The organism is Pseudomonas sp. R1-15, assembly GCF_051132085.1.
Taxonomy (GTDB): Bacteria; Pseudomonadota; Gammaproteobacteria; order Pseudomonadales; family Pseudomonadaceae; genus Aquipseudomonas.
The window spans coordinates 3,049,657-3,106,149 of record NZ_CP071660.1 but is presented as its reverse complement, the minus strand read 5'-3'; the positions used below and the strand labels follow the sequence as shown (position 1 = coordinate 3,106,149).

Sequence of the window (56,493 nt, the reverse complement as noted above, 5' to 3'; positions counted from 1 at the left end):
TTTTCGGCGACATCGAGGATGATGTCGCGTGTTTCATTGCTAGTGATTTCGTTCATGGATCGAACAGTAGAACGATCGTTCTCCTTGGTCAAATGTTTTTTCGTCGCGAAGGGGAGGCCCAAACCCGCGCGTCATGGTGTAAGCTCATCCGTTCTTCGGATTCGACCTTTTGCGAGCCCTATGCCGTCGCTTTTCAAACGCTCCCTGCTGCCCAAGCTGCGCAGCTTTCCACTCACCGCCGAGGCTGTGACCATCCTCGACGGCGCCGCCGAGTTTCGCCGTTGCCTGCTGGAGAAAATTGCCCAGGCGACCCAGCGCATCTACATCGTCGCGCTCTACTTGCAAGAGGACGAGGCTGGCCAGGAAATTCTTGACGCCTTGCATGCCGCCAAAGCCGCGCGCCCCGAGCTGGACATCGCCGTGGTGGTGGACTGGCTACGGGCCCAGCGCGGCCTGATCGGCGCCAAGAAGCAGCCGGGCAACTCGGCGTGGTACCAGCAGCAGACCCGCGTCCATGACAGCGAAGTGCCGATCTACGGCGTGCCGGTGCAGACTCGCGAGCTGTTCGGCGTGCTGCACTTGAAAGGCTTTGTGATCGATGATTGTGTGCTCTACAGCGGCGCGAGCCTGAACAACGTCTACCTGCACAAGTTCGAAAAATACCGCTACGACCGATATCACCTGCTGCAGAACAGCGCGCTGGCCGATTCGATGCATCATCTGGTGCAACATGGCCTGATCGCATCCAGGGCGGTGCATCGCCTTGACCTGCCGAACCTGCCCAGCACCCGCAGCTTGCGCAAGGACATTGGGGACCTGCGCAGCCGCCTCAAATATGCAACCTATGACACCACGGCTGGCAGCCTCGACAAGGACGGGCTGTCGGTGAGCCCGCTGCTGGGCGTCGGCAAGAATAATCCGCTGAGCAAGGTGATCAGCGAGCTGATCGCCAGCAGCCGTCAGCAACTGACCATCTGCACGCCCTATTTCAACCTGCCGCTGGCCGTGACCCGGGACATCAACCGTGCCCTGGCGCGCGGGGTACGGATCGACATCATCGTCGGCGACAAGACCGCCAATGATTTTTATATCCCGCCCAGCGAGCCGTTCAAGATCATTGCGGCGTTGCCCTATCTGTACGAGATCAGCCTGCGCCGCTTTGCCAAGCGGCATCAGCGCTACATCGACAGCGGCCAGTTGAACCTGCGTTTGTGGCGCGACGGTGATAACACCTACCACCTCAAAGGCATGTGGGTCGACGAGCGCTACACCTTGCTCACCGGCAACAACCTCAACCCGCGGGCGTTTCGCCTGGATCTGGAAAACGCCCTGTTGCTCGACGATCCCAAAGGGGAGTTGCTGGGGCCGCGGCAGGCTGAACTGGAGCGGATCTATCAACACACCCGGCGGATCGAACGCTACCTGGACCTGGAGACCCTGCCGGACTATCCCGCCGCGGTGAGCAAGTTCCTGAAACGGGTCAGCCGGGTGCGAATAGAGCGACTGCTTTACCGGATCCTGTGAACCGCCGCGCCATGTCGGAAAAAGACACCATCTCCATCCAGCTGGTGCGCGAGGCGCTGCTGCAAAGCTGCGCCCCTGGAGCCGCTACCGAAGAAGTCCTGAGCAAGGTCGGTATCGACCCCGCATGGCTCGACGAGCCCCAGGCGCGCGTGCCGGCCCATGCCTATGCGCGACTCTGGCGCCTGCTGGCAAGGCGGCTGGATGACGAGTTCTTCGGCATGGACCCGCGCAAGCTAAAGTCCGGCAGCCTGGCCTTCCTGTGCCAGTGCGCCATGGCCCAGCCGACGTTGGCGACCGGGTTGACGGCGGGGCTGGGTTTCCTCTCCTTGATGCTTGAACACCTGCCGGCGCAGTGGGTTCGCCAGCAAAGCCTGGCGGAAATCGTCCTGCTCGAAGACGACCAGGACCCGCGCCGGGCCTTTACCTATTTCACCTATTGGATGATCGTCCATGGCGTGGCCTGCTGGCTCGCCGGGCGGCGCATTCCAATCCTGTCCGTCGAGTTGCGTTGCCCGGCGCCGGATTTCTGCGATGACTATCGCGTGATGTTCTCGCAGAACCTGCGCTTCGACCGGCCCCGTACGCGGATGATCTTCTCCGCCGACTGCCTGGACCTACCCATCCGCCGCAGTCCGGAGGAGCTCAAGCGCTTCCTGGCCCAGGCCCCGGCGAACATCCTGGTCAAATACCGCGACCCGCAAAGCCTCGCCAGCCGTATCCGCCATGATCTGCGCCAGCTGCCTGCCGAGCAGTGGCCGGAAACCGAGACCCTGGCTCAACAACTCTGCGTTTCCGCATCGACCCTGCGCCGCCGCCTGGCGGATGAGGGCCAGACTTACCAGGGCCTGAAAGACAGCGTGCGCAAGGAACTGGCGATCGCCTGGCTGGCCGAGCCCTCCATCAGCTTCGTCGAAATCGCCGCGCGGCTGGGTTTTGCCGATGCCAGCTCGTTCTACAAGGCGTTTCGCAAGTGGTCCGGGTCCAATCCGGGGCACTATCGCAGCCTGATTCTCAACGAGGCTGACTGATCCGGGTTCCTGGTTGACTGGGCTGCCGTCTTCGCGAGCAGGCTCGCTCCCACATGGGACGGTCAATTTTCAATGTGGGAGCGAGCCTGCTCGCGAAGAGGACCTCACTGACAACACACCCCCCGAACCATGGCCAAACCAGTCAAGCAACTTGAAAGCTTTGACCATTGCCCCGCAGCCCCTTCGGCGCGAGTATTTCCCTGCTATTCACGGTTCCCCCACCAATAAAAAGTACAGAGGGATTCTGGTCATGCGCGATTATTCGTCCGCCACGTCGCAGTTCGATTACCTGCACACCGCCAATGCCGCTTTGCACGGTTCGCTCGAGGCGCTCAACGCCTGCGTGGAATGTTGCGACCGGCATGCCTTGCCGGGGCGCATCGCCTTGTTCTGGGAGGGGCGTGACGGCAGCGATGCGACGTGGACTTACCGTGACCTGCAGGACAACGCCGCGCGTTTCGCCAACTTCCTGCGCGCCCAAGGTGTTGGCAAGGGTGACAAGGTCGCCGGCCTGCTGCCGCGCAACGCCGAACTGCTGATCGTGGTGCTCGCCACCTGGCGTATCGGCGCGGTTTACCAGCCCCTGTTCACCGCATTCGGACCCAAGGCCATCGAGCACCGCCTCGGCAGTTCCGGCGCGCGTGTGGTGGTCACCGACGCCAGCAACCGGCCCAAGCTCAACGAAGTGCTCGGGTGCCCCACCATCGTTACGGTCGGCGGGGCGAAGGGCCAGGGCATCGTCCGCGGCGACTACAGTTTCTGGGCCGAACTGGCCAACCATTCCGACCAGTGCGAACCGCTGATGCTGACCGGCGAAGATCCGTTCCTGCTGATGTTCACCTCCGGCACCACCGGGCCGGCCAAGGCGCTGTCGGTTCCGCTCAAGGCCATCGTCGCGTTCCAGAGCTACATGCGTGACGCCGTGGACTTGCGCCCCGAAGACGCGTTCTGGAACGTCGCTGACCCGGGCTGGGCCTATGGCATCTATTTCGGCGTGACCGGGCCTCTGGCGCTGGGGCATCCGATCACTTTCTACGATGGTCCCTTCACGTTGGAAAGCACCTGCCGGGTGATCAACAAATACGGCATCAGCAACCTGGCGGGCTCACCAACGGCCTACCGTTTGCTGATCGCTGGCGGCGAGCAGTTCGCCCGCTCGATCAAGGGCAAGCTGCGCATCGTCAGCAGCGCCGGCGAGCCGCTGAACCCGGAAGTGATCCGCTGGTTTGCCGAGAACCTGAACGTGGTGATCCATGACCATTACGGCCAGACCGAGCTGGGCATGGTGCTGTGCAACCACCACGGCCTCGACCACCCGGTGCATTTGGGCGCGGCCGGTTTTGCCTCGCCGGGCCACCGCATCGTGGTGCTGGATGAAGATCAACGGGAGTTGGGGGTAGGGCAGCCAGGCATTCTTGCCGTCGATCGCAGCCAGTCGCCGATGTGCTGGTTCGCCGGTTACGAAGGCGAGCCGACCAAGGCGTTTGTCGGCGATTATTACTTGAGTGGCGATACCGTCGAATTCAACCCGGACGGCAGCATCAGTTTCGTCGGCCGCAGCGATGACGTGATCACCACGTCCGGCTATCGCGTTGGCCCGTTCGACGTGGAAAGCGCGCTGATCGAGCACCCGGCCGTGGTGGAAGCCGCGGTCATCGGCAAACCCGACCCTGAGCGCACCGAGCTGGTGAAAGCTTTTGTGGTGCTCAGCGCTCAGTACCGCGCAGCGCCGGAGCTGGCCGAAGAATTGCGCCAGCATGTGCGCAAGCGCCTGGCGGCCCATGCGTACCCCCGTGAAATTGAATTTGTCAGCGACTTGCCGAAGACCCCCAGCGGTAAGTTGCAGCGCTTTATCTTGCGCAACCAGGAGATCGCCAAGGCTCAAGAGGCCTTGGCGCAGAACGTTTCAGCTTGAATCCAAGGAAACCATGATGCAGATCGACAACAAGATTTTCCTCGTCAGCGGCGGTGCTTCCGGCCTCGGCGCGGCCACCGGCGAAATGCTCGTCAAGGCCGGCGCCAAGGTGATGCTGGTCGACCTTAACGCCGATGCGGTGGCCGCCCAGGCGCAAAAGCTCGGTTGCCGGAGCGTGGTCGCCGACATCAGCGACGAAGCGGCAGCCGAAGCAGCAGTCAAGTCCACGGTGGATGCGTTCGGTGGCTTGAATGGCCTGGTCAATTGCGCAGGCATCGTGCGCGGCGAGAAGATCCTCGGCAAGAACGGCCCTCATGCGCTCGCCAGTTTCAGTCAGGTGATCAACGTCAACCTGATCGGCAGCTTCAACCTGCTGCGCCTGGCTGCAGCGGCCATTGCCGAAACCGAGGCCAACGCCGACGGCGAACGCGGCGTGATCATCAATACCGCCTCGGTAGCAGCCTTCGACGGTCAGATCGGCCAGGCCGCCTACGCGGCGTCCAAGGGCGCGATTGCCAGCCTGACGCTGCCAGCCGCCCGTGAACTGGCACGCTTCGGTATCCGCGTGATGACCATCGCGCCAGGGATCTTCGAAACGCCGATGATGGCCGGCATGACGCCGGAAGTACGTGACTCCCTGGCCGCCGGCGTGCCGTTCCCGCCGCGCCTGGGCAAAGCCGCCGAGTACGCCGCGCTGGTCCGGCATATCATTGAAAACAGCATGCTCAACGGCGAGGTGATCCGTCTCGACGGCGCCTTGCGCATGGCCGCCAAATAGGAGGATTTGTCATGTCCAACGATCCGATTGTCATTGTCAGCGCCGTCCGCACCCCGATGGGCGGCTTCCAGGGCGAACTGAAAAGCCTCAGCGCGCCGCAGCTGGGTGCTGCCGCCATCAAGGCCGCCGTGGAGCGGGCCGGCATTTCGCCGCAGGCGGTTGAAGAAGTGCTGTTCGGTTGTGTGCTCGCCGCAGGGCAGGGCCAGGCGCCGGCACGCCAGGCGGCGCTGGGCGCCGGGCTCGACAAGTCGACCCGCTGCACCACGCTCAACAAGATGTGCGGTTCAGGCATGGAAGCGGCGATCCTCGCCCACGACATGCTCATCGCCGGCAGCGCTGAAGTGGTGGTGGCTGGCGGTATGGAAAGCATGTCCAACGCGCCGTACCTGCTTGATCGTGCCCGCAGCGGCTTGCGCATGGGCCATGGCAAGGTGCTCGACCATATGTTCCTCGACGGCCTCGAAGACGCCTACGACAAGGGCCGCCTGATGGGCACTTTCGCCGAAGACTGCGCCGAGACCAACGGCTACAGCCGTGAGGCCCAGGATGCCTTCGCCATCGCGTCCACCACCCGTGCCCAGCAGGCGATCAAGGACGGCAGCTTCGACGCCGAGATCGTGCCGGTGCAGGTCATGGTCGGCAAGGAACAGGTCACCATCCGTCACGACGAGCAGCCGCCCAAGGCGCGGATCGACAAGATCGCCACGCTCAAGCCGGCGTTCCGCGACGGTGGTACGGTGACGGCGGCCAACGCCAGCTCGATTTCCGATGGCGCCGCCGCCCTGGTGCTGATGCGCCAGAGCCAGGCGCAGCAGCGCGGTCTGAAACCGCTGGCGGTAATTCACGGCCACGCCGCGTTCGCCGACGCCCCGGGCCTGTTTCCCACGGCACCGATTGGTGCGGTGAAAAAACTGATGAGCAAGACCGGCTGGTCGCTGGGCGACGTCGATCTGTTCGAAGTCAACGAAGCTTTCGCCGTGGTCGGCCTGGTGACCATGGACAAGCTGGAAATCCCCCATGACAAGGTCAACGTCCACGGCGGCGCCTGTGCCCTGGGCCACCCGATCGGCGCATCCGGCGCGCGGATCCTCGTGACGCTGCTCTCGGCCCTGCGCCAGAAAGGCCTCAAGCGCGGTGTCGCGGCGATCTGCATCGGCGGCGGCGAAGCCACGGCCATGGCCGTTGAATGCCTGTACTGAGGAATCACAATGCTTGCCACTGATGAACAGACCCAGATCCGCGACATGGCCCGGCAATTCGCCCAGGAGCGCTTGAAGCCGTTCGCCGCCGAATGGGACCGTGAGCACCGCTTCCCCAAGGAGGCCATCGCTGAAATGGCCGAACTGGGCTTTTTCGGCATGCTGGTGCCGGAGCAGTGGGGCGGCTGTGACACGGGTTACCTGGCCTATGCGATGACCCTGGAGGAAATCGCCGCCGGCGACGGCGCCTGCTCGACCATCATGAGCGTGCACAACTCGGTGGGCTGCGTGCCGATCCTCAAATTCGGCACCGACGAGCAAAAGGCCCGTTTCCTCACGCCGCTGGCCAGTGGCGCGATGCTCGGCGCTTTCGCCCTGACCGAGCCCCAGGCTGGCTCCGACGCCAGCAGCCTGAAGACGCGGGCGCGGCTGGAGGGCGATTATTACGTGCTCAACGGGTGCAAGCAGTTCATCACGTCCGGGCAGAACGCTGGCGTGGTTATTGTGTTTGCTGTCACCGACCCGAGCGCCGGCAAGCGTGGCATCAGTGCGTTCATTGTGCCCACCGATTCGCCGGGCTACAGCGTCGCGCGGGTCGAGGACAAACTCGGCCAGCATGCTTCCGATACCTGCCAGATCCTTTTCGACGACGTGAAGGTGCCGGTGGCCAATCGTCTCGGGGAGGAGGGTGATGGCTACAGGATCGCCCTGGCGAACCTCGAAGGCGGGCGAGTCGGCATCGCGGCGCAGTCGGTGGGCATGGCCCGCGCGGCGTTCGAAGCCGCTCGCGACTATGCCCGTGAGCGCCAGAGCTTTGGCAAGCCGATCATTGAGCATCAGGCCGTGGCGTTCCGCCTTGCCGACATGGCGACCCAGATCGCCGTGGCGCGGCAGATGGTGCACTACGCCGCCGCGCTGCGCGATGCCGGCCAGCCGGCGCTCGTAGAGGCGTCCATGGCCAAGCTGTTCGCCTCGGAAATGGCCGAGAAGGTCTGCTCCATGGCCCTGCAAACCCTCGGTGGCTACGGTTACCTCAACGATTTCCCGCTGGAGCGCATCTACCGCGACGTGCGGGTCTGTCAGATCTACGAAGGCACCAGCGACATTCAGCGCATGGTCATTTCGCGCAACCTTTGAACAGGAGTCCCGCATGAGCTACGAAACGATTTTATTGGAGATCAAGGACCGTGTTGGCCTGATCACTCTCAACCGTCCCCAGGCGCTGAACGCCCTGAATGCGCAGATCGTCAGCGAGCTGAACCAGGCACTGGACCGCCTGGAGGCGGATCCGAAGATCGGCTGCATCGTCCTGACCGGCTCGAAAAAAGCCTTTGCCGCTGGCGCCGATATCAAGGAGATGGCCGAACTGACCTATCCGCAGATCTACCTGGACGATCTGTTCAGCGACAGCGACCGGGTTGCCAATCGCCGCAAGCCGATCATCGCGGCGGTGAACGGTTTTGCCTTGGGCGGCGGCTGCGAACTGGCCCTGATGTGTGACTTCATCCTGGCCGGTGACAACGCCAGGTTCGGCCAGCCGGAAATCAATCTCGGCGTGCTGCCGGGCATGGGCGGCACCCAACGCCTGACCCGTGCGGTGGGCAAGGCCAAGGCCATGGAAATGTGCCTGACCGGGCGCTTCATCGACGCGGTGGAAGCCGAGCGTTGCGGCATCGTGGCGCGCATCGTTCCGGCTGACGAGTTGCTGGAAGAAGCCCTGAAAACCGCGGCCTTGATCGCCTCCAAATCGGTGCCCATCAGCATGATGGTCAAAGAGAGCGTCAACCGCGCCTTCGAAGTCAGCCTGTCCGAGGGCGTGCGTTTTGAGCGCCGGGTATTCCACGCGGCGTTCGCCACGCTGGATCAGAAAGAAGGCATGGCGGCGTTCGTGGCCAAACGCGCGGCGGAGTTTCAGGACAAGTAATGCGGCGTTGAACCGATCCTCCGTGGCGAGGGAGCTTGCTCCCGCTCGGCTGCGCAGCAGTCGCAAAACCGGTCAATGCGATTTACCTGGAGAAAGCAGGGGCCCGCTTCGCAGGCCAGCGGGAGCAAGCTCCCTCGCCACAGCGGATGGTCTCCAGGCTGATGCTCCCACATGAACCCTGTGGGAGCGAGCCTGCTCGCGATGGGGCCAGAACATTCAGCATCGCCGGGACAGACATACCGAGTTCGCGAGCAAGCCCGCCCCCACACAAGCCCGCCCTCACAGCATTGCGATACTGAACCGATCCTCCGTGGCGAGGGGGCTTGCTCCCGCTCGGCTGCGCAGCAGTCGCAAAACCGGTCAATGCGATTTACCTGGAGAAAGCAGGGGCCCGCTTCGCAGGCCAGCGGGAGCAAGCTCCCTCGCCACAGCGGATGGTCTCCAGGCTGATGCTCCCACATGAACCCTGTGGGAGCGAGCCTGCTCGCGATGGGGCCAGAACGCTCAGCATCGCCGGGACAGCCATACCGAGTTCGCGAGCAAGCCCGCCCCCACACAAGCCCGCCCTCACAGCATTGCGATACTGAACCGATCCTCCGTGGCGAGGGGGCTTGCTCCCGCTCGGCTGCGCAGCAGTCGCAAAACCGGTCAATGCGATTTACCTGGAGAAAGCAGCGGCCCGCTTCGCAGGCCAGCGGGAGCAAGCTCCCTCGCCACAGGGGATGGTCTCCAGGCTGATGCTTCCCCTGAGCCCTGTGGGAGCGAGCCTGCTCGCGATGGGGCCAGAACATTCAGCATCGCCGGGACAGACATACCGAGTTCGCGAGCAAGCCCGCCCCCACACAAGCCCGCCCTCACAGCATTGCGATACTGAACCGATCCTCCGTGGCGAGGGAGCTTGCTCCCGCTCGGCTGCGCAGCAGTCGCAAAACCGGTCAATGCGATTAATCTGGAGAAATGCAGGGGCCCGCTTCGCAGGCCAGCGGGAGCAAGCTCCCTCGCCACAGGGGATGGTCTCCAGGCTGACGCTTCCCCTGAGCCCTGTGGGAGCGAGCCTGCTCGCGAAGCTTCTGGCATCACACCAGGTGGTGCCTGAGCTCCCGAGCAATCACCATCCGCTGAATCTCGCTCGACCCTTCGTAGATCTGGGTGATCCGCGCGTCGCGGTAATAGCGCTCCACCGGGTAATCCTCAAGATAGCCATAGCCGCCATGGATCTGAATCGCCGAGGAGCAGACTTTCTCGGCCATTTCCGAGGCGAACAGCTTGGCTTGCGACGCCTCCGACAGGCATGGCTTGCCGGCGCTGCGCAGCCGCGCGGCATGCAGGATCAGCAGGCGAGCGGCGTTCAGGCGGGTGTGCATGTCGGCCAGCAGATTGGCGATGCTCTGGTGTTCGATGATCGGTTTGTCGAACTGCACCCGATCCCGGGAATAGGCCAGAGCCGCTTCGAATGCCGCACGGGCGATGCCCAGGGCCTGGGCGGCGATGCCGATGCGCCCGCCTTCGAGGTTGGACAGGGCGATGGCCAGGCCTTTGCCCCGTGCGCCCAGCAGGTTGGCTTCGGGAATGGTGCAGTTGCTCAGCGTGACGGCACAGGTATCCGAGGCTCGAATACCCATCTTGTGTTCGGTGCGGTCAACGATGAAGCCGGGCGTGTCGGTGGGCACCAGGAACGCCGAAATGCCTTTTTTGCCAAGGTCCGCATCCGTCACGGCAAACACGATCGCCAGCTTGGCGCGCTTGCCATTGCTGACGAACTGCTTCGCGCCGTTGATTATCCATTGACCCTCTTTCAGTTCCGCCCGCGTACGCAGGTTGTGCGCCTCGGAGCCGGCCTGTGGTTCGGTCAGGCAGAAGCAGCCGATGGCCTGGCCGCTGGCGAGATCCGCCAGCCAGGTCTGTTTCTGCTCATCGCTGCCGAAATTCAGTACCGGCCCGCAACCTACGGAGTTGTGGATGCTCATCAGTGCTCCGGTAGCACCGTCACCTGCCGAGATTTCCTCCACCGCCAGGGCGTAGGCCACGTAGTCGACATAGGTACCGCCCCATTCCTCGGGCACCACCATGCCCAGCAGGCCCAGTTCGCCCATTTTTGCCACCAGCCCATCGTCGATCCAGCCGGCTTTTTCCCAGGCCTGGGCGTGGGGCGCGATTTCACCGCGGGCGAAATCACGGGCCATGTCGCGGATCATCACTTGTTCTTCGGTCAGCTCAAGGTCGTGCATGTTCAATTCCCGTGGTAGTCGAAGCCGTCGAAGAAACTCGCCACATGGTCGGCGTCCAGCGCCTCCAGGGTCGGTGGGTTCCAGCGCGGGTTCTTGTCTTTATCGATCAGCAGGGCACGTACGCCTTCGATCAGGTCGCCGCGCGCGAACCATTGCCGGTCCAGGTGCAGCTCCAGGGCAAAACAGTCTTCCAGGCTCAGGTGCCGGCCGCGTCGCAGCATTTCGAGGGTCACCGCCATCGCCAGGGGCGAGCGGGTTTCCAGCAGCTCGGCGGTCTTTAGCGCCCACTCGTGGCTGTTGGCGACCGTGACCTGGCGCAACTGCTCGACCATGCTCGGTACATCCGGCAGGGCGAAGAAATGATCGATGGCCGGCCGCAAGTCGGCCAGGGGCGGGGCAGGCAACTGTTGGACCGCCATTTTCGCCAGCAGGCTTTGCAGGTCCTTGAGCGGTGAATCGCGCCAGTCCAGGCGGTCGAGACGTTCATCGAGCTGGGTCATTTTCTGGCTGTCGAGATACCAGTCGGCCAGCCCGCAGTACAGTGCGTCGGCAGCGCGGATCTGCACCCCGCTGACGCCCAGGTAGATACCCAGTTCACCGGGAATGCGCGGCAGGAAATAGCTGCCACCGACATCCGGGAAATAACCAATGCCGACTTCCGGCATGCCCAGTCGGCTGCGCTCGGTCACCACCCGCAGGTCGGCGCCTTGCACCAGACCCATGCCGCCGCCCAGCACGAAGCCGTCCATCAAGGCGAGGATCGGTTTGCGGTAATGGTGGATAGTCAGGTCGAGGGCGTATTCCTCGACGAAGAAATCTTCGTGCAGGGTGTCGCCCTGCTTGTGGCTGTCGTACAGCGAGCGGATATCGCCGCCCGCACAAAACGCCTTGTCGCCGGCACCGCGCAAGACAACGGCGCGGATCTGCGAATCGGTGGCCCAGCTATCGAGTTGCTGCTGCAAGCTGCGCACCATGCCCAGGGTCAGGGCATTCAGGCCGGCGGGGCGGTTCAGGGTCAGGTGGCCGATGTGGTTGCGAACGTCGACCAACACCTCGTAAGGCGCGGTTTCGATGCTGCCCGCAGCTTGGGATGAAACCTGAACTGTCATCGCTAACTCCCTGCTTTTATTGTTCTTTATAAATTTTTAAGCGCGTACCCGGTCGGGATCGTAACAGCGCAAATTTGCATTGCACAACCGGGATACGTGCAGGTCCTGTCTGCATATTTATAGCAGCCACAGGCTCAGCCGCGACCCGACAGCACCTCGGTGATGCTGCGACGCTTGGCATGCCGCTCGCTGGCGTGGATCAATTGTTCGAGATCTTCGGGGGTTACGTCGAAGAATGCTTCCATTTCCTCAAGCGCAAGTTTCAAGTCTCCGGCGGTGATCGCCTGGCGATCGACGGGGGGATGGTCGGCGGGAATTACCGCTACCGGCTCGCTGGCACGCTTGGGATAGCGCACCCGCGTGAGGTTGTTGTAGGCCAGCGCGAAGACGAGCAGGCCGGAGCCGGCCAGCATGGCGGCGCCAAGCGCCTGCCAGTCGAGGGCGACGATGGTTGCGTCTGCCAGCACCAGCGTCGCCGCCAGGGCGCCGGCCGGTGGATGCAGGCAACGCAGCCAGCACATCAGCACCAGCGCCATGCCGGCCGCCAGGCATGCGCTACCCAGCGTGCGGCCGAGCACATGGGCGACCAGCAACGCCACGACCGACGCGCACAGATAACCACCGAAGATCGACCAGGGTTGGGCCAGGGCACCCGATGACACCGCAAACAACAGCACGGCCGAGGCGCCGAGCGGGCCGATCAGGTGTTGCGCCACTTCAAGACCGAATACCTGGCCACAGAGCCAGACACTGAACATTGTTCCAAGGGCCATGCCGATGGCGGCGCGACTCCATTCGGTGGGGCGGGTATTGATAGCAGCGGGGAACCAGCGAGCAAGCATCAAGCGAACATCCAAAAAACGAACAAAAAAAGGGGCTTACGGGAGAATCCCTGAAAGCCCTTTAAGTGTTCCAACAATTGGGGGAGGAACGGTACACAGTGTGCCGCTCGCCAACCTTGCTTACAAATTCATATTAATGCTGGTTGAGTGCATTTATTTTGAAGCAACCAACGTCAGGCACTTCTGGCTCGCGGCCACGACGGCTGCGCGATGGGTAATTCGCGGGATTGCCCCCGGCCCATCGGGAAATAGCTGAAGCCTTTGTCGGCCATGCGATCCGGGTCGTAGAGGTTGCGCCCGTCAAAAATCACCGGCGCCTTGAGGCGTTGCTGGATCAACTGGAAGTCCGGCGCCTTGAACGACTGCCATTCGGTGCAGATGATCAACGCGTCGGCCCCGGCCAGCACCGATTCCGGTGTGCCCATGAGCATCAGTTTCGCCTCGTTGGGATAGAGCAGTTGGGTCTGTTGCATGGCCTCCGGATCAAACGCCCGGACGCTGGCCCCGGCGGACCACAGCGCTTCCAACAGGGTGCGACTGGGCGCGTCGCGCATGTCGTCGGTGTTGGGCTTGAAGGCCAGGCCCCACAGTGCAAAGGTCTTGCCCCGCAGGTCACCCTGGTAGAAGGCCTGGATGCGTTCGAACAACTTGTGTTTCTGCCGCTGGTTGATGGTTTCCACCGCTTGCAGCAGATCGCTGGAGCAACGCGCCTGCTCGGCCGTGTGGATCAAGGCGCGCATGTCCTTGGGGAAACATGAACCGCCGTAGCCGCAGCCTGGGTAGATGAAGTGATAGCCGATGCGCGAGTCGGCGCCGATACCCTGGCGCACCGACTCGATGTCGGCGCCGAGGTGTTCGGCCAGTTCGGCGATCTGGTTGATGAAGCTGATCTTGGTCGCCAGCATGCCGTTGGCGGCGTATTTGGTCAGCTCCGCGCTGCGCACGTCCATGAACAGGATACGGTCGTGGTTGCGGTTGAACGGCGCATACAGGTCGCGCATGGTTTCGCGTACCTCCTCACGCTCGCAGCCGATCACGATGCGATCCGGGCGGCGGCAATCGGCGACCGCCGAGCCTTCCTTGAGAAATTCGGGGTTGGAGACAATATCGAACTGCAGCAAGCGCCCTGCCTTGAGCAGGCATCGATCGATGTGCGCCCGCAGGATGTCGCCGGTGCCCACCGGCACGGTGGACTTCTCCACGACAACAATGGGCTGTTCGCGATGGCGGGCGACCGCCTCACCAACGGCGAGGACTTGGCGCAGATCCGCCGAGCCGTCCTCCCTGGAGGGTGTTCCCACGGCAATAAACAGGACCTGCCCATGCTGCACCGCAACCTGTTCATCACAAGTAAAGCGCAAACGCCCGGCTTCCAGCCCCTCGCGCACCAACGTCGCCAGGCCCGGTTCGAAAATGCTCACCTGGCCCTGACGCAAGAGCTCGATCTTCTGCTCATCGATGTCCATGCACACCACGTCATGACCGACCTCGGCCAACACGACGGCTTGCACCAATCCAACGTAACCACTGCCGAACACACTGATTTTCATGGCGGACTCCCTGGACCATCCCGAGCGGGCGCCGGCAGCGGTTCGCCGCGGCGTGCTCATCCGAGAATAAGTCCGGGATGTTGCAGTTCACTGACAGCTTGCAGGAGGCTCGCTCACCACCAACCGGTACGGCGCTGGCAGTTGCCCCACGTAGTCGTCCACCACCTCCCGCGTCAGGCTGACGATGTCTTCGACACGCTCCATGCCGGCGCCGGTCCGCCAACTGGCGACGATGTCCATGACCGACGGCAGCGGCACGCCGTCCACCAGCGTCAAGCTGCCCTGGTTCAATTCGCCTACCACCAGCGCCGCCGGCATGGCGCCGATACCAAAGCCGTCACGAACCAGGCGGGTGATCGCCGAGGCGGAATTCACGCAATTGATCCGCGGCGAGACGATGTTGGCCGAGTGCAGCATGTTCAGGAGATCCTGATGGGGCCGGGAGTTGCGCGAGAAGGTCACGATGCGCTCTTGGGACAGTTCGTCCAGCGATGCATAGTGACGGTCATAGGATGAGCCGCTGCGCACCACCCAGTGCATTGGATAACGCGTCAGGAGCGCATTGCGCACGCTGTCGAGGCGCAGGATGTCGGTCTGGAAAATGATGTCCTGGTAGCCTTTCTCCAGTTGCGTGCACAGGTTGCTCGCGGTGTCGGCCGACAGTTCGATTTCCAGCGCCGGGTAGCATTCCATCAGGCGCGTGACCAACGGGCTGAGCCAGGTATGGATCACCGTGTCCATCGCGCCGATGCGAATCCGCCCGCGTACCTGGCGCGGGTCCTTGATCACGGCTTTCATGCTGTGCATGGTGTCCATGATGCGCTCGGCGTACTCCAGCACCCGCTGGCCTTCGGAAGTCAATGACACGCCCTTGGAATCACGCACGAACAGACGCACGCCCAACTCGTCTTCCAGGGCTGCAATTCGGCTGGAAATCGACGCCTGGGTGGTGAACAGCTTTTCCGCCGTGAGGCGAAAGCTCTTCAGGCGGGCGACCCAGACGAAGGTTTCCAGAAACTTGATATTCATGGGCGGCGGCTCCTGAAACGGGCGGGGCTAGGTATTGGATTGTCCGGTAGCGCCGGTGATCAACCGGTCCTGCAATCCCTGGACGAGAGGTATTGGACCACGTCTTCAAGCGCCCTTGAATCCGGCACCTCGCCGAGGACCGCAGCGGCGTCGCACCACGGATATTCCAGACCCGACACCCAGGCCATGACTTCCGTAAGCTCGGCTGCCGGCAGGGTCTTCATGTGTTCGATGGTTATCGTGAGCCCCTCGGACAGCCCGGACTCGGAGCTGAATCGCCAGTCGTAGCGGCCACAACCGACCCTGACCTCACCGCTGTGTTTATCCGACATCGCGACCAACCATTTACACTCGTAGGTGCGGACGTTGGCATGAGGAGGGTTGCCCAGGCAGAACGTGTAGACGTTTTCGAACGCCTGGTTGAACCGGCTTACCAGCACGTCACCGATCGCGCCACGACCTTCGACATGCTCCGGGAAGGCGATGGAGCCGGTGCGGACCACCATGTCCAGGACTGCGTCCTGGATGAAGGCCTGGTCCAGCAGGTGAGGGCGGTTGCCGTCCTTGGCGCGGATGTAATGTTCGATTGATCGCTGCGGGCTGTTCATCAGATCTCCATTTCAGGTCGGGTATCACAACGCGCTGTTCAAGACGTCGGTCACCAGCATACAACCCGGCGCGTGAGTGATGCACAGCGGCGGTCGCGAAGCCTGCACCACCGATTGCGGCGTCACGCCACAGGCCCAGAACACCGGGATCTCGTCGGCTTGCACCGGCACCGCGTCGCCATAGTCCGGCGTGTCCAAAGAATGAATGCCGATCAACGACGGATCACCCATGTGGACCGGGGCGCCATGGACGCTGGGCATGCGTCCGGTGATCTGGATCGCCTGGATCGCCGCGGCGGCCTTCATCGGGCGCATGCTCACGACCATTTTGCCAGACAGGCGCGCGGTGGCGCGCGTGTCGATGTTGGTGCGAAACATGGCGACGTTGCGCCCCAGGTCGATGTGTCTCAGGCGTATACCGGCCTCCAGCAGGGGTTGCTCGAACGAGAACGAGCAGCCGAGAGCGAAGGTCACCATGTCGTCCTGCCACAGGTGTTCGATGTCCATCGGCTCTTCGCTCAACTCGCCGTGACGAAAGACCCGATAGCGCGGCACTTCGTGGCGGATATCGATGGGCGCGCCGAGGTTGCGCAGGAACGGATCCCCCGGTTCGCTCACGTCCAGGACCGGACACGCCTGGCGGTTGAGCGTGCAGTAGCGCAGGAACTCGTCGGCCCAGTCACCCGGCAGGATCACGATGTTGGCTTGCACCCGGCCCTGGCCCAGGCCGCTGGTGTGGCCGTGGTAGCGACCGGCCGCGATGTTCTGGCGCAGGGCCTGGGCCGAACACTGCTGCAGTTGTTCGAATGTCAGGGCGGACGGCGGCATCTGGGATCTCCATTGGTTTTTTGTTAGAGCTTCTTTGTAGAAGCCCCGGACGACGGCGTCCAACAAGGAAAACTGGTACCCCCTGACAACAAAAAGTTATCCGACGCTCAAGGCAGCGAAGTCAGACCAGCTGCGACCCGCCATGCATCAGATTTTTTTATGCCCGAGCCGGCTTTTTTCCCGTTTGACGCTGTCCAGCGCCGGTGGGAAGAATCTGCCCCGACGTCAAGGTTGTTCGCTTGAACGATTGATATCCCGTGGCGAGGGAGCTTGCTCCCGCTTGAGCGCGAAGCGTTCATAAAATGGGTCTGCTGCGCAGCCCAGCGGGAGCAAGCTCCCTCGCCACGGGTTCATCGTCTCTCTTGCGAGAACGTCACGCCGCCTCCATGGGCGACGTTCAAGACACTGCCCCAAACAATAAGCGAGGCGCGCCAGCCGTCCCCGACGGGAACACTCGCGCCCATAAAAAAGGAGCACGCCATGCACCGCTTCATCGCTAATCATTTCAACCGTAAACCCGTGGGCACCTTGCTCGGCCTCGGTCTGATGAGCGCGTCGAGTGCTCACGCCGATGTCATCAGCGACAGCAAGGCCAGCCTGGAAGCCCGCAACTTCTACTTCAACCGCGATTTTCGGCAGGAGGGCGCGCGGGACAAGGCCGAAGAGTGGGCGCAAGGCTTCCTGTTGCGCATCGAGTCGGGCTACACCGCCGGGACCTTGGGGTTCGGGCTGGACGCGTTGGCCATGGCCGGTTTCAAACTGGATTCGGGCGGCGGCACGGCAGGCACCAATCTGTTGCCGGCAGACTCGTCCGGGGGTTCCCAGGACCGCTACGGCGAACTTGGCCTCACCGCGAAGGCACGCTTGTCCAACAGCACCCTGAAAGTGGGCACCCTGCAAATCAAGGACCCGGTGGTCAATTCCAACGATACGCGCCTGCTCCCCGGGACCTTCAAGGGCGGGCTGTTGAGCGTGCAGGAAATCGACCGTCTGAAGCTGACTGCCGGGCAGCTTACACAGATCAACTTCGTCGACTCCACCCACTATCAGGACATGACGGCCAACCGCATTGGAGGGATCAGCGACCACTTCCAGTTCGCCGGAGCGGACTACCAGTTCCTGCCGAATCTCACCGCGCAATACCGCTACGGCAAACTGGAGGACATCTACCAGCAGAACTACCTGGGCTTGGTCCATAGCCTGGACCTGGGCGCGGGCCAATCATTGAAAAGCGACGTGCGTTATTCCCGCAGCACCGAGGACGGCAGCTTCCGCGCTATCGACAACCAGGCGTTCGGCGCGATGTTCACCTATAGCCTCGATGGGCACGCGCTGGGCCTGGGTTACCAGCGCATGAGCGGCGACGACCCATTTCCCTACATCTCGCGCAGCGATCCGTATTTGGTCAACTTCGTCCAGATCGGTGATTTCGCCAATGTCGACGAGCGCTCCTGGCAGGCCCGTTACGACTACAACTTTGCCGGCCTCGGCGTGCCGGGACTGACGTTCATGACCCGCTACATCAGTGGCGACAACGTGCAACGCAGCGCGCCGGGTGAAGGCAAGGAATGGGAGCGCAACAGCGATATCGCCTATGTGATCCAGGACGGCACGTTGAAGGGGCTGGGGCTCAAATGGCGCAATGCCTCGGTGCGCTCGAACTTCGGCAATGACCTGGACGAAAATCGCCTGATCGTCAGTTACTCGATGGCGCTGTGGTGACGGCGCGCCGGGCAGCCGTCAGGCCTTGACCCAGCGCTGGCGGCTCCAACTGCTCAGGGTATCGACTATGAAGACCAGCAACAGCATGGCCAGGATCACCGTGCTGCCTTGGGCTTCCTGGAACAGGCTGAGGCTGACATAGAGCATCTGGCCCAGGCCGCCGGCGCCGACGAAGCCCAGCACACTGGCCATACGAATGTTGTTCTCCCAGCGGTAGAGGGTGTAGGCGAGCAGCTGCGGCATCAGGTTGGGCAGGGTGCCGTAGCAGAAAGCCGCGAGCGCGCTGCCACCTTGCAAACGGATCGCATCGGCGGGCTGCGACGGGGTGTTTTCCAGCGCCTCGGCGAACAGCCGGCCGAGCACGCCGATGGTGTGCAGGGTCAGCGCCAGCGTACCGGCATTGGGGCCGAGCCCGGCGGCAAACACCATCAGCGCCGCCCACACCAGTTCCGGAACCGCGCGCAACGCGTTCAACACCAGGCGCGAGACGCTTTGCAACGGCCAGCCAAGGCGCCCGGCGGCCGGCAGTGCCAGTGCCAGCCCCAGCACCGCCGCGAGCAATGTGCCAATGGCGGACATGGCGATGGTTTCCAGCGCGCCGTGGCCGATCGCCTTGAGGTACGCCGGGCTCAGGTCCGGACTGAGGAAGCGTTGCGCATAAGCGGCCATCTGCTTGAGGCTCGCGCTGTCACCCAACGCGCCCAGGTCGATGCCCAGATAGCCGAACGAAGCGACGACCGCCGCACAAATGCCCAGCAGCAATAGCACGTTGAACAGCCGACTCATGCCAGTCTCCAGCGCAGCAGGCGGCTGAGCTGATCGGCGAACATCACCAGCACCAGGAAGGTCAGCAGCAGGCTGGCCACTTCACCGCCGGCGAACATGCGCAACGACAGGTCCATCTGCTGGCCCAGGCCACCCGCGCCGACAAAACCCATCACCACTGACGCGCGGATGGCGCATTCCCAGCGGTACACGGTGTACGACAGCAGCTCAGCGGCGACGTTGGGCAGGATCCCGTAGCAGAACGCCGCGAGCCGGCCGCTGCCGGCCTGCATCAAAGCGTGTGCCGGGCGCTGGTCGACCGATTCGAAGATTTCCGCATAGACCTTGCCCAGCATCCCGCTGTAAGTGATGGCGATGGCCAGCACCCCGGCCGTCGGACCCAGGCCGACAGCTCGCACGAAGAGCAAGGCCCAGACGATTTCCGGCACGCTGCGCAGGAAGATCAACAGACCGCGTATCGGCCAACGCAACCATTGACCGAGATTGCCAGGCCTGCCGGAGCGGTAGGCGGCCGACAACGACAATGCGCGACTGGCCAGCAGGCTGGCGGGGACCGCCACCAGCAGCGCCAGGGCCATGCCGGCGGTGGCAATCGCCAATGTCTGCAGGGTGGCTTGCAGCAGCAGGTCGACAAACGTTTCGTCATGGGCCGGTGGCCAGAACGCCGCGACGAACCGGCCCATCTCACTCTGGCTGTCGCTGGCCAGCAGCACGCCGAGGTCGACCTCGCTGAAACGAATGCCCGGCCACAGCAGGGCCAGGGCCAACAGGGTCAGGAGCAGGCGAGGGCGGCTGGCGGGGTCCCGGGCGTCACGCTTCAGCATCGCGGAATCTGCACGCTCGTAGGGAGTGGAGGGCTCGACATGGACTCCAATTGCTCGTTGGCATAAAGCGTGTCGAGCAGTTGGCGGTCGACCGCTTCGGTCGGCAAGTCGAACAGAATCTGCCCGTCACGCAGACCGATGATCCGGGAAAAATGCGCCAGCGCCAGCTCTACCGCGTGCAGGCTGGTGACCAGGGTCACGCGGTGCTCCCGGGCATGCTGGCAGAGCACCGCAAGTGTGTGCTCGGCCAACACCGGGTCCATCGCCGATACCGGCTCGTCCGCAAGTAATACCTCGGGCGCCTGGTACAACACGCGGGCAATGCCGACACGTTGCAGCTGCCCGCCGGACAACTGCTGGCATTGCGCGAACAGCTTGTCGCCCAGGTCCAGCCGGGCCAACGCTGCCCGAGCCCCGGGAATGTCCAGCGGGTGCAGCAGGTTCAGCAGGCTCTTGCCCAGGCCCCACTGGCCGAGCTTGCCGGCCAGCACTGCGGTGACCACCCGTAGGCGCGGCGGCAGGGGAGGCGCCTGGTGGACCAGGCCGATGCGCGCGCGCAGACGCTGCCGCCGGCGCGCGGACAATTGCCAGACTGGCTCGCCCAGTACCTGCACCTCGCCAGCGCCCGGCCGCAGGGCGGTTGCGAGCACATTGAGCAGGCTCGACTTGCCCGCGCCGGACGGGCCGATAATGGCGACCTGTTCCCCCGCGCCAATGTGGAGATCCACGCCACGCAGCGCCTGCGCACCGTTGGTGTGGATGACGCTGGCTCGGGTCAGACGTAATGTCATTTCAGCAGTTCGGCGGCGCGTGCGGCTTCTTCGATGCCTTTGTAGTTCTCGGGCTTGGTCTCGATGAAGCGGCTGGCGGCCTGCAGATCAAGGATTTCCTTGTCCTTCGGGTTCGCCGGATCGAGGTCCAGGAACGCCGCCTTGATCTTGGCAGCCAGTGCCGGGTCGAGCGTGCCGCGCACGGTCCAGTTGTAATCGAAGTAGGCCGGGGTAGTCGCGAACACCTTGACCTTGCTGGTGTCGACCTTGCCGGACGCCACCAGTTTGTCCCAGACGCTGGCGTTGAGCACGCCGGCATCGACCTTGCCCGCCTGGACCCAGGCGGCCGTCGCATCATGGGCGCCCGAGTAGCCGACGCGGCTGAAATAGGTTTCCGGCTTGATGCCGTCCTTGAGCATGAAATAACGCGGCATCAGGCTGCCGGAGGTGGAAGAGATCGAACCGAAGGCAAAGCTTTTGCCCTTGAGGTCGGCCAGGGATTTGACCGCAGGGTCGGCGCTGATGAATTTACTGGTGAACTGGGCATCCTGTTCGCGCTGCACCAGCGGAATGGCGTTACCCGTCTTCAGGCGGGCCTGCACGAAGGTGAAACCGCCCAGCCAGGCCAGGTCGATCCGGTCGGTCGCCAGCGCCTCGACCACGGCGGGGTAATCGCTCACCGGTACGAACTCGACTTTCATGCCGATTTTCTGCTCCAGGTACGCCCCCAGCGGCTTGAACTTGCGCAGCAGTTCGGTCGGCGCTTCATCGGGAATCGCGCTGACCTTCAAGGTATCCGCCGCCTGCGTCAGAAGGGAGCTCAGGGACAGGGTCAAACCGACGGCCAGTGCCAGGGTACGCTTGAGCATGTAAATCTCCGGTGCATGTAGGGCGTGAGTGTTCAAGCGCCAGGCACGCTTTGAGGAGCCGCGTTGGCCTGGCGCATTGTGAGGGTAGACGAACAGGTGCAATCTTGATCGTTTCTGCCGACCAGGTAAATCCTGGCCCGTTTCGATGCGGGGATGCTACAAGGTCAAAGCCGCGATGCAAGCGTAATGCTGTTCAACCAAGACAATCGACAAACCCGTGGCGAGGGAGCTTGCTCCCGTTGGGCCGAGATTCGGCCCCAAAACCTGCCAGATCGGAGTATCAGACACACCGCACCCGGCGCTTTACGACTGCTTCGCAGCCGAGCGGGAGCAAGCTCCCTAGCCACAAATAGATCATTTTTCTCAAGTAGATTGTCCCGTCACTTTTCTGGAGCGTCACAACATGCTCAGCGCCGAGCTGAAGTCTTTCCACATGGTCGCTCGCCTGGCCAGCGTCACCCAGGCGGCCAAGAAACTCGGGCTCAGCCAGCCGACGGTGACCACGCAGATCCGCAGCCTGGAAGCCCAGTACGGCGTCGAACTGTTCTATCGCGGCGGGCGCCGCCTGACACTCAGTGACCAGGGCGCGCAGCTGTTGCCGATGGTGCAGAAACTGTTGCAGCAGGAGGCCGACATCGAGTTTTTCCTGCGCAACAGCGGCCAGGTGCAAGGCACGTTGCGCATCGGTGCCACCGCGCCGTATTACGTGCTGGATATCATCAAGGCTTTTCGCGAGCAGTTTGCGTTGTGCGAAGTGACCCTGGAAATCGGCAACTCACTGCAGGTCATCGAGGCGCTGGAGGAGTATCGCGTGGACCTGGCCGCATCCTCGCAACTGGTCGAGGATGCGCGCCTGACCCGGCTGGTGCTGGGGCACGATCCACTGGTGCTGGCGGTACATCGCGAGCACCCATTGGCCAGCCACGACCGGGTCGCGCCGAGCGCCCTGGCCGGGCATTGCCTGCTGATGCGCGAAACCGGCTCCACCACCCGCGCGCTCACCACAACGCTGCTGCGCGAGGCCGGTGTGGCGACCGGGCCGCTGCTGGAGATCGGCAGTCGCGAGTCGATTCGCGAAGCGGTCCTGCGCAACATCGGCATCAGCATCATCGCCCGTCACGAGGTGCCGGAGAATCCACAGCTCAAGGTGGTCGAGCTGGAAGGCGCGCCGCTGATCGCCGAGTATCTGTACTGCCTCAAGGAGCGCCGCCAGGCCCGGCTGCCGTCGGCATTCCTCGGCCTGGCACGAGAGACCAGCGCATCCTGAATTCGCTACACAAATCCGCTGATGCCACTATCGGCAGCTTTTAGCCAACTGCAATCAAGCCTTCGTACTGCCTGCCTACCATGACCCCCGTCGAGCTGACAGCTCATCGAGGTTATGTCATGACAAGAACACCTTCCGTAGACCTGCAGATACGCGACATCCATAAAGGCTTCGGCGCCTTCAAGGCGTTGGACGGGGTATCGCTGGAAATCGCCGCCGGTGAGCTGGTGTGCCTGCTGGGGCCTTCCGGCTGCGGCAAGACCACCTTGTTGCGCTGCATAGCGGGCCTGGAACGGCAAGACCGCGGCACGATCATGATCGGTGCGCGGGATGTCTCCGCCCTGGCACCGCAGGCTCGCGACTACGGCATTCTGTTTCAGTCCTATGCGCTGTTTCCCAACCTGACCGTGGAGCAGAACATCGGCTACGGATTGGCGGGCAACCACCGCGAGACGATCCGCAGCCGGGTCGGTGAGATGCTGGAACTGGTCGGGCTGTGTGGCAGCGAGAAAAAATATCCCGGCCAGCTCTCCGGCGGCCAGCAGCAGCGGGTGGCGTTGGCCCGCGCCCTGGCTCCGGCGCCCTCGCTGTTGCTGCTCGATGAACCGATGTCGGCCCTCGATGCCCGGGTGCGCGAGCACCTGTGCGGCGAGTTGCGTCAGCTGCAGAAACGCCTGGGCATTACCACGTTGATGGTCACCCACAACCAGGACGAGGCGATGCTGATGGCCGATCGCATCGCGGTGATCAATCAGGGCCGCGTCGAACAGTTCGCCAGTGCGCAACAGATCTACCGCGCGCCGGCGAGCGCCTTTGTGGCTGATTTCGTCGGCCAGGGCAACTGGCTGCCTTTCGAGCGCGGGCACGACGGACAGGTTCGCGTCGGCGGGCTCAGCCTCAGCGTGGAGGCCGCTGACGTGGGGCGCAGCGGTCGACTTTTCTGCCGTCCGGAAGCCATCCGGATCAACCCGTTGACGCCCGAAGCCAACCTGTTCGATGCGCAACTGCGCGAGCTGACGTTCCTCGGCAACCGCTGCCGGCTGAGCTTCGAGCTGGACGCATTGCCCGGCCACACCCTGCTCGCCGAGCTGGAGCCTCAGGCCATGCCCGGGTTGCCCCAGGCGCGGCTGAAAATCGCGCTGCCGGCCCACAGCCTGCAGGTGTTCAATTGATATGCAAAACACGATGATCCTCAAGCCGGCCGTCGTGCAGGCACCTCTGGTGCCCGGTGACCTCGCAGACCGATTGTTCATACGCGGCGGTCAGTGGCTGCTGCTGGTGTTGCTGGTGCTGGCGGTATTGCTGCCCTTGCTCGCCATGCTGTGGCGCGCCTTCAGCGGCGATGCCAGCCAGGGTGGCGGCCTGCAAGCGGCGTTGACGCTGCTGGCCAGTGCCAATTTCCGCTGGCTGCTGGGCAACAGCCTGACGGTTTCAATGACCGTCGCGCTTATCGTCGTGCCGCTGGCCTATGCGTTCGCCTACGCATTGCAGCGCACCTGCATCGTGGCAAAGCCGGTGTGGCGGGGCATCTCGCTGCTGCCGCTGCTGGCTCCCTCGATGCTGCCCGGCATTGCGCTGATCTATCTGTTCGGCAACCAGGGGCTGCTGCGCGATTTCAGCGCCGGCAACATTTATGGTTTCTGGGGCATCGTCCTGGGGCAGGCGATCTACACCTTTCCCCACGCCATGATGGTGCTGATGTCGGCGCTGGCGCTGGCGGACGCACGGCTGTTCGACGCGGCCTCAAGCATGGGCGCCTCGCCATGGCGGACGTTTTGCACCATCACCTGGCCCGGCAGCCGGCAAGGGGTGTTCGCGGCTTTCTGCCTGGTGTTCACCTTGTGCATCACCGATTTCGGCGTGCCGGTCACGGTCGGAGGCGACTATCAGGTGCTGGCGCTGGAAGCCTACAAGTCTGTCGTTGGCCAGCAGCAGTTTGGTCGCGGCGCGCTGATCGGCATGATTCTGCTGCTACCCGCATTGCTCAGTTTCGCCGTGGACATGTGGCTGCGCCGTACTCAACGCGAAGCCATGGGCGGCCGCGCCCAGGTGTTTCACCCGCAACCGTCGCGGGGGCGGGATGCAGCCTTCCTGAGCGTCACGGCACTGATCGGCGGCGTTCTGCTCGGGGTGTTCGGCATGGCAGTCTACGCATCGCTCGTGCAGTTCTGGCCGTACGACCTGTCCTTGTCCCTGGACAACTATGCCTTCTCCGAACTGCCCGGCGGTTGGCTGGCCTATCGCAATAGCCTGCTGCTGGCGGTGTGCAGCGCGGCGTTCGGCAGCCTGGCGATCTTCACCGGTGCCTACCTGATCGAGAAGACTCGGCAGAGCGCATTGACGCGCACCCTGCGGCTGCTCAGCTTCGTCCCGATGGCCGTGCCCGGGCTGGTGCTGGGCCTGGGCTACGTGTTCTTTTTCAATCTGCCGGGCAATCCGCTCGGCAGCCTCTACGGCAGCCTGGCCTTGCTGGTGGTCTGTACGGTCGCGCACTTCCTGACAACGGCGCATATGACGGCCAGCACCGCCTTGCGCCAACTCGACGATGAGTTCGAGGCCGCCGCCCTGGCGCTGAAAGTCCCGCTGGTTCGCCACTTCCTGCGGGTGACGCTGCCCATTTGCCTGCCGGCATTGCTCGACATCGTTCGTTACCTGTTCGTGTCGGCGATGACCACGGTCTCAGCGGCGATTTTTCTCTACAGCCCTGACAGCGTCCTGGCTGCGGTGGCCGTGCTGAACATGGACGACGCCGGCAACGTTGGCGGGGCCGCCGCGATGGCGACGCTGATCCTGCTGACCTCGGCCAGCGTATCGCTGCTGCTGGCGCTGCTGTCGCGCCGCCTGCTGCGCCGCTCCCAGGCCTGGCGCCAGCCGGCGCCGGGCCTTTGAAAACTTTTTTGGAGATTCTGATGCACTACCAAACACCAACTCGCCTGCAGGCAGCGATTCTCGATTGGGCCGGGACCGTGGTGGATTTCGGTTCGTTCGCGCCGACACGGATTTTCGTCGAAGCCTTCGCCAGCTTCGACATCGAGATCAGCCTGGAGGAGGCCCGGGGCCCGATGGGCATGGGCAAATGGGACCACATCCGCACATTGTGCAACCAACCGGGCGTGGCGGAACGGTTTGCACGCCGGTTCGGGCGCGCACCGAGCGATGACGACGTGACTGCTATTTATGAGCGCTTCATGCCGCTGCAGATAGCCAGGGTCGCCGACCACTCGGACCTGATTCCCGGCGCACTGGAGAGCATCGCCGCATTGCGCCAGCGCGGCCTCAGGATCGGCAGTTGCTCCGGCTACCCCCGGCAGGTGATGGACAAGGTCGTCGAACTGGCCGCCGCCAAGGGTTACAACCCCGATCATGTGGTCGCCACCGACGACGTGCCCAAAGGCCGGCCAGGCCCGGCGCAGGCATTGGCCAATGTGATTGCCCTGGGCCTGGACGATGTCGCCGCCTGCGTGAAAGTCGATGACACCGAGCCCGGCATCCTCGAAGGCCGCAGGGCAGGGATGTGGACCGTGGCCTTGAGGTTTTCCGGCAATTTTCTCGGCCTCGACTGGGGGCAGTTCCAGGCTCTGTCGGCGCAGCAGCTGGCGGCCGAACGCGAACGCATCGACGGCTTGTTTGCCGCAAGCCGTCCGCATTACCTGATCGACACGATCGCCGAACTGCCCGCCGTGATTGACCACATCAACACACAACTGGCCCGCGGCGTATTGCCGTCCCATTCCTGAAAAACTTCACTGACTGACACGGAGCCGTACCATGTCCAAACGCACTGCCTGGGCCGCCGGCCTGCTTGCCGCCTGTGTGCTGCAGGCCCATGCCAATACCGAACTGACCGTCTACACGGCCCTCGAAGTCGAGCAGCTCAAGGCCTACAAACAGGCCTTCGAGCAGCAAAACCCGGACATCGAGATCAAGTGGGTGCGCGATTCCACCGGCATCGTCACCGCCAAGCTGCTGGCGGAAAAGGACCGCCCGCAAGCCGATGCGGTCTGGGGTCTGGCAGGCTCGAGCCTGGCGATTCTCAAGCAGCAGGGCCTGCTGGACGCCTACAGCCCGGCGAACCTCGGCCAGATTTCCGCCCAATACCGCGACGCCGACACGCCGCCCACCTGGGTCGGCATGGACGTCTGGGCCGCCGCCATCTGCTTCAATACGGTGGAAGCGCAAAAGCTCGGCCTGCCCAAGCCCACCCGCTGGGAAGACCTTGCCAACCCCGTGTACCAAGGCAAGATCGTCATGCCCAATCCGGCGTCGTCCGGCACCGGTTACCTGGACGTCAGTGCCTGGCTGCAGACCTTCGGCGAGACCAAGGGCTGGGCCTACATGGACAAGTTGCACGCCAATATCGGCCAGTACACACACTCCGGCTCCAAGCCCTGCAAGCTGGCCGCCGCCGGCGAGTTCCCCATCGGCATTTCGTTCGAATACCCGGCCATCCAGCTCAAGCGCAAAGGCGCGCCGCTGGACATCGTCCTGCCTGCCGAAGGCCTGGGCTGGGAAATCGAAGCCACCGCCATCATCAAAGGCACGCCGAAGCTGGCGGCTGCCAGAAAACTCGCTGACTTCTCCGCCAGCTCCGAGGCGATGCAGTTATACAAAGCGAACTTCGCGGTCCTGGCGCAACCGGGCATCGCCGAACGCCTGCCGGAGCTGCCGACGGACTATGAACAACGCTTGATCCGCAATGATTTCGCCTGGGCGTCGGAGAACCGCGACAAGGTGCTGGCCGAGTGGCGCAAGCGTTACGACGGCAAGTCCGAGCCGGTCGCCAAATAACCTTCTTTCTTTGCTGCTCACAGGCCCGGCCGTTTCGGGCGGGCCTTACCTGATGATTGTTTTCAAGGAGTTTCCATGTCTGAGCACGACTGTGACCTGCTGATTGTCGGCGCCGGCATTCTCGGCCTGGCCCACGCCTGGGCTGGCGCCAGGCGCGGCCTCAAGGTCAAGGTGTTCGAGCGTAGCCATACACCCCTGGGCGCCTCGGTACGCAACTTCGGGCAGGCCCTGGTCGGCGGCCAGGCGCCGGGTGTCATGCTCGACCTGGCACGCCAGGCGAACGGTTTGTGGAAAACGCTGGGCCAGGCTGCCGGGCTGCACATGCATCAGCAAGGCTCGCTGCTGTTCGCCCGTACGGAAGCCGAAGAAGCGCTGCTCGAAGCGTTCGTGAGCGGGCGGGGCGCAGCATTGGGTTATCGCACCGAGCTGTTGCGTGGCGACGCGTTGGCGGCGCTTTACGATGGCCGTTTTGCCCATCACCGCGCGGCATTGCTCGGCCTCGACGATCAACAGTTGTATTCCCGCGAGGCACTGCCGCAAATCGTCGATTACCTGGCCCGGGCGTTGGGCGTCGAATTCCATTTTTCGACGCTGGTCCGCGATGTCGAACCCCACCGTGTGCTCACCAGCGCCGGACGCTTTACCGCGCGGCACGTTGTGGTGTGCTCGGGTCATGACTATCAGACGCTGCTGGCCGAGCAAATCGCCGGGCTCAACCCGCAAGTGTGCGGCTTGCAAATGCTCCGCGTACGGCCGCGCCAGCCCCTGGCGTTACGCCACGCATTGCTCACGGGCCTGAGCTGCGTGCACTACGGCGCGTTTGCCGACCTGCCTGAAGCGCAGGCCATCCGCACGCAGATCCGCACGCACCAGCCAGAGCTCGAAGCCCATGGCATCCATCTGCTCATCAGTCCAACCCCCTACGGTGACTTGATCATCGGCGACTCCCACGTCTACGGCAGCGACATTTCACCGTTCAACGCCGAGCAGGTGGACCGCATCCTGATTGACCTGGCGCAGCACACCCTGGGCGGCGAGATCGATGTACTGGAACGCTGGCAGGGTGTATATGGCGCGCGGGGGCCGGGACCGTTCAGCGTGATCTCGGCTGCGCAGGGCGTCACTGCGGTGCTGATGCATACCGGCTTGGGCATGAGCGTGGGACTGGCGCTGGGCGAACGTACGATCGCCGCAGTGCTGGGGGAGGGGCCGTGGCAAAGCTCGGCGGCTTGACGTCGCCGAGGAGGGCGCCTCGTCGAGGCAAGGCGCCGGTCTGGCTGCCGATTCAGAGCCAGTAACGCAGGCCCAACATCACCGATTGGGCTTCATATTCGGTGCTGACATCGCCTTGGGGCAGCCGTTCGATGTCGCCGAAGTGCGCCTCGCGCGTTTTCAGGCAGCGGTAATCCAGGGACATCGACCAGTTTTCGTTCAGCTCGTAACCCACCCCGGCACCCAGTTGGTATGCCGAGACGGTGTCGCGGTGAGTACCGCCGAACTCCACGCCACCGGCTTCCAGACCGCTGACCGTGAGGGTGGCGTAACCCAGGCCGCCGCCCAGGTAAGGGGTAAACCGGTTGAAAGGCGCGGGCAGGTTCAAGACGTCGTACCAGAGGTTGACCATCAGGCTGGCGGCTTTCTCTTCGCCTTCGCCATCGATGCTCCCGCCGCCCTCATAGACCCGGTTGTTGAACTGGGTCAGGGTATTTTCGCGATAACCGAGCTCCACCTCCGGGCGTAGCCCGACCGGGAAGCGCCAGCCTAACGCCAAGCCGGTGGCGTAGCCGGAATGGAGCGGCTGGTTGAATTCCATCTCGACGAAATCCAGGTTATTCTGGTTGAGGTCCTGCGCCGATACCCAGTTCAGGCCGCCCATGAGGCTGGCGTAGGGGCCCAGCGCGTCGGCGAATGTGGACGCCGGGGCGACAGCGCCTACGCCGATGATGCCCATCACCAGGTATTGAGTGTTTTTCAGTAAGTTCATGCTCGGTCCGAAGTGTGCCGTTATTCAAAAGATTGCGAGAGCCGGCGCGCGCGGCGCTGACGTCGCGAACAGGTCATACGAGGTGCAGATGTGCTTGCGCTTTGTCGCGCTCCGGGGCGTCGACAGCGTTGGCGCGTTGTTCGGCAAGGGCTCTGAGATTGCCCAGCGCCGTGGTCATCGCCGTCGTCAGCATTTTGCGCAGCAGCCCGCGGTACACGAAGCTCAACGGGCCGGAGATCCTGGCGCTATGGATGACCTGGGTTTCGTCCGGAGACAGCCTGCGCATCCGGTGGTCGAATTCGAGCCTTATCCAAAGCAGTCTCGCGCTGTTGCGATAGCTTTCCTGCGGTTCCACGGCCAGCAGCCTCAATGGCATTTTCAAGCCATTGCTGAGCACACACTGACCCGCGGTTCCCGCCTGGAACGGGCCCTCGAGTTGGCAATGGCTGACGTCGGTATCCCAGAGCGGGACTTCCTGGAAATTGCTCCAGATCTTCCAGATTTCCGACGGTGGTGATTTGACTATGAGTTGAACCTTGACATCGTTCACGGCGACACCCTGTCTGTTGCGGGCACACTTGTGCCCCTGAGTTTGATCAACGCCCGGCCTCAGGCAGCAGGCGCGGCCTGGCTCAATACTTGAGCGGTGATATTGGCTTGGCCGATCTTTTCGCCCCGGTTGAACAGGTCGATATGGATACGGTTGGTCTTGAATGATTGAAGCTGCGTCCCGAGGCTCGCTTGCGGAGCGAGTGACAACGGGCTGTTCCTCGGAATTGGCCGGTCCAGGGTGAAACTCAGGGCCAGCAGGTTCATCGGGGTGTTGAGCGGAATACGCAGATGATTGTGGGCAATCTGCATGTAGCACTGGCGGGCAACCTCGAGGAAATACACCATCGAGAAATGCTCGGGATCGCCCTCGTGGAAAAAATGCCCATCCGGCAGGCTGACCGTGTCCACGCTCAGCCCCTGGGCGAGGCTGCTCATGGCGCTGACGATGACATTTTCCTCCCGAGCCTTGTGCAGCAGGGCCTTGTCGACACAGCGCGCGGCCGTGAACTCAGCCGCCGGCGAGGTCTCGAAGGCCGAGCTGTAGGCCATGCCCAGAACGCAGGTGCACATGACTTTTCCAGCCTGCGTGACGGTTGCCTGAAACTCCTGGCCATCGTGGCCTTGCTCCAGGCGCAGGTCGATCACGTCCTCCTTCTGGACGTATTGCTGGAACTTGATGCTGAGCGTCTTCACGTAGGCGACGCGACCATTCAGCGGGGGCATGGCCAGTTCGATCAGTTGCATTACCCCTTCGAGCAACAGGATGCCGGGGATGTGATCCAGCGGATGGTCGAAGAAATACGGGTGACCTTCGTCTACCACCAGCCGTGCCCGCAGCGAACGCGGCTCGCGCTGGATGTGGGAAATCACCACGTGTTCCGCTCGACGCTGCCAGGGCGCCGGGCACTGGGTACGAGCCCCCCGGTGCAGGGCGAACAGCCCCTCCATGGCCCGGACTCGCACCCGCAACCCGGCCAGAACCGTGCTGGTCAGCATGTCACTGAGTTGCAACACATCGACACCGTCGTGTTGTGGCTCGCGGACGATTTCGCCGGCATGCACCGGCGTGATGACCTGCTGCAGCTCATGGGGCTCGTGGGCAAAGCGCAACGTGAACGGGTGTTTGATCGCAGGGGCGGGGCTCGCCGTCGCGGGGTTCCATTCCCGCAGTTTTTCAGTGAACAGCCACATCACAACCTTGCCGGCCTCACGCACCTCGATCACCGTGTGAGCCGCCGAGCTCATCGTCACCGACAAGAGCGTTTCGATGCCGCAGGCTTCAGCCAGAAAACCGGTCATCTCCTGCAACGCCCCGTCCACAAGGGTGTTATCGGGCTGCAACTCACAAACCTCGACCACCGCGTACTGGGCGCGCTCCTTGCCGGCCAATCGGCACGCTTCGTCCAGCGAAGCCGCGGCATGGGCGAGAACCGCAGCGCGAATTACCAGCAGCGGCGTGTCCGTTGAACCCGCTCGATAAGGACGCAGCGCAAGCAGCCCGAGCCCTTCACCTTGCGGCGTAGCGCTGCGGCGAGCACGGTCGACCTCGATCTCGCCGCTGATGAAGCGGCCGGCTCCGAGCAGCAGCGTCGTGATGCCGTCGTCGAACCATTGCCGGGACGCCAGCAGGGTTTGCCAGAACAGTCCTGGTGAGCCGGCCAGGGTCTGATGGAAGCCCTTGAAATCGAAAATCTGCGTCGGGTAGCCGGACAACATGTTCGGCAACATGGTTGCCACGTCGGTCACTTCCACGCCCGGCGGGCTGCCTTGGGCCCGTGAATAGAATTGCTCGGCACTGCTGTAGGCATTGCTGAACCGCTCCCCGCCCATGTTGCAGCACATGACCATTGCCGTACCGGCGGATCGGGCAACGCCTGGCAGGCGCCGCAACAGGTGATTGACGCGGTCGGTGATCAACAATTTGAAGGGGTCGACGTGGGCCAGGGGCTTTGGCCCCATGCCAAAACCGTCGATATCGATCACGCGGTCCTGGTTCAGGAATCTCCCCGACAACGGCCCGGCCGAGGCCCCCTTGCCATCGACGAAACGCCCGTAAGGGAAAGCGACCGGTGGGCTAGCCGGTTGCTCAAGCCGCCGTTTGAACGAGTGCAGTGAATCGCAACCGCCCAGTGCGGCTTCCGCCTCGACTATCGCGAGGTCCAGGATCTGCACGCCTGAAGCCACCGGCTTGGGGGCAGGGAGGCCATCGGGCACATATTCATCCACCACCAGATGGGCGTTGGCGCCACCGAAGCCGAAGCTGGAAATGCCTATGCGGATCGGCGATTGACGATCCTCCAGTGGCTGGACTCGCTGTGTCGCCAGGCGCAGGCAGGTGTCGTCGACTTTCAGACTGGGACGGTAGTCCGGCTGGGGTGGGATGCCCTTGTGGCGCAGGATCATCAACGCCTTGGCCAGCGAAGCGCCTCCCGCCGCAGCCAAGGGATGGCCGATAACGGACTTGATCGAACCGATGGCGATTTTCTCCTCGGCGCTGCGATGGGCAGCGAAGAAGCTGTTCAGCGAGGCCAGTTCGGTCGCATCCCCTAACGGGGTGCCGGTGCCGTGGGTTTCGATGTAATCCACGCGGCCTGGATCAAGGTCCATGTAAGCCCGTTGATAGGCGCGATACTGGGCCTGCCTGCCCGGTGCAAACACCGACCCTTCGGCACCATCAGCAGAAAGCCCCAACCCTCTCAGCACGCCCAGCGGCCGGCGTCGGGCGTTCAGGGCATCGGCTACGGGCTCGACCAGAAAAGCCGTGGCGCATTCGCCCGGCACAATTCCGTCGGCATCCTCGCCGAACGCCTGCATGCTGGCCCGGGCGGAAAAAGCCGTCAGTTGGGAGAAACCAAGGAACAATGCCGGGGGCAGAACGGTGTTGAGCGCCATGATGATCGCCTTGTCCGCCTGGCCACTGTTGAGCAGAGCCTTGGCCATGTCGATGGCATAGGGGAACGAACTGCAAGCGGTGTCCACCGATAAGGCCGGGCCGCCCAGGGCAAAAGCGCGCGCCAGCCCGGCCACCTGTTCACCGGGCGTGAAACCGGATGGCGTGTCGGTACCGCCGGGCACTGCCGTGGCGAAATAACTTTCATCGCTCCAGGACGTCGCGACCACCAACGCGGTTCGCTCGGTATCCAATACCGTGCCTTGCGCCGCGAGTTCGGCAAAAAGCGTCCGGAGCACGTTCTTGCCGATCGCGACCTGCCGGCCTTCATGACGAGAAGGCGTCGATGGGTCATCTGAAAGGCAGAATGCGCTGTCCAGGTAGACACGATCCTTTTCGCCGGCCTTGCTCGAAAATATCGACGCCTTCTGCAACTGCCAGCGCGCCGGCATTGCCTGGATAGGCGCTATGCCGCCCTGCGAGAGCAAGTGCCAAAGTGCGTCGGTGGACGAAGCCCCTGGAAATTCGCCGGCCATTGCGCTGAAGCACAACTCGCCCGCTGTCGTTACCGCGCCACTCATACCCTGTCTCCTGATTGCCAAAAAGCGGGGTGACCTGGCGATCACCCGGTGTCCATTCCATGTGCGGGCAGCGTGTGCCGTCGGGCCTCAGCCCATTCTTGCCAGAAGCGCCAATGCGTCTTCCGGGGTACGACGCGACATCAATGCCTCACCAGCAAACTCACTGACGGGGCACTCCTGCGCCATTGATTGGCAAAGGGCTTGCCGGTCGAAACCGTTGAGTCCCAAATCGGTAAAAGCCGTATTGACGTCCAGTGGCTGCGGTGCGTCCGAAACCAGCGGTGAGAGAGCGTTGAACAGCACCGCGCCGAGCTGCGTCTGCGCATCGGCGGAGCCAGGCATCGGCGCCTCGGAAGGTGCGGCAGACGGCTTCGGATCGGTTTCAAGCCTGGCCAGCAGTGCCGTAGGGGTCAGGGCATCGAAGAGTTCCGAGGTCTGTTCTTTCTTGTCCGGGAAGTGCTGGGCCAACGACTCGAAAATATCGACCAGCCCTAGCGAGTCGATGCCCAGGCTTTCGAAACTTCGTTCGAAGTCGATTTGCTCGTTCTTGAAGCCGGTGACCGAACTGATCTCGGCGCGCAACCATTGCTCATAGCCGAGGGCGACAGGTTGCTCCGACGACGGTGCCGCGGCCAACACGGTCGAGTGTGCAGGCACGGGCTCCAGCGTTGCGACGCTTCTACCAGCAGCCGCCTCGATGCCATGGGCATAGAGGCCTTCCAGCACCTGCTGGTGGGCATTGAAATAATGGGCGGTGACCGATTCAGCCTGTTCCAGCAGGCGCATCAGGATCGATTCCTTCGCCATGTTGGATTCGCAGAGTGAATCGATGATTTTTTCCGAGAGGGAGAAATAGCTATGGGCTATTTTCCCGTTGGACACGATGAATTCCTGCACAACTTCATTGAGTTGCAAGCGCATGAGGTTCTCCTTAACCGTAAATCGGTAGGTGTTTTAGACGAGCATCGAAAGTCGTGGGCCCGGGCAGGGCGCCGTCAAGCAATCAGTCAGTGAGCGGTTGCGACTGGCCGCTGGATTTGCACTGCCTCGCTTGTCGGGGAGGCGGTTTCCCTCGGGGCCTTGAGCAATCCGGACCTCACGCTCAGGTACGTCACGAGTGTCATCGCGTCGGCGCCCTGGAACGCGATGTACCCGTCAGGACGAATCAGCATCAGCGTGCCTTCGCCGGCGTGATAACGCTTGTGCAGCCTCCAGTCGGGGTCCAGCAATGTCGAGTGCCATGCCGGCAGTTCCGCGCTGTTGAGGGCGTCGATCACGCAGTAGGCCTTGATGCCCGGATAATCTTTTTCTACTGACTCGGCCAGTGCATAGTGGCCTGGCAAGATGGAAGAAAATTGATCCGCCGCGGTGAAGATCAACAACGTGTACGTCCCGTGGAACAGGTCGATCAAGCGCGCCGGCAGCGCCCCTTGCTGTTGCCAAAGCTCGACATCGGGTGCCAGTTGCCCCGCGCGAGGCACCGGCGGCTGGAACGCCGTCCGGGCTCCTTTCCTGGCCCAGTTGCGGCGCTGCTTTTTCGTCAGCGCCTCCTGGATGCAGTCACTTTTGGCGTAGTGGTACTGATGGCCGGAGATCATCGAGGGCAGTTTGCGCTGGATTTTGGGCCTGCTGCTCAGCAGTGGCAGGACGTTATCTCGCAGCCACACCAGGGCCCGTTGCCTTACGGTGATCAACCCGGTCAACCGATGCGCGGTCTTCTCGACTTCCAGGGCCACCGGATAACGTTCCTCGTTGTAGCTGTCGAGCAGTGACGGATCCGCCAGGCCTTGATCGACATAGGCGATCTTCCACGCCAGGTTGTAGGCCTCGGAGATTCCCAGGTTCATCCATTGGCCGCCGATCGGGCTGCCGATATGCGCAGAATCGCCGACCAGGAACACCGAGCCCTGCTGCAATGACTGCACCCGGCGATGCTGGAAAGAGGCAATGGTGGTGGAGGAGATGTTCGACAGGGTCATGTTCTGCCCACGTCCCTCGCACAGCCGCTGGAAGTTCTCCAGGCTCAAGGAGGGGCGCTCGCCTTCCGGTGGCAAGTCGTAGGGCATCTCGACGAACAGCCGATAACGCGATTGTGCGCTGATCGGCGCAACCGCCACGTACCCATCCTGCGCGCCAAGAAAAAAAGCGCCTTCGTCCTTGCTGCCGGACCACTCGATGTCAGCGTCGGCGAGCATGAAAAAGCGATCGTAGGACGATCCCTCGAAAGTCATCTCCAGGCGTTTTCGGATGTTGCTGCGAGCACCGTCACAGGCCACCGCCCAGCGGCTGGTGCAGGATTCCTCGCGACCGTCGCCATGACGCAGCGTGACCCGTACGGACTCGGGCTGGTTCTCGATGTCCACCAGCTCGGTGTTCCATTCGACTTCCACGCCCAGCTGAGTCAATCGTTCCAGCAGGATCTTTTCCGTTTGCGGCTGCGGCAGGCTGAGGAGCAGGGGATAGGTAGCATCCAGGCAGGAAAAGTTGTAATTCAGTACCCGTCGGGCGTTGGACTGCACCGAAAACTGATTGATGGTAAAACCATCGTTGATGGCCTGGTCGGCGACGCCTAGGTCGCGGAAAATTTCCAGCGTCCTGGAATGGATCGCCATCGCCTTGGTCGCGGTGGAGGGACCGGCGTTTTTCTCGATGATACGAAAAGCGACGCCCCATTCCTGCAACATGATCGCCAGCGACAAGCCGATAGGGCCAGCGCCTACGATCATTACCGCCGGCGCCTTGCCCGGTTGTTTGTTATGCACGGGGACGAAAGTGCTCAGAGTATTCATCTGTCAGTACCAGTTTCTATAGAAGGGAGAGTTGGCAACGCTGAGCAGGGCCTCGTCGCCTGACGAGTCGCCATAGGCGTAGATGTAGAAATCTTCAAGGTTGCCGACGCAGCCTTTGAGGCGCCTGACTTTCTCCCCATCGACACAGTTGGCCCCCGATATGCCCCCGGTCAACTTGTTCCGGGCCGTCGCCAGGCGCGTGCCGCACACGTAGTCGAAACCAACTGCCTGCCCCCACGGGATCAGGTAGTTCTCCGGCGAATTGCTGACCAGTGCTGTGACGTGTCCCATGGATTGATGCCATTTCAACCGACGCAGCGCTTCGGGCCTGAGCCAGAGCGGCAGCTGTTCGCTGATGAAGTACTTGGCATGTTCGCGCTCCTGCTCGACGCTCAGGCCTCCCAGATAGCAGGCGATAAACGCCAGTCGCGCCTGCATCAGCGGTGTGATTCCCAGGATCACGTTGAGCATTTTTGGCAGCAGGGGGATGATCCTGAGCCAGAAGGGCCGGGTTCCGACGATAAAACGCATGTAGCGCCAGAAGGTGTGCCTGTCGGTCAATGTGCCGTCGAAATCGAAAACGGCCAGCACCGGTCGCGTGTGATCAGCGTGCATGGATCTCTTCCTTGAGCGGGACAATCTGTATGTTCCTGGGGAGTTTGAAGGCGGAAAGGTAACGGGCGAGCAGGGTGGATACGCTGTCCTGGCTAAGCTCTGCGCTACCTTCCACAGACAAGTGGAGTACGTTGATGGCTTTATGGTCCGGGACGATGTAGGCCTTTGCCCGCACTGCACCGGGGTGCCTGAGGGCAATGGACTCGATTTCTTCCAGGTCGATCATCTGCGCTTTGATTTTCGAGATGCGCAGGCGCTGGCAGCAGAAAAATACGTGCCCATCGTCGTCCTGCCAGACCAGGTCGCCGGTGTGGAACCAGCCGTCACGGAAAAACCGGGCATTTATCTGCGGCGCATCGTCATAGCCTGGGATAACCATCGGGCCGCGTACCAGCAGCTCGCCGATACGCCCCACGGCCACGTCGCGGCCCTGACCATCGACAATTCGCAACTCGACACCACCGATCGGTTGGCCCATCGCACCGCGATGCACCTCGCCGACCGAACTCTGGACAATCACCGGCATGCTTTCCGTCAGCCCGTAGCCTTGCAATACAGGGCCGCACCCCAGCAAATCGCCAAGCTTTTGCGCTTCATCCGCCGGCAGATGGCTGCCGCCGGAATAAATCATCAGTTGCGGATGCAGCGGCAGCCGTGGGCCCTTGCGTTTGGCCAGTCGGGTATTGAAGTAGCGGATGACATCCGGCACCAGGCAGGCAAAGGACACCTGGTGCTCGGACAAGACTTGCGTCAGGTCCCTGTTGAGCAGGCTGTTGGTCATCAGCAGCGTAGCGCCGATGCTGAGCGGGAAAACCATCATCACGGACAGGCCGAAGATCGCGTACAGCGGCAGGGTCACCAAGTGGACCGACCCAAGGCCTTGAGGGTGAAACTGCTCGTGCAAGCCATCGCTTGACTGCGTCAGGTCCAGATAACGATGAGAAACAGCCAGCGGCATGCCAACGCCCCGATACGTGAACTGTACCGAAACGACCGGGTTGCCTTCAGGCAGCGACAAGGGCCAGAGCTGATGCGGAAGATCAGAGGCGGCCGTTGCGTTTTCGGGCAACGACAACGGTTGCTCATCGGCGGTGCGGACGACGAGGCAACGGACCGACTGAAAGACTTCGCGGTGTTGCTCGAACAACGAATCGGTCGTGACGGTCAATGCGGGCCCGGCGAGGCCCAGCACGTTGCTCAGTTCGTACGTCGTCAGCTTGTGGTTAAGGATGACGGGGATAGCACCATGGCCAATGATCGCCAAATAATACGCGATGAAATCCACCCCATTGGGCAAGACAAGCGCAACTTTCTCTGCGGACGACACCCCAAGGGCATGGAGTAAACCGTTGCACGCTTCGGCCTTGTTCAGCAAGTCGCGGTACGTGAAGGTTTCTTCCGCATCGAGATTCCTGATAGCGATGGCGTCGGGGTGCAAATCCGAAAAACCGACAAAGCGATGCAGGAAACCTTCTTTACAGGTAAGGCTTTTCATTCCACCAACCTCTCAATCCTTGAAGTCATGGCCAGATAAATAAGTACTGCAGAGGCAGGCTAATTTTTCAGTTGAGCTTTATGTAGTTATTGTTCCGATACCAGTCCAGCGTATCGGTCAGGGTTTCAGTAACCGGGCGGAACGCGCATTTCAGCTCACTTGAACTTTTGCTGTGGCTGAAATGAGTCCTCCCTTGTTCCTGCTCAATGAGCTTGACCGTGGAAGTACTGATAAGCACCGGCTTTTTAGTAACCCGGTAATAAATTTCATAGGCGAAAGCGATAAGACGCAGCATGAACAACGGAACAGGCCGTTCCGGTGCCTTTATCCCGCTGACGTTGGCCAGTGCCCGAAAGATAGTCTTCATGTCCATATGATTGCCGGCAGCCAGATAACGCTCTCCCGATCGGCCACGTGTTATCGCCGCGATTTGATGTTCCGCCACGTCACGGGCGTCCACGACTGAAAAACTCCCAGGAAGAACCCCCGGCAATTTTTGTCCTACGAAATCCAGCAGGAACTGACCTGACGACGTAGGACCGATGTCGCCTGGGCCAAACATCCAACCGGGTAAAACCATCGCGACGAACATGTCCGGATGCAGCGACAAGAACTCCTGAACCTTCTGTTCAGACAGGATCTTGCTCAGGTAGTAATCGTCTGCCTCGGACTCGTCGCGCGACATGGTCTCGTCGATTACCTGATCGCGGTTTCCCTTCAGGACCGCGATGGAGGAAGTGTGGACCGCACGGCGAATGCCCGCGGCATAGGCGGCCTGCAACAACCGCTCGGTGCCGGTTACATTGGTATCGTAGAGCTTTTGCCAATGCTTTCCGCCTTTATAGCTGTCGCGAAAATAGGCCGCTGTATGAAACAAGGCATCACAGCCTTCAAGGGCATGGCTGAATGCATCAACATCAAGCATATCGCCCTGGACAAGTTCGACGGGCAGGCCGCCGAACTGCTTCTTGGCTTTTTCAATGGAACGTACCAGCGCCCTTACTTTGATGTCTCGTTTTAAAAGTGCATGGACGACATTGTTCCCAAGCAGGCCTGTAGCACCTGTAACAAAGGCATATTCCATTAAAATCCAGCTCCTGTGAGATAGCCTGCTCGTGCAGCTTCGTCGCTGAACAGGCGTTGGATGACCCAACGGCGCCAGTAAAAACCATTCGGTATCTGGAAATCAAGCGGTATTTCACTATCGAGTGAAACCCGAGGTGTCTGGTACGGGCCTGAGACGCAATGTCTCAACGAATTCGCCAGGCTGATGACGCCATTTTTCCGGCATGTACGCGGTTTTTTCCCCAAAGGGGGCAGGGCAGTGGTCGCTCTGAATCCGTTGCATTTTGATGAAAACCGTCACCTTGCTGTCGTCCGATCCTGCCAAAAATAGGCGGCGATTACATGCCATATTTAAAACTTTAAATGCAAAGGACGGGTACGGATGGTAAGGTGCAAACAGCTGATTCACTGAACTGTTTCATCTAGTTACAAACAAACATATTGGGCCAAAGGAGCCGAGGGCGTGATTAAAAAAAGATTAGGTCGCGAGGAAAGCCAACAAATAACACGAGACAAGTTATTTGATACCGCCACTGACCTCATGATCAAAAAAGGCTTTCACGCCGCCAGTGTCAATATTATCTCTGAAGAGGCAGGTTATTCGAAAGGTGCGTTCTTTTCCAACTTCTCAAGCAAGTCGGAACTGCTCCTGCAACTGACCCAGCGTTTCAAACGGGTTGAAATAGACCGCTTGGGCGAGACGTTGGCCGCGGGTTATACCGCAGAGCAACTCGCGCACGGATTGAACGCCTACATCGATACACTTAAAAACAATACGAACTGCGCCATCCTCGACGCCGAAATGCAACTGATCGCGTTACGCGATGAAGAGTTCGCAAAGCATTACTACGATCTGCATGAAGAAAACAGCGAGGCGCTGGGCAAGCTGATCACTATCATTTTCAACCATGCCGGCAAGAAACCTCCGTTGGCGTACGCAGCACTAGCGAAGACTTTCACGGCGCTGTCGGAGGGTTTGATATTGCAAGGACATAAAGATCCGGCGGCGGAAATCAAGCTGGTGCTCAATTCGCTCATCGAAACGGCGGAGCCATTGTAGGAATGCAAGCTGGTCAGGCAGTCGGCGATCAGCGTGAAGCTACTGCACGAAGAGTTGGCAGGCCGTCTTTTGCGGAGCGTCTTGAGCCAGATGGTCCGGGTTCAGGTTGCGGGAAAAGCCAGAGCTGCCGTGGGTACTGAAAAGGAGCCCGGCATGGCCGCCATGGCGAAACATGTTGTTACGCATAATGTATATTATGTTAAATCATGTGTCATGGAGGTGGGTGCCCGATGAAGCTGATTCAGTGCCGTTTCCTGCGACTGCGGAAATTTGAGTTTTTTTCTGCGAAACTCACGCTAATCACTGCCAGACGTGCGCAAATTTAGAACAATGTCGCCCCAAAATGCTCAATTTCGAAATTTCCTCGCCTGGCAGCCCTATATTTCGAACGGCCCTTAGCCAGAGCTTGAGAAACCTCTTCGGAAATGTGCCAGTTTTTCCCCCATTCAACACCTATATAGGCGTCTCTGCATGGAAGTATGCGCGGGCTACACTCGGTAGGAATACTGTGAGCGAACTAAAGCTACGGAAATTGCATGTCGAGTGAAGTGTGAAAGCGTAACCGGAATGTGCCAAGAGAATGCAATGACGCGCTCAGAAGTAAGCGTTGTCGATATAATCCTAAGAAAAATCCGCCAATGCCTTCCGCAGCCACTTGTGCATCTTGCAGTCCATCAGTTTGCTAAGTTCCTCAGCGCTAAGCGAACTGAGGATCTTGCCGACGATTTGCTGAGTCACCCCCTTTTGTCCAAGATACAGCAGCGCACTCAACGCTAATCCTGCTTGACTACCAGCTTGCTGGAGACGTTGCCAAGACGAATGACGCAACCGCACCGTCGCGTTTCCTATCTTAATTTCGCGTGTCGTCCCGCTGGTGTAATAAGTCGGTAGAACCTGCATCTGAGTGCTAATTCCTAGCCTGCGAGCAGCTTCTGCACCATGGACTTGGATAGTCTCGCCCCTACTCCTTGCGACTGCTCTCATGACTGTTATTGGGTCAGCTCGAACCTTCTTACCTGTGTACTCACTCAGTTTAGGGCGCATATAGATGCCGCGAGCAACGCGTTCTAGGACGCCGCTCTGCACCATCCGAGACAGTGCTTTATCAACCGAGGTGCGAGATCCCATCTCTGCGAACGCGGCACTAGTAAAAGGCTTGCCCTTTCGCATGCATTTGATCCGCTTAGAAATACACTCAGGGACAGACATGAATGACTCCTACCCTTTGTTAATTCGGCCCTTACCAATTTTTACACAAAGCAATAGCGTTAAAAACAAACATGTCTTGTCCCATGGTGCCTGGGTCTGGGGTACTGGCGTTATCGGCCACCATCGGAGGCCCAACAAGCGCTGGAGGAGACCTAACAAATCTTACGCTCCCAGGTGATGCGACAGATGCAGGGCCAGGGATAGATTTGTGGGGATTCCTCAGGCTCTGATCCCATTGATCGTCGCCCTCCGCATGCGTCTTGCGATCACGCCATTCACCGTATCCCGCAAGTGGATGATTCAGGACAGACAAACATGCGATTTGTATGAAATCAAGCTAGGCTAGCCTGATTCGTCACCGCCAAAGTGAATCACATGGCCCCACGTATTGCTAATAGAGTTGTCTCAACGGCATTGGATCGTAAACCTACGGAACATCTTACTCACGCCAGAATTGAGGAGCTTAGCGAGCTCCATGTTTTTTTGCTCGTGAGGGAGGGGTTTGCACTGACAGACGTCCAAGCAATGATCGCGCTTTCCGAGCTTTATTTGTCATCGAAACTCATCGATCGTATCACTGGTAAGCCAAGCCGACCTAAGCAAGGCAAAGTCGCCGAATCGACGACCGGTCGACTGAGTCCCATTCAGAGCGCGATAGCCTTTCAATACGCAAAGGTACTGGAACACGCAACTACTGTTTTTGGCACCTTGCGGCTTGCTGAAGAATGGCTAGCTAAACCCTGCCGGCGTTTGGACGACCATAGCCCTCTAGATCTGGCGGGCAATCCAGTCGGGTTTCAAGTTATCGAGAACTACCTAGAACGTATTGAACTGGGGATTTATCAATAAGGCTCCTCCATGAGCTTCGTAAGGTCACTCCCACTCGCGACGGCACCAGGCGTACATGCACTTGAATCAAGGGCTGCGAGTTACAGGAGCCCTCCCTTCCCTCCCCCCGCTTTTCTTGGTCAGATCCAAACTTCGGAAGCTGCTAGCGCTTCCCGTGGCGCTTTGGTTCGACGGAGCCCGGCGTGTGGACCTAGCCATAAGACCCTCGCACCGGAAAGGGTTAAAGGTCCTTCCGTGGCGATGAGTTTCCCCCTTCAAAGTTTCTTATTGAGGACAATTCATCCTTGATGGTCTGAAACAGAGCATCAACGTCCTGATGGCTTTCCTTACCGACGTATGTGGCGACAAGGATGCTGAGCGGGTGCACGTTTAAAGCTCCCGCCAGCTGGTCCACCTTTTCTAGCGTTGGGCTTTTGAGGCCTCGTTCCAGCGTGCTGAGGTAGGTGCGACTACTTACAGTAGCAAAATCTTCTTGGGTAAGATTTTTACTGCTTCGGATCTGTTTCAGCGCTTGGCCGAACGCGATATTGAGTTCCAATTTGCTGATCCCGCAAAAGGAACGATGAAGCGCTATCGAATCTTATAGGACTACAATCTATAGTGTTCATTTTCGAGGTTCGCCATGTTTACCACCTACCCAAGGGCCGAAATCACCTTCGAATCGCCCGATGCCACCAGCTCGCATGAGGGCCAGCGAGTTTGGAGCTTCGTTGAGCAGGAACTGCTGCTGCCTTGGTTTTACCTCCAAGTAGTGCGCAAGGTTGGCCGGGAAAATTACGCGAGCATGCTTATGATGTATCACGTTCATGAGCTCAAACAATTTATCGATGCGCAGTCAAATCGGGTGTGGGTCGAGCAGGTTCAGCTGGTTACACCTCCCCATATGAATGGCCAATCTATCTGGCTCATGGAGCCTCTGACGATGGCTGGAATCGTTATGGATCCCCGGGACGAATCGCAATTTTTCGTTTATCAGGTCGCAGGCGGGGCGACCTACTCATTACGAGACGATGCTGATGCGAATTTGAAGCCGTTCAGAGTCCTATTTTCAGGTGAGCGTGATCTTCGTAGCTCAACGCCTGGCCACGACTAATGTCTTTGAAAGCGGGCATGACTTGGGTACATCCCAAATTCGTTCGAGAGCCAACGATAGCGGCGCCTAGGAGCAATCTTGACGTCCGAAGAACAGGCACCACGTTGCGCAGATCTAAGGACTGCTTCATCAGATTTGATTCCGGGCGAGGCCTCTTCCTTTCTGCTTGGCGGTGTCTGCCGCCATGTGCTGGAATGCCTCCCGACGAACGTTGCCTCACCAGTTGACGGAGAAATTGCATGTGGCTGTGTACAGAATGGAAAATCGACTGGGACGCTGTAGCGGCTGTGGCGACGGCTGCTGCTGCAATCATTGCACTTATTATCTGGAGCTTTGATAAAGCTCAAAGAAAACGTGAGCGGTTCGCAAGCGCAAAGCTTCTAGCTCAGATGATGACTTCACCCCTCGGAGATACCCAGATAGAGATCGCGAAATTCAGATGCTATGTAGTACCTTCTGATGGCGATCAAACCTATTTGGTGGATTTGCTAAATGATGAAAACGCACGGAAAGATCTGGCTGCTCAAGCCACGAAGATCACGATCGAACTTCCATCTCAATTCTTAGATAAAGCTGACATTTTCAGTGAGACTGTCAACAACAGGCTTGCCAATGCTTTCTTACAAGTGAACCGCCTAAAAAAGATGTCAAGCCTCCTAGCTGATCTACCAAGTTCGGCAATGGAAGATGAAATCTCTCAGCACCTTATGGCTATTCTCAACCAAATCAAAGAATCAGAACAAGCCACAATGGAAGCTTTCCAAGCCCTTTTACAGGCCGGGAAGTGATCTTGAATTAGATTCACGTCCCTTCTCGTTAATTACGATGTGGATATAAATATAATAAACATTCATTAGTTCAGTTAGATTTAAAAGCAGGTTATTCCTGCCCTTCCTCCTCAGGAAACGTTTGGATAGGGCCAATGCGGTCGGTACTGCATTTAGATCTACAAAATCCCCTCTCGTGTTGCTAAAAAATCGATAACGAAAGGGCCGTACGGGCCCTTTTGTTTTCAACAATAAATCACTTGGTCAGCCAAGACTCAACGGTCGCAGAGCCGTGCTCTGCTTTCCACTCCTTCAGCGTTTTGTGATTACCGCCCTGGTTTCTACGAATTCTTCAGTGTGCGGATTTTTATATACCTTCAACTGGCGAGGCTTGCGACTACCGGTTTTAGATTCAGCCGCTGCTGCACGACGACCGGCTTGCGGATCAAGCAGGTCGACTACGTCCTTCAAGCTATAACCGTATTAGCGAGCAAATCGCGCAGCTTGGTTTCGAACTCAATTTCTTTCTTGAGAGCGTGACCCATTCAGGCACATCCACAAGTGGCATACGCGAGCCATAAGCGCGGTTCCCTGCACTATGTATTCAACCACCCACTGCCGACGCTCAATCCGTTCGCGATCATGAATCGTTCTCGGTAAGCCTAGCCTAATGCATTTTATTTATCCGGCTCTTCCAGGCCATGTGGCGATTTCCTGATCGTGCACAAGAACGTCGCAGACTCATACGCACTTGTTTTGGAATTTGTTGATTGGTACGTGTCAGGCAGCACCGTCGTTGGCTGATCGACATCGTCGATCTGTTTTCCCTGTGTTTGATGCCAGCCATAAACCGAATACAGCGACGCCGGAATCCAGACACAAAACAGCAAAATTAACACATCTTTTTTCATACTTAACTACGCCTCCCAGGCGAACGCATTAAAAAGATAGCCTCTGCCCCAGATCGTCTTGATGAGCTCTGGATTTCGAGGGTTGTCATTGAGCTTTCCGCGCAATTTACTGATGTGAACATCGACGCTGCGGTTGATCCCGTCGAAAGGAATGCCGCGGATACGGTTGAGGATTTCGTCGCGAGAAAAAAGTGTGCCCGCCGCGCTGGCCAGCAAGGACAGTAGTTCGAACTCCATGGTTGTCAGATCGATTCTTTGATCGGCCAGGCTCACTACCCGGGCACTGCGATCGATCGACAGCCGACCGAATTCAAGGATGTCGAGCGCTGTCGGTTGCTTCGCGGGGATATGGCGTCGCAGCAAAGCGCGCAACCGAGCCAGGAATACCGATGGCTTGACAGGCTTGACTACATAGTCGTCGGCACCGGATTCCAAGCCGAGAACCTGATCCCTGTCATCTCCCTTCGCAGTCAAGATGATGATGGGGACATCAGAAGCATCACGAATCCGACGGCACAGGTGCAGTCCGTTCTGATCCGGCAGCAGAAGCTCAAGTACGACGATTTGTGGCTTGAGCTCAACGACGGCCGCCAATGCCTGGTCGTCCCGGCGGACGACTTGCACCGCAAAACCATGCCGGGCCAGGAATTTATTGATGAGTTTCGCCAGCCTCTGATCGTCCTCTACTAGCAGTGTTTTAACGAGACCTAGGTTTTCCATAAAAGCTCAGTATAAGGACCTTGATTAAATGTGTGCAGCCTCAGACCCGCGTCGCGGTTGAGCGATCGATCATCAGCGAGTGATCACCGGGGCCCCGCCGCAGAGCGTCTGCATAGGCCTCCATTAATAATAACATTATTAAAATAACGACCGTTGTGTTTAATCGGGTCGCCTGCTAGCATCGGAATCGCCAAGTGGCATTTTTTCGAGGAGAAAGCTCTCATGCAACTCTCTGTGCGAAAGGCGTTCCTGGAAGACGGGGCCGTCCTGATCAAAGGTTTTCTGAACAAGGACCAATTGGCCGAGTGTCGGGCGGCCTATGAATGGGCTGTCGAGAATCACGGCCCTCATGCGACTCGCATGTTCGACGGAACGGAGCAACAGTCGCACGTCGACAATGCCAATCCCGTCGCCAAGGCCCGTCTCGAAGAACTGGTGGCCTCCCTGCCCTTTGGCCAGTTGTTTGCGCAGCTCTGGGGCTCGGAGAACGTGTGGTACTTCGCCGAAGAGGTGTTTCTCAAAGCTGGTGGGCGCGGATCTCGCACGCTTTGGCATCAGGACACGTCTTATCTGCCGTGGGCTGGAAACCACTGGGCCAATGCTTGGATCAGTTTTGAATCAGTGCCGAAGAAAAACGCTTTGGAAATCGTTCGAGGTTCACACAAAGGACCACGCTACGACGGCACCACGTTTCGCGATCCGAATGATCCGACTCAACCGCTGCATGGCGGCGATGCATTGCCACGCCTGCCGGACATCGAGGCTTTGCGGCAAAACGATCCCGAGGCATTCGAGATCATTTCGTGGGCCACCGAGCCTGGCGATATCCTCCTGCTGCATCCGGGTTCGCTGCATGGCGGCGCTCCGGTGGATGAGGCCTTCCCGGACCGTCACACCTTCGTTTTCCGTTTCTTTGGCGACGACGCCACCTTTCATCCCTTGCCAGAACACAGCGCCGGCGGTTATCCGCAGCAAGGCGTGCTGTTCACTGAAGAGCTGTCGACGCTGAAAGCGGGAGACGTCTTCCGCCACCCAACGTTCCGCCAATTAATATGAGAGGAGCACCGCGATGAGCACTCAAGAACTGCAGCGTCAGTCCTTCAACCCTGGTCACACCCAGGCGATCTACGACAACTTCCACTTTTCCCAGGCCACACGCGTCGGCAACATGATCTGGGTGTCCGGCCAGGTCGGTATCGACGAAGCCATGGTTCCAGCCGATGGCATTCAGGCGCAATCCCATCTGGCGTTTCAGTACTTGCGGACCATCCTCGAAGCTGCGGGCGCAAGCCTGGCCGACGTGGTCGAGCTGATGACGTTTCATACCGATCTGCAGGCCGAGGTGCACGCCTTTGGACAGGTAAAGGACGAATATTTCCCTGAGCGTTATCCAGCTTGGACCGCTGTCGGCATTTCCCAACTGGCAATGCCGGGCTTGCGCGTGGAAGTCCGTGCCGTCGCGGTGATTGGCAGCGGTCGACTCTGAACGATTGCATGATCGCGACGTGCCAAGCCAAAATGGCGTTCGCAGCCACTGTCGGCTCAACGCCTTCACCCAACGGAATCACCTCTCTTATGCATGATGCTCAAGCGCCTTCCACGGATAGTCAGCACTCCATTGACAGTGATTCCGCGCCCGCTCCACGTCGCGGTCGTCCGGTAGGTAATCGACTGGAAAAACGCGGTGAACTGTTGACCGCAGCCATCGAAGTCATTGCCCTGGAAGGTTATGCCGGGACGTCTCTGCGCAAGGTTGCCAGTCATGCCGGCTGCACCACGGGCGCCGTGACCTATTACTTTGCCAATAAAGAAGAAATGATCACGGCGGCGGCGCAGAGTCTGTTCGACGAGTTCGACCATTTGCTGGATGCCGATCAGGAAAAAGTCGACGTCAGGGCAATGATCGGGCAATGGTTGAACCTGACTCAAGCGAACGACTCGGCGCGTTGGCTGGCCCTGTTTCAGATGCTTGCCCACGCCCGGCACGAGCCGGTTTTTGCCGACGTGATCCAGAAACGTTATTCGCGCTTCCGCGAGGATCTTGCAAGCATTCTGCGTAAGGGACAAACCCAAGGCATCATTCGCAAGGACATTGCTGCCGATCTGCTTGCCGATCAGCTCAGTGCGCTGAGTGACGGCTGGATGATGTTGTTGCCAATCGAGCCTGAGCGATTTGAAGCCAAACGCAGCAAGGCCTTGATGGATGCGGTCATCACGCTGATCAGCCCCGCTCGCTAAACCCTGCCCTGCCCTCCGGCATCAACAAGTTTCGCTTCATTTGCGCAGCGAACCCTGCTTTTTCGCGCCCGCCTTTCATTCAAACCCACGGTTAATCGACATCTCGCCGATTTCACCTTGCTGAATTCCTGTTCTGTCATATACACACATAACATCTGTGATTTTAATAAAAGACGGAGGTAAAGATGGGTGCGGATCTCGATGAACTGTCGACGCAATCACGACAGCAACGATTGTTATTGCAAGCGATCGGAGGCGCAGCCCTCGCCGGAGGACTCGGTGTCACCGGTCGTGCGATGGCGCAAACCGAAGCTGTAGATACCTCAATACTGGATGTGGTGATCATTGGCGCCGGGCTTTCCGGGCTCACCTCCGCCAGAGACCTCCAGGCCGCTGGCTGCGAGTCGTTTGCCGTGCTTGAAGCCCGCGACCGCGTCGGTGGTCGCACGCTTAACCATGATCTGGGCAATGGCGTGATTTCCGAGGCCGGTGGCCAATGGATCGGCCCGGGGCAAACGTCGATCGCCGACATGGCCAGACAGCTCGATGTTGCCACCTTCCCCACCTACTACAAGGGCAAGGCGGTGTATCTGATCGACGAGGTCAACATCCAGGAAGATCTCAGCGACGGGCCGAATTCCAATACAAAAGTCGTCGCAAAACTGAACAAGCTCGCCGAAGGCGTCCCCAGCAAAGCGCCGTGGAAAGCCAAGGACGCGGCTGAGCTGGACAAACTGTCGATTGGCCAGTGGCTGGCCGGACAAGGCATCAGCAACGCCGACAAGATCGGCTTCAAATGTCCGTGAGCCTCACCTTCGGTACCACGCCGGCCGGCATGGGACTCCTGCATTACCTGGCGATGATCAACTCGTCGGACTGCCGCCTTGAAAAGCTCGAAGGGGTCCAGGGCGGTGCGCAGGAATCTCGGTTGGCTGGCGGCTCGCAAATTCTCAGTTTGAAGATGGCGCATGCTCTCGGAGATAAAGTCCGGTTGGCGTGCCCAGTGCGCAAGATTGTCGGTTGGGATCGTGATGTCGTCGAGTTGCACACCGATCAGGGCATCATCCGCACGCGGCAGGTAATTGCTGCGCTGAGCCCGGCGTTGTGCAATCAGATCGTCTTTGATCCGCCCCTGCCGTCCGGGCGTGCCGAGCTGCAGCGGCATTGGCCGGCCCATGCACCGACGCGCAAGACCGTGCACGTCTATGAGCGCCCGTTCTGGCGCGACCAAGGCCTCAACGGGCAGATTGTGCCAGTGGACGGTCCGCTGATCTAGGCCTTTGACAACTCCCCGGCGGACGGCAGCCTTGGTGTGCTGAGCGGCTTCGTCAGGACCGGACAATTACCCCATGACCCGAAAACGGCGCAGGGCACCCTGTCGGCGATTTACGCCAGCGCCATGGGCGAACAGGCCCTACACCCGATTCAGTTTCATGATCTGGACCAGGGCAAGATCGATTCGTGGAGTTTGAGTTGTATATCCCCCATGCCTCCCGGTTTCTGGACGCAATGGGGCGAGTATCTGACGCCGGCGGTCGGTCGCCTGATCTGGTCGGGTACCGAGACTGCGGAAATCTGGGCCGGGGCAATGGACGGTGCGGTCCGCGCCGGACATCGCGCGGCAATGGAAGCGTTGCAGGTGCTTCAACCACGGAGGAACGCCTGATGAAGCGGACTATGGTGTTTGGAGTCATCACCGTGAGCGCGGCGTTGGCCGGATCAATAGCGACTTACGGTACTGTGGGGGGCTATCGTTTCATGCAGGCCGTGGATCAGCGCGACGCTGCATACCAGGCCAACGGTGGTGCGTGGCCACAGTTGCAGGACACCTGCGCGCTTTGCCATGGCGCCAGCGGTCAACCCCGCGACGCTCAATACGCAGCGCTTGCAGGGCAGCCTACTGCATACATCGAAAACCAGTTGCGCGCGTTTGCCGAAGGGCGTCGCCACAGTGCCCAGATGCAGCCGCTGGCGGCCAATCTGACCGACGAGCAGATCAAGCGCCTGGCCAGTTATTCTGCCGAACAGCAACCCGGCGTGACTGAAGCCCCGCCAAGGATGATGCGCTGGACCAGCGCGGCCAGCGCGTGGTCGCCGCCAATGGTTGTGCAGCCTGCCACGGCGAAAAACTCTCTGGCGGCTCCCTGGCTCCGCGTATCGCCGGACAAGGGCAGCTTTATCTGAGCGATCAACTGAGCGCTTTCAAACGTGGCCAACGCACCGATCCGACGCAGGCCATGAATGCCATGGCGGGCACCCTGTCCGATGAGGACATCAAGGCCGTGGCGCATTATCTGGCCAAGCTGTACCCTTGATCCTGCCCGGGCAAGGATGCCCACCGCCCTACTCCGCATCACGCAAAAAAGCCGCCAGAACGGCGGCTTCGAGCACTTCAACTCTCCCTCAGCGCGTTTGCAGAACTGCCATGGCGCCCTTCGCGCGCTCCAGCGCGCAATACGCGTAATACAGGTGCACCAGCAGATAAGCCCAGGTCGTCAGTGCAAGCACGTAGAAGTTGAGCAGCACATTGCTGTCGTCGCCGGGGATCTTGTAGAAGTCGTAGATGCAGGCAATGGTCAGTGAGGCGAGCATGCCAAACATCACACCGATCGCATGCAATGACTCTCCGGCATTTGCCAGGCGTACCGCGAAATACACCAGGTAGACCGAAAACATCACCCACATCAGCACGTAGAAATACGGCAGGAGCGTGACCAGGACCTTGGTAGAGATCAACGCGAGCGTGCCCAACAGAGCGCCGGCAAACATCATGAGCTCCTTGCTCACGGAGGGCTTGTACGCATGCGTTACCGCCATCAGCCCGAGCACGGTAATCAGTGGAATCCCGAAGGCTCTGGAGAACGCGTCGCAGAAGTATGAAATCAGGTACGCATGCTCCGATCCTGTCAGGAAGAAGATCAAGAAGTTTGTCGCGGAAAACGCAACCACAAACCACTCCAGAGCCAGTAGCAGGTTTCTCTTCTTCAGAAACCTGATGCCAAAGGTCAGACCATTGGCAAGCAGCAAGAAACAGGCAAGGCACAGCACAATATTTCTCGGTTCCATAACGATAGCCTCGGTACAGCTGACAGAAAATTTGATGGGTTAGCGGGATTGAGGAACCAGTGCGGCCAGGTAAGCCGCAATCGCCTGGCGCTCCTGCGCTGACAGCGCCGCTGCCATGGCTTGCATCGCGCCACTGGGCTCAATGCGCTCGCCGCTGGCAAAAGCGTTGAGCTGGGCCAAAAGGTAGTCCTGACCTTGTGCAGCCAGGCGCGGGAAGGCGTCGTGGCCCATCAGCTCGGCACCATGACAGGCGGTGCAACCGCGGATTTGCACCAGTTGTTTGCCCTGATCCTTCAGCCCCTCGTCAGGGCTGACAGCCGCATGAGCAACGACCGATTGCCGGGCGTAGAACTTCGCCAGCAGATCAATTTCATCCGGGCTGAGGGTCATCGCCAGCGGCCCCATGTTGGGCGCAAGCCGTTGCCCGCTCGCGAAGTTGCGCAACTGGGCAGACAGATACGCGGCGGGTTGCCCGGCCAGGCTCGGATACGTCGGGTTCAGCGAGTTACCGTGGCTGCCATGGCAACCGGTGCAGGCATCGGTCAGGTGTGGCCAGTTTCCGCGTTCGGCCTGATAGGCCTCCGTGGAGGTCGTGATGTAAGTCTGCAGCCGATACAGGTCGAGCAGATCACGGCCGAAAACCGCCACCAGCACCACAATGACCGTGATGACGCCAAGCGCTATGATTTTTTTCATTGTCGCCTCCTATGCCCGACGTAACGCGTTGAGCACCTGCAAGGCGCTGTGGCGTCCGGCGCGCACGGCACCGTCCATGTAACCTGCCCAGATGTCAGCGGTTTCGCTGCCCGACCAGAACAGATTGCCGCACGGCGGACGCAGTGCCTCGCCATGTGTCGACCAGAAACCGGAGGGAATCGGCGACACGCACGTGATGGTCCACGGGTCGTAATGCGCCCAGTCGTGATCGTGGTAGGAAACCGGCTCAAGCGCTGCATCCCCCAGGGCGCATGCATAGATTTCGGTCTGCACACGCTTCGCGGCTTCGGGGTCGGTGGGAGCTGCGGCATTCAGAATGAATGCATTGATCACGCCGATTTCGCCGTTTGGCGGCGAGTTGTCGTAAGCCCAGATGACTGGCCCGCCGACCTGAATGATGTGACCGTTCAAACCCTTGTCGCGCCAGAAAGGCCGCTGGTAAACCATTGCGGTCTTGCGTGCCGGCGAGTGCGCTGGCCAGGCCCGTTGCAGGGCGGCGCGAGCTTCGGGCAGCGGTGGATCGAATTGCAGGCGTTGGCACAGCGCGGGATGAATCGCCATGATCACCCGGCGGGCGCGGATCTCGCCCTGATCCGTTTGCAGTCTGACGATGTCGCGGTTCCAGTCAGCAATTTTGCGCACCGGGCACGACAAGCGAACCTTGTCGCCCAGCAATTGCGCCATTTTGCTGCTGAGAACCTGTGAACCGCCGACGATCCGCGTGCCTTGCGCGCTGTCCTTGATCGAGTCGAGCCGCATGTATTCGCTGCCGGCCGAATTGATCATCGACAGAAAATGCAAGAAGCCCATCTTCGCCGGCGTGACACCGCAGGTCAGGAGGAAGCTGGCATTCCACCCTGCGCGGTCTTCCGGCTTGATGTTTTGCTGAGCGAGCCAGTCGCCCGCCGAGAGTTTGTCCAGTTCGGCCACCCGGGGGGATTTCCATGGCGCCCCGCACGGCACATCACGCGACAGCTCGCTGAGTTTTGCCGAGACGCTTTCGTCGGTACCGAAGGTGCCTTTCAAATCAACGGCGACACGTCCATCGCCCCCGAGGATCACGGTTTCCCCGTCATAAAAACTGGGAAAGGTACCGACCTCAAGCTCACGGGCCAGATCCGCTACGGCGGTTTGTCCTGGACCGATCCACTGACCTCCGGCTTCGGAAATGTAGCCGGAGCCCAAGTCATGATTGAGGGTGCGGCCACCGACACGATCGCGCGCTTCGAGCACCAGAAGCGACTCACAACCTGCCAGATGCAGATCACGGGCGGCGGTCAAACCAGCCAGGCCGGCACCGATGATCACCACATCAAACACATCGTCCGGACTGTCTTTTTGCAGCGCATCGGCGGCATTGGCCGGGCCAAGGTTCAAACCGATCGATCCCATGGCGGCGGTGGCACCGGCCAGTTTGAGTAATTGTCTTCGCTTCAGATCGGGAGGGGCGTCAGTGCTCATGTTCGAGGCCTCACATCACGTTATTGTTGGATTGAACGCCCGTGGCCGAGCGTGGGTGCGGCAGTAAAAAAGTGGCGACGAAAACGCAAACATTCGTTTGTCTTTCTGCAGGCGAACGCCTGCCGGACCCAGGACTCCAAGGTCAGCGTCACCACGGAAAATCAGCGTGTTGGTTCTATAAGCCTCAACCGTCAGGCATGAGGGCGCGCAACTTTGCGGTTGGTGTATTCGTCCAGCAGATGTGCTCCCCCCAGCGCCACATTCACGGCGCACCACTGCAGTGGTTCGGGCAGGGTTTTCGGGGTTTTATGCCGCAGCGCGGCGAGCAGCGGATGCTCGATACCGCCGATTCTTTCCGCCAGCAGATGGCCGATCAGCGACTGCGAGGCGACACCGTGTCCGGAGCAACCCGCGGTGTAGAGAATGTTGTGGTGCGACCCAGTTTCGCCCACCACCGGCAACGCGTCGTAGGCCATGCTGACGTAACCACTCCAGCACGCTTGAATGCCGACACCGCGCAACATCGGGAAACGCACGCCAAGGTTGTCTTGCAACGCGCGGTAGGTCGCCTCATCGGGAATGTTCGGGGTTTTCGAGCCGTAGGCATAACCTAGCCGTTTGGTGGTCATCAGCAGCGTATTGCGTGCGGTTAGGCGATGGCTTTCCATCACCAGGTGCGGCGTGGTCAACCCTTCCCGCCCTGCCCAGCCCAGCGATGCCAACTGCTGTGGTGTCAATGGCTCGGTTTCGACCGCCGATACCCGAAACGGTACGACTTTGTCGCGCAGAAGACCGAGTTGCGGCGTATAGGCATTGGTTGCCAGCACCACTATTGGCGCGCTCGCCCGACCGCGTGGCGTCCGGCAGGTGATCGTCGGCCCGTCGGAGTACGACTCAAGCGTGGTGTTTTCATACAGCCTCACCCCCGCCTGGAGTGCAGCGCGGCGCAGGCCCATCACGTATTTGCCAGGGTCCAGGGTACCGCCGTGGCGTTGCAGACAGCCAAACAGAAAGGCCGGTGGAATCCCCCGCGCACGCATTTGTCCCTGATCCAGAAATTCGGTTGGCGACCCCAGGCCGTGGCCCACGGCCATGCTTTTGCGCAGCCTTTTCTCCTGCGACGGATGGATCCCCGCCCTGATGATGCCCGAGGCGTTGTAGTCGCAGTCGATCCCCAGTTCGCGCAACCGACCTTCGACGTAGGCGACCGCTTCGTCATAGAACCTGACGATGTTTTGCGCTTTTTCCTTGCCGACACGTTTCAAGAACAACTCGAACTCGATGCCGATGCTGCCACCCAGATAGCCGGCGTTCCGCCCGCTGGCGCCGAAACCGGCAAACGCCTGCTCCAGCACCACAACCTTGGCCCCCAACGCCGTCAGTTCCAGGGCGGTGGACAGCCCGGCGAAACCGGCACCGATCACGATGACGTCCGCGCTGACATCGCCCTCGAGCTCGGGTTGCAGATCCGCCGGGGTTTCGACCCAGCCACCCAGCCGACGGAAATGCCCGCCGGCGAAGTGGCTTTCCAGCTCTCGTGATTGGTAGGTCATGGACATGTGATGCGCTCCTATCGACTCAGGATGTGAATAGCGACGGCGGCTTCCTCGACACCCTGCAGCCCGCCACCGTTTTCCTGGATGGCATGCCGCGCACCGGGTACCTGGCGTGCACCGGCCTCCCCGCGCAACTGCGTGGTCAGCTCGTACAACTGGCCGATCCCTGTCGCACCCAGCGGATGGCCCTTGGATTCCAGGCCGCCAGAGGGGTTGATCGGAAGGCGACCACCCAAGGTGAAATCGCCGCGTTCGGCACACACCCCACCCTCCCCCAGCGGCGCAAGCCCGAGGTTTTCCGCCTGGATGATTTCGCCCATGGCCGAGGCGTCGTGCACTTCGGCCACGTGCATGTCCTGCGGGCCGAGGCCGGCGACTTCATAGGCTTCACGCGCTGCCAAAAGGCTGACGTGCTTGTGCGGCTCGTCGAGCCCCCGCAGGGTAAAGCTGCGGATCACGCTGGCGGCAATCCGCACACAACGTTTCGGGTCGGCACCGATGCGTTTCAGTCCCGCCTCGGTACAAAGAATCGCAGCGGCCGCGCCGTCGGATAACGGCGCACACATCGGCAGCGTGATCGGATAGGTGATTGGCGGCGCGGAAAGCACCTCCTCGATGGTGAAGGTCTTGCGAAATTGCGAATACGGATTGTGCACCGAGTGTTGATGGTTCTTGGCGCATACCGCCGCAATCTGCCGCTGAGTGGTGCCGTAGGTCTTCATGTGCCAGCGACACATGGCGGCATAGATGGCCATGAACTTGCTGTACGGACGATCAGATTCCGAGCCTGGTGGCACCACGATGCCCTCGCCCATTTTCACCAGCGTCGCGTAGTTTTCTTCGGCGGTGGAAACGTCCCAGCCGGTTTCGAACAGGGCCAGCGCCCGCGCCTTGTCCGGCACATTCATTTTCTCCGCGCCCAACGCCAGGGCCACGTTGGTAGCCCCCGAGCGCAAGCTCTGCACTGCCAGATGAACCGCGGTACTGCCCGAGGCGCAGGCGTTTTCGACGTTGTACACCGGCACTCCTTCGAGGCCGATCTTGCTGCACAGCACCTGCCCGGGAATCGACAGCTGTCCTTGCAACTGACCGTTGGTGATGCCGGCGTAGAACACCGCACCGATATCGGCGCGCAAGGCGCCGGAATCGGCGAGTGCGCCCTGCAAGGCTTCCAGCGCCAGATCCTGGAGACTGCGGTCGAGGTGGCGACCGAACTCGGTCATGGCAATGCCGGCGATGTAAATTGGTTCCATCAGATCATTCCCCTCAGATACGCCGCTCAACGTT

At 60.7% G+C, this 56,493-nt stretch carries 53 protein-coding genes and 2 pseudogenes (2 of these 55 cut by a window edge); 24 read left to right on the top strand and 31 right to left on the bottom strand.

Annotated features, from left to right (window positions below; all coding sequences use genetic code 11):
* A protein-coding gene (locus J3P97_RS13985; RefSeq protein ID WP_434657821.1) for a TetR/AcrR family transcriptional regulator crosses the window boundary here: on the bottom strand, positions 1-56 show its 5' end (the start). 511 nt of this gene lie to the left of the window's left edge; the window shows 56 of its 567 coding nt (coding positions 1-56); its start codon is at positions 54-56; the stop codon falls past the left edge of the window.
* Between the two features lie 124 nt (positions 57-180).
* On the opposite strand from J3P97_RS13985, the gene pssA reads away from it, so the two are divergent.
* The 7 genes from pssA (at position 181) to J3P97_RS13950 (ending at position 8,368) form a co-directional block, all read left to right on the top strand.
* Positions 181-1,524, top strand: a complete 1,344-nt coding sequence (gene pssA / locus J3P97_RS13980; RefSeq protein ID WP_434568360.1) for a CDP-diacylglycerol--serine O-phosphatidyltransferase — start codon at positions 181-183, stop codon at positions 1,522-1,524.
* 11 nt (positions 1,525-1,535) lie between these two features.
* On the top strand, positions 1,536-2,552 hold the full coding sequence (locus J3P97_RS13975) for an AraC family transcriptional regulator (RefSeq protein ID WP_434600824.1): 1,017 nt from the start codon (positions 1,536-1,538) through the stop codon (positions 2,550-2,552).
* 250 nt (positions 2,553-2,802) lie between these two features.
* The gene (locus tag J3P97_RS13970; RefSeq protein WP_434671974.1) at positions 2,803-4,467 is read left to right on the top strand and encodes an AMP-binding protein; all 1,665 of its coding nucleotides are present in this window, start codon (positions 2,803-2,805) and stop codon (positions 4,465-4,467) included.
* Positions 4,468-4,483: 16 nt separating this feature from the next.
* Positions 4,484-5,245, top strand: a complete 762-nt coding sequence (locus J3P97_RS13965; RefSeq protein ID WP_434671973.1) for an SDR family NAD(P)-dependent oxidoreductase — start codon at positions 4,484-4,486, stop codon at positions 5,243-5,245.
* A gap of 11 nt (positions 5,246-5,256) precedes the next feature.
* On the top strand, positions 5,257-6,444 hold the full coding sequence (locus tag J3P97_RS13960; RefSeq protein WP_434671972.1) for an acetyl-CoA C-acyltransferase: 1,188 nt from the start codon (positions 5,257-5,259) through the stop codon (positions 6,442-6,444).
* 9 nt (positions 6,445-6,453) lie between these two features.
* Positions 6,454-7,581 (top strand): acyl-CoA dehydrogenase, encoded by a 1,128-nt coding sequence (locus J3P97_RS13955; protein ID WP_434671971.1) that lies wholly within the window; start codon positions 6,454-6,456, stop codon positions 7,579-7,581.
* Positions 7,582-7,594: 13 nt separating this feature from the next.
* Positions 7,595-8,368 carry an enoyl-CoA hydratase gene (locus tag J3P97_RS13950; protein WP_434671970.1) on the top strand — a complete coding sequence of 258 codons (774 nt, stop codon included), beginning with the start codon at positions 7,595-7,597 and terminating at the stop codon, positions 8,366-8,368.
* Positions 8,369-9,444: 1,076 nt separating this feature from the next.
* Here J3P97_RS13950 and J3P97_RS13945 read toward each other — a convergent pair.
* The 7 genes from J3P97_RS13945 to J3P97_RS13915 all read right to left on the bottom strand — a co-directional run bounded on the left by J3P97_RS13945 (position 9,445) and on the right by J3P97_RS13915 (position 16,562).
* A complete protein-coding gene (locus J3P97_RS13945) occupies positions 9,445-10,596 on the bottom strand; it encodes an acyl-CoA dehydrogenase family protein (protein ID WP_434671969.1) in 1,152 nt (383 codons plus the stop codon).
* A 2-nt stretch (positions 10,597-10,598) separates the two neighbouring features.
* Positions 10,599-11,705, bottom strand: a complete 1,107-nt coding sequence (locus tag J3P97_RS13940) for an enoyl-CoA hydratase/isomerase family protein (protein WP_434671968.1) — start codon at positions 11,703-11,705, stop codon at positions 10,599-10,601.
* A 134-nt stretch (positions 11,706-11,839) separates the two neighbouring features.
* On the bottom strand, positions 11,840-12,547 hold the full coding sequence (locus tag J3P97_RS13935; RefSeq protein ID WP_434671967.1) for an HPP family protein: 708 nt from the start codon (positions 12,545-12,547) through the stop codon (positions 11,840-11,842).
* 173 nt (positions 12,548-12,720) lie between these two features.
* Complete coding sequence (locus J3P97_RS13930) at positions 12,721-14,097, bottom strand: UDP-glucose dehydrogenase family protein (RefSeq protein ID WP_434671966.1); 1,377 nt, start codon at positions 14,095-14,097, stop codon at positions 12,721-12,723.
* 87 nt (positions 14,098-14,184) lie between these two features.
* Positions 14,185-15,126, bottom strand: a complete 942-nt coding sequence (locus J3P97_RS13925) for a LysR family transcriptional regulator (RefSeq protein ID WP_434671965.1) — start codon at positions 15,124-15,126, stop codon at positions 14,185-14,187.
* Between the two features lie 59 nt (positions 15,127-15,185).
* Positions 15,186-15,734, bottom strand: coding sequence for a hypothetical protein (locus J3P97_RS13920; RefSeq protein ID WP_434671964.1), 549 nt, complete (start codon positions 15,732-15,734; stop codon positions 15,186-15,188).
* A 24-nt stretch (positions 15,735-15,758) separates the two neighbouring features.
* Positions 15,759-16,562, bottom strand: a complete 804-nt coding sequence (locus J3P97_RS13915; protein ID WP_434671963.1) for a putative hydro-lyase — start codon at positions 16,560-16,562, stop codon at positions 15,759-15,761.
* Positions 16,563-17,042: 480 nt separating this feature from the next.
* Between J3P97_RS13915 and J3P97_RS13910 the strand changes: the two genes are divergently transcribed.
* Positions 17,043-18,284 carry an OprD family porin gene (locus tag J3P97_RS13910; RefSeq protein WP_434671962.1) on the top strand — a complete coding sequence of 414 codons (1,242 nt, stop codon included), beginning with the start codon at positions 17,043-17,045 and terminating at the stop codon, positions 18,282-18,284.
* An 18-nt stretch (positions 18,285-18,302) separates the two neighbouring features.
* On the opposite strand, the gene phnE is transcribed toward J3P97_RS13910, so the two are convergent.
* Genes phnE through J3P97_RS13890 form a run of 4 tightly spaced genes read right to left on the bottom strand, consistent with a single transcriptional unit; the run spans position 18,303 to position 21,533 of the window.
* Positions 18,303-19,070 carry a phosphonate ABC transporter, permease protein PhnE gene (gene phnE, locus J3P97_RS13905; RefSeq protein WP_434671961.1) on the bottom strand — a complete coding sequence of 256 codons (768 nt, stop codon included), beginning with the start codon at positions 19,068-19,070 and terminating at the stop codon, positions 18,303-18,305.
* A complete protein-coding gene (locus tag J3P97_RS13900) occupies positions 19,067-19,894 on the bottom strand; it encodes a PhnE/PtxC family ABC transporter permease (RefSeq protein ID WP_434671960.1) in 828 nt (275 codons plus the stop codon). Before J3P97_RS13900 ends, phnE begins: the two co-directional genes overlap by 4 nt.
* Positions 19,888-20,685 carry a phosphonate ABC transporter ATP-binding protein gene (locus J3P97_RS13895; RefSeq protein WP_434671959.1) on the bottom strand — a complete coding sequence of 266 codons (798 nt, stop codon included), beginning with the start codon at positions 20,683-20,685 and terminating at the stop codon, positions 19,888-19,890. Before J3P97_RS13895 ends, J3P97_RS13900 begins: the two co-directional genes overlap by 7 nt.
* Entirely contained in the window at positions 20,682-21,533 is an 852-nt protein-coding gene (locus J3P97_RS13890) for a putative selenate ABC transporter substrate-binding protein (protein ID WP_434671958.1), read from the bottom strand. Before J3P97_RS13890 ends, J3P97_RS13895 begins: the two co-directional genes overlap by 4 nt.
* Positions 21,534-21,936: 403 nt before the next feature.
* Between J3P97_RS13890 and J3P97_RS13885 the strand changes: the two genes are divergently transcribed.
* The 6 genes from J3P97_RS13885 to J3P97_RS13860 all read left to right on the top strand — a co-directional run bounded on the left by J3P97_RS13885 (position 21,937) and on the right by J3P97_RS13860 (position 28,821).
* A complete protein-coding gene (locus J3P97_RS13885; RefSeq protein ID WP_434568379.1) occupies positions 21,937-22,800 on the top strand; it encodes a LysR substrate-binding domain-containing protein in 864 nt (287 codons plus the stop codon).
* Between the two features lie 119 nt (positions 22,801-22,919).
* A complete protein-coding gene (locus J3P97_RS13880) occupies positions 22,920-23,972 on the top strand; it encodes a putative 2-aminoethylphosphonate ABC transporter ATP-binding protein (protein ID WP_434568380.1) in 1,053 nt (350 codons plus the stop codon).
* A gap of 1 nt (position 23,973) precedes the next feature.
* The gene (locus tag J3P97_RS13875) at positions 23,974-25,689 is read left to right on the top strand and encodes a putative 2-aminoethylphosphonate ABC transporter permease subunit (protein ID WP_434671957.1); all 1,716 of its coding nucleotides are present in this window, start codon (positions 23,974-23,976) and stop codon (positions 25,687-25,689) included.
* A 20-nt stretch (positions 25,690-25,709) separates the two neighbouring features.
* On the top strand, positions 25,710-26,537 hold the full coding sequence (gene phnX, locus J3P97_RS13870; protein ID WP_434671956.1) for a phosphonoacetaldehyde hydrolase: 828 nt from the start codon (positions 25,710-25,712) through the stop codon (positions 26,535-26,537).
* Positions 26,538-26,568: 31 nt separating this feature from the next.
* Positions 26,569-27,588, top strand: a complete 1,020-nt coding sequence (locus tag J3P97_RS13865; protein ID WP_434568383.1) for a putative 2-aminoethylphosphonate ABC transporter substrate-binding protein — start codon at positions 26,569-26,571, stop codon at positions 27,586-27,588.
* Between the two features lie 75 nt (positions 27,589-27,663).
* Positions 27,664-28,821: a TIGR03364 family FAD-dependent oxidoreductase gene (locus tag J3P97_RS13860; protein WP_434671955.1), complete on the top strand. Its 1,158-nt coding sequence runs from the start codon at positions 27,664-27,666 to the stop codon at positions 28,819-28,821.
* 52 nt (positions 28,822-28,873) lie between these two features.
* Here J3P97_RS13860 and J3P97_RS13855 read toward each other — a convergent pair whose 3' ends face one another.
* From J3P97_RS13855 to J3P97_RS13820, 8 genes are all read right to left on the bottom strand, one after another.
* Positions 28,874-29,572 carry an outer membrane protein gene (locus J3P97_RS13855; protein WP_434671954.1) on the bottom strand — a complete coding sequence of 233 codons (699 nt, stop codon included), beginning with the start codon at positions 29,570-29,572 and terminating at the stop codon, positions 28,874-28,876.
* Positions 29,573-29,645: 73 nt separating this feature from the next.
* The gene (locus tag J3P97_RS13850; RefSeq protein ID WP_434671953.1) at positions 29,646-30,122 is read right to left on the bottom strand and encodes an SRPBCC family protein; all 477 of its coding nucleotides are present in this window, start codon (positions 30,120-30,122) and stop codon (positions 29,646-29,648) included.
* Positions 30,123-30,181: 59 nt separating this feature from the next.
* Positions 30,182-33,595 carry a beta-ketoacyl synthase N-terminal-like domain-containing protein gene (locus J3P97_RS13845; RefSeq protein ID WP_434671952.1) on the bottom strand — a complete coding sequence of 1,138 codons (3,414 nt, stop codon included), beginning with the start codon at positions 33,593-33,595 and terminating at the stop codon, positions 30,182-30,184.
* Between the two features lie 87 nt (positions 33,596-33,682).
* Complete coding sequence (locus J3P97_RS13840; protein ID WP_434671951.1) at positions 33,683-34,516, bottom strand: acyl carrier protein; 834 nt, start codon at positions 34,514-34,516, stop codon at positions 33,683-33,685.
* Positions 34,517-34,602: 86 nt separating this feature from the next.
* A complete protein-coding gene (locus J3P97_RS13835) occupies positions 34,603-36,384 on the bottom strand; it encodes an FAD-dependent monooxygenase (protein WP_434671950.1) in 1,782 nt (593 codons plus the stop codon).
* 3 nt (positions 36,385-36,387) lie between these two features.
* Entirely contained in the window at positions 36,388-36,999 is a 612-nt protein-coding gene (locus J3P97_RS13830; RefSeq protein ID WP_434671949.1) for an HAD-IB family hydrolase, read from the bottom strand.
* Positions 36,989-38,494 (bottom strand): class I adenylate-forming enzyme family protein, encoded by a 1,506-nt coding sequence (locus J3P97_RS13825; RefSeq protein WP_434671948.1) that lies wholly within the window; start codon positions 38,492-38,494, stop codon positions 36,989-36,991. Before J3P97_RS13825 ends, J3P97_RS13830 begins: the two co-directional genes overlap by 11 nt.
* A gap of 67 nt (positions 38,495-38,561) precedes the next feature.
* Positions 38,562-39,578 carry an SDR family oxidoreductase gene (locus tag J3P97_RS13820; RefSeq protein ID WP_434671947.1) on the bottom strand — a complete coding sequence of 339 codons (1,017 nt, stop codon included), beginning with the start codon at positions 39,576-39,578 and terminating at the stop codon, positions 38,562-38,564.
* A 444-nt stretch (positions 39,579-40,022) separates the two neighbouring features.
* Here J3P97_RS13820 and J3P97_RS13815 point away from each other — a divergent pair, with 444 nt between their 5' ends.
* Entirely contained in the window at positions 40,023-40,619 is a 597-nt protein-coding gene (locus J3P97_RS13815) for a TetR/AcrR family transcriptional regulator (protein WP_434671946.1), read from the top strand.
* A 621-nt stretch (positions 40,620-41,240) separates the two neighbouring features.
* On the opposite strand, the gene J3P97_RS13810 is transcribed toward J3P97_RS13815, so the two are convergent.
* On the bottom strand, positions 41,241-41,828 hold the full coding sequence (locus J3P97_RS13810; RefSeq protein WP_434671945.1) for a DUF6088 family protein: 588 nt from the start codon (positions 41,826-41,828) through the stop codon (positions 41,241-41,243).
* A gap of 375 nt (positions 41,829-42,203) precedes the next feature.
* Here J3P97_RS13810 and J3P97_RS13805 point away from each other — a divergent pair, with 375 nt between their 5' ends.
* Positions 42,204-42,677, top strand: coding sequence for an antitoxin Xre/MbcA/ParS toxin-binding domain-containing protein (locus tag J3P97_RS13805; RefSeq protein ID WP_434671944.1), 474 nt, complete (start codon positions 42,204-42,206; stop codon positions 42,675-42,677).
* 220 nt (positions 42,678-42,897) lie between these two features.
* Here J3P97_RS13805 and J3P97_RS13800 read toward each other — a convergent pair whose 3' ends face one another.
* Positions 42,898-43,215: a helix-turn-helix domain-containing protein gene (locus J3P97_RS13800; RefSeq protein ID WP_434671943.1), complete on the bottom strand. Its 318-nt coding sequence runs from the start codon at positions 43,213-43,215 to the stop codon at positions 42,898-42,900.
* 84 nt (positions 43,216-43,299) lie between these two features.
* Here J3P97_RS13800 and J3P97_RS13795 point away from each other — a divergent pair, with 84 nt between their 5' ends.
* Together J3P97_RS13795 and J3P97_RS13790 are read left to right on the top strand one after the other, a co-directional pair.
* Complete coding sequence (locus J3P97_RS13795) at positions 43,300-43,770, top strand: hypothetical protein (RefSeq protein ID WP_434671942.1); 471 nt, start codon at positions 43,300-43,302, stop codon at positions 43,768-43,770.
* A 239-nt stretch (positions 43,771-44,009) separates the two neighbouring features.
* Positions 44,010-44,558 carry a hypothetical protein gene (locus J3P97_RS13790; RefSeq protein ID WP_434671941.1) on the top strand — a complete coding sequence of 183 codons (549 nt, stop codon included), beginning with the start codon at positions 44,010-44,012 and terminating at the stop codon, positions 44,556-44,558.
* Positions 44,559-44,793: 235 nt separating this feature from the next.
* Here the strand turns inward: J3P97_RS13790 and J3P97_RS13785 are convergent.
* The 3 genes and pseudogenes from J3P97_RS13785 to J3P97_RS13775 all read right to left on the bottom strand — a co-directional run.
* Positions 44,794-45,070, bottom strand: a pseudogene (locus tag J3P97_RS13785) (histone-like nucleoid-structuring protein, MvaT/MvaU family); the annotation flags it as partial.
* 144 nt (positions 45,071-45,214) lie between these two features.
* Positions 45,215-45,448, bottom strand: coding sequence for a hypothetical protein (locus J3P97_RS13780; protein WP_434671940.1), 234 nt, complete (start codon positions 45,446-45,448; stop codon positions 45,215-45,217).
* A gap of 6 nt (positions 45,449-45,454) precedes the next feature.
* Positions 45,455-46,168 carry a winged helix-turn-helix domain-containing protein gene (locus tag J3P97_RS13775; RefSeq protein ID WP_434671939.1) on the bottom strand — a complete coding sequence of 238 codons (714 nt, stop codon included), beginning with the start codon at positions 46,166-46,168 and terminating at the stop codon, positions 45,455-45,457.
* A gap of 222 nt (positions 46,169-46,390) precedes the next feature.
* On the opposite strand from J3P97_RS13775, the gene J3P97_RS13770 reads away from it, so the two are divergent.
* The 6 genes and pseudogenes from J3P97_RS13770 to J3P97_RS13745 all read left to right on the top strand — a co-directional run bounded on the left by J3P97_RS13770 (position 46,391) and on the right by J3P97_RS13745 (position 50,721).
* Positions 46,391-47,224, top strand: a complete 834-nt coding sequence (locus J3P97_RS13770) for a phytanoyl-CoA dioxygenase family protein (protein ID WP_434671938.1) — start codon at positions 46,391-46,393, stop codon at positions 47,222-47,224.
* Between the two features lie 13 nt (positions 47,225-47,237).
* The gene (locus J3P97_RS13765) at positions 47,238-47,654 is read left to right on the top strand and encodes a RidA family protein (RefSeq protein WP_434671937.1); all 417 of its coding nucleotides are present in this window, start codon (positions 47,238-47,240) and stop codon (positions 47,652-47,654) included.
* A gap of 89 nt (positions 47,655-47,743) precedes the next feature.
* A complete protein-coding gene (locus J3P97_RS13760) occupies positions 47,744-48,406 on the top strand; it encodes a TetR/AcrR family transcriptional regulator (protein WP_434671936.1) in 663 nt (220 codons plus the stop codon).
* Between the two features lie 185 nt (positions 48,407-48,591).
* Positions 48,592-50,072 (top strand): annotated as a pseudogene (locus J3P97_RS13755) (flavin monoamine oxidase family protein).
* A complete protein-coding gene (locus tag J3P97_RS13750) occupies positions 50,072-50,590 on the top strand; it encodes a c-type cytochrome (RefSeq protein WP_434671935.1) in 519 nt (172 codons plus the stop codon). Before J3P97_RS13755 ends, J3P97_RS13750 begins: the two are co-directional and overlap by 1 nt.
* Positions 50,494-50,721: a c-type cytochrome gene (locus J3P97_RS13745; protein ID WP_434671934.1), complete on the top strand. Its 228-nt coding sequence runs from the start codon at positions 50,494-50,496 to the stop codon at positions 50,719-50,721. The genes J3P97_RS13750 and J3P97_RS13745 overlap by 97 nt, the downstream gene beginning before the upstream one ends.
* Before the next feature lie 88 nt (positions 50,722-50,809).
* Here the strand turns inward: J3P97_RS13745 and J3P97_RS13740 are convergent, their stop codons facing one another.
* The 6 genes from J3P97_RS13740 to J3P97_RS13715 all read right to left on the bottom strand — a co-directional run.
* Positions 50,810-51,472, bottom strand: coding sequence for a hypothetical protein (locus tag J3P97_RS13740; RefSeq protein WP_150370564.1), 663 nt, complete (start codon positions 51,470-51,472; stop codon positions 50,810-50,812).
* Between the two features lie 39 nt (positions 51,473-51,511).
* Positions 51,512-52,168, bottom strand: a complete 657-nt coding sequence (locus J3P97_RS13735) for a c-type cytochrome (protein ID WP_434671933.1) — start codon at positions 52,166-52,168, stop codon at positions 51,512-51,514.
* Positions 52,169-52,177: 9 nt separating this feature from the next.
* Entirely contained in the window at positions 52,178-53,650 is a 1,473-nt protein-coding gene (locus tag J3P97_RS13730; RefSeq protein ID WP_434671932.1) for a flavin monoamine oxidase family protein, read from the bottom strand.
* 191 nt (positions 53,651-53,841) lie between these two features.
* Positions 53,842-55,209 carry an NAD(P)/FAD-dependent oxidoreductase gene (locus J3P97_RS13725; RefSeq protein ID WP_434671931.1) on the bottom strand — a complete coding sequence of 456 codons (1,368 nt, stop codon included), beginning with the start codon at positions 55,207-55,209 and terminating at the stop codon, positions 53,842-53,844.
* Between the two features lie 11 nt (positions 55,210-55,220).
* A complete protein-coding gene (locus J3P97_RS13720; protein ID WP_434671930.1) occupies positions 55,221-56,459 on the bottom strand; it encodes a thiolase family protein in 1,239 nt (412 codons plus the stop codon).
* A gap of 13 nt (positions 56,460-56,472) precedes the next feature.
* Positions 56,473-56,493 carry the 3' portion of an AMP-binding protein gene (locus J3P97_RS13715; protein ID WP_122607421.1) on the bottom strand. 1,539 nt of this gene lie beyond the right edge of the window, so the window shows 21 of its 1,560 coding nt (coding positions 1,540-1,560); its start codon lies beyond the right edge, outside the window — the gene reads right to left on this strand; it ends in the stop codon at positions 56,473-56,475.

Bases quoted from the DNA above. Each gene is read 5' to 3' on its own strand.
- J3P97_RS13855 (WP_434671954.1), bottom strand. From the start codon at position 29,572: ATGAACTTACTGAAAAACACTCAATACCTGGTGATGGGCATCATCGGC.
- J3P97_RS13945 (WP_434671969.1), bottom strand. From the start codon at position 10,596: ATGCACGACCTTGAGCTGACCGAAGAACAAGTGATGATCCGCGACATG.
- J3P97_RS13875 (WP_434671957.1), top strand. From the start codon at position 23,974: ATGCAAAACACGATGATCCTCAAGCCGGCCGTCGTGCAGGCACCTCTG.
- J3P97_RS13735 (WP_434671933.1), bottom strand. From the start codon at position 52,168: ATGAAAAAAATCATAGCGCTTGGCGTCATCACGGTCATTGTGGTGCTG.
- J3P97_RS13910 (WP_434671962.1), top strand. From the start codon at position 17,043: ATGCACCGCTTCATCGCTAATCATTTCAACCGTAAACCCGTGGGCACC.
- J3P97_RS13925 (WP_434671965.1), bottom strand. From the start codon at position 15,126: ATGAATATCAAGTTTCTGGAAACCTTCGTCTGGGTCGCCCGCCTGAAG.
- J3P97_RS13965 (WP_434671973.1), top strand. From the start codon at position 4,484: ATGCAGATCGACAACAAGATTTTCCTCGTCAGCGGCGGTGCTTCCGGC.
- J3P97_RS13940 (WP_434671968.1), bottom strand. From the start codon at position 11,705: ATGACAGTTCAGGTTTCATCCCAAGCTGCGGGCAGCATCGAAACCGCG.
- J3P97_RS13775 (WP_434671939.1), bottom strand. From the start codon at position 46,168: ATGGAAAACCTAGGTCTCGTTAAAACACTGCTAGTAGAGGACGATCAG.
- J3P97_RS13750 (WP_434671935.1), top strand. From the start codon at position 50,072: ATGAAGCGGACTATGGTGTTTGGAGTCATCACCGTGAGCGCGGCGTTG.
- phnE (WP_434671961.1), bottom strand. From the start codon at position 19,070: ATGAGTCGGCTGTTCAACGTGCTATTGCTGCTGGGCATTTGTGCGGCG.
- J3P97_RS13820 (WP_434671947.1), bottom strand. From the start codon at position 39,578: ATGGAATATGCCTTTGTTACAGGTGCTACAGGCCTGCTTGGGAACAAT.
- J3P97_RS13825 (WP_434671948.1), bottom strand. From the start codon at position 38,494: ATGAAAAGCCTTACCTGTAAAGAAGGTTTCCTGCATCGCTTTGTCGGT.
- J3P97_RS13915 (WP_434671963.1), bottom strand. From the start codon at position 16,562: ATGCCGCCGTCCGCCCTGACATTCGAACAACTGCAGCAGTGTTCGGCC.
- pssA (WP_434568360.1), top strand. From the start codon at position 181: ATGCCGTCGCTTTTCAAACGCTCCCTGCTGCCCAAGCTGCGCAGCTTT.
- J3P97_RS13770 (WP_434671938.1), top strand. From the start codon at position 46,391: ATGCAACTCTCTGTGCGAAAGGCGTTCCTGGAAGACGGGGCCGTCCTG.
- J3P97_RS13805 (WP_434671944.1), top strand. From the start codon at position 42,204: ATGGCCCCACGTATTGCTAATAGAGTTGTCTCAACGGCATTGGATCGT.
- J3P97_RS13760 (WP_434671936.1), top strand. From the start codon at position 47,744: ATGCATGATGCTCAAGCGCCTTCCACGGATAGTCAGCACTCCATTGAC.
- J3P97_RS13720 (WP_434671930.1), bottom strand. From the start codon at position 56,459: ATGGAACCAATTTACATCGCCGGCATTGCCATGACCGAGTTCGGTCGC.
- J3P97_RS13795 (WP_434671942.1), top strand. From the start codon at position 43,300: ATGTTTACCACCTACCCAAGGGCCGAAATCACCTTCGAATCGCCCGAT.
- J3P97_RS13935 (WP_434671967.1), bottom strand. From the start codon at position 12,547: ATGCTTGCTCGCTGGTTCCCCGCTGCTATCAATACCCGCCCCACCGAA.
- J3P97_RS13830 (WP_434671949.1), bottom strand. From the start codon at position 36,999: ATGCACGCTGATCACACGCGACCGGTGCTGGCCGTTTTCGATTTCGAC.
- J3P97_RS13860 (WP_434671955.1), top strand. From the start codon at position 27,664: ATGTCTGAGCACGACTGTGACCTGCTGATTGTCGGCGCCGGCATTCTC.
- J3P97_RS13920 (WP_434671964.1), bottom strand. From the start codon at position 15,734: ATGAACAGCCCGCAGCGATCAATCGAACATTACATCCGCGCCAAGGAC.
- J3P97_RS13900 (WP_434671960.1), bottom strand. From the start codon at position 19,894: ATGCTGAAGCGTGACGCCCGGGACCCCGCCAGCCGCCCTCGCCTGCTC.
- J3P97_RS13725 (WP_434671931.1), bottom strand. From the start codon at position 55,209: ATGTCCATGACCTACCAATCACGAGAGCTGGAAAGCCACTTCGCCGGC.
- J3P97_RS13835 (WP_434671950.1), bottom strand. From the start codon at position 36,384: ATGAATACTCTGAGCACTTTCGTCCCCGTGCATAACAAACAACCGGGC.
- J3P97_RS13840 (WP_434671951.1), bottom strand. From the start codon at position 34,516: ATGCGCTTGCAACTCAATGAAGTTGTGCAGGAATTCATCGTGTCCAAC.
- J3P97_RS13960 (WP_434671972.1), top strand. From the start codon at position 5,257: ATGTCCAACGATCCGATTGTCATTGTCAGCGCCGTCCGCACCCCGATG.
- J3P97_RS13885 (WP_434568379.1), top strand. From the start codon at position 21,937: ATGCTCAGCGCCGAGCTGAAGTCTTTCCACATGGTCGCTCGCCTGGCC.
- phnX (WP_434671956.1), top strand. From the start codon at position 25,710: ATGCACTACCAAACACCAACTCGCCTGCAGGCAGCGATTCTCGATTGG.
- J3P97_RS13930 (WP_434671966.1), bottom strand. From the start codon at position 14,097: ATGAAAATCAGTGTGTTCGGCAGTGGTTACGTTGGATTGGTGCAAGCC.
- J3P97_RS13970 (WP_434671974.1), top strand. From the start codon at position 2,803: ATGCGCGATTATTCGTCCGCCACGTCGCAGTTCGATTACCTGCACACC.
- J3P97_RS13890 (WP_434671958.1), bottom strand. From the start codon at position 21,533: ATGCTCAAGCGTACCCTGGCACTGGCCGTCGGTTTGACCCTGTCCCTG.
- J3P97_RS13845 (WP_434671952.1), bottom strand. From the start codon at position 33,595: ATGAGTGGCGCGGTAACGACAGCGGGCGAGTTGTGCTTCAGCGCAATG.
- J3P97_RS13880 (WP_434568380.1), top strand. From the start codon at position 22,920: ATGACAAGAACACCTTCCGTAGACCTGCAGATACGCGACATCCATAAA.
- J3P97_RS13765 (WP_434671937.1), top strand. From the start codon at position 47,238: ATGAGCACTCAAGAACTGCAGCGTCAGTCCTTCAACCCTGGTCACACC.
- J3P97_RS13780 (WP_434671940.1), bottom strand. From the start codon at position 45,448: ATGAAAAAAGATGTGTTAATTTTGCTGTTTTGTGTCTGGATTCCGGCG.
- J3P97_RS13810 (WP_434671945.1), bottom strand. From the start codon at position 41,828: ATGTCTGTCCCTGAGTGTATTTCTAAGCGGATCAAATGCATGCGAAAG.
- J3P97_RS13740 (WP_150370564.1), bottom strand. From the start codon at position 51,472: ATGGAACCGAGAAATATTGTGCTGTGCCTTGCCTGTTTCTTGCTGCTT.
- J3P97_RS13950 (WP_434671970.1), top strand. From the start codon at position 7,595: ATGAGCTACGAAACGATTTTATTGGAGATCAAGGACCGTGTTGGCCTG.
- J3P97_RS13730 (WP_434671932.1), bottom strand. From the start codon at position 53,650: ATGAGCACTGACGCCCCTCCCGATCTGAAGCGAAGACAATTACTCAAA.
- J3P97_RS13790 (WP_434671941.1), top strand. From the start codon at position 44,010: ATGTGGCTGTGTACAGAATGGAAAATCGACTGGGACGCTGTAGCGGCT.
- J3P97_RS13975 (WP_434600824.1), top strand. From the start codon at position 1,536: ATGTCGGAAAAAGACACCATCTCCATCCAGCTGGTGCGCGAGGCGCTG.
- J3P97_RS13865 (WP_434568383.1), top strand. From the start codon at position 26,569: ATGTCCAAACGCACTGCCTGGGCCGCCGGCCTGCTTGCCGCCTGTGTG.
- J3P97_RS13895 (WP_434671959.1), bottom strand. From the start codon at position 20,685: ATGACATTACGTCTGACCCGAGCCAGCGTCATCCACACCAACGGTGCG.
- J3P97_RS13955 (WP_434671971.1), top strand. From the start codon at position 6,454: ATGCTTGCCACTGATGAACAGACCCAGATCCGCGACATGGCCCGGCAA.